The sequence below is a fragment of the Pseudarthrobacter sulfonivorans genome (assembly GCF_031454915.1).
In the GTDB taxonomy this organism is placed as follows: domain Bacteria; phylum Actinomycetota; class Actinomycetes; order Actinomycetales; family Micrococcaceae; genus Arthrobacter; species Arthrobacter sulfonivorans_C.
Genome location: NZ_JAVDRS010000006.1, coordinates 1 through 57671, shown reverse-complemented (window position 1 = coordinate 57671; position 57671 = coordinate 1). Strand labels below are relative to the sequence as shown.

At 66.0% G+C, this 57671-nt stretch carries 43 protein-coding genes and 1 tRNA gene (1 of these 44 running past the window's edge); 20 read left to right on the top strand and 24 right to left on the bottom strand.

Translation table 11 applies throughout. The features are described 5' to 3' along the window. Both J2808_RS14245 and J2808_RS14240 read left to right on the top strand, forming a co-directional pair. A protein-coding gene (locus J2808_RS14245; protein WP_309817779.1) for a molybdopterin oxidoreductase family protein crosses the window boundary here: on the top strand, positions 1-2086 show its 3' portion. 158 nt of this gene lie to the left of the window's left edge; the window shows 2086 of its 2244 coding nt (coding positions 159-2244); its start codon lies off the left edge, out of view; it ends in the stop codon at positions 2084-2086. Beyond that, the gene (locus tag J2808_RS14240; protein WP_309817776.1) at positions 2083-3645 is read left to right on the top strand and encodes an FAD-dependent oxidoreductase; all 1563 of its coding nucleotides are present in this window, start codon (positions 2083-2085) and stop codon (positions 3643-3645) included. The genes J2808_RS14245 and J2808_RS14240 overlap by 4 nt, the downstream gene beginning before the upstream one ends. Before the next feature lie 22 nt (positions 3646-3667). On the opposite strand, the gene J2808_RS14235 is transcribed toward J2808_RS14240, so the two are convergent. Beyond that, the gene (locus tag J2808_RS14235) at positions 3668-4408 is read right to left on the bottom strand and encodes a hypothetical protein (RefSeq protein WP_309817773.1); all 741 of its coding nucleotides are present in this window, start codon (positions 4406-4408) and stop codon (positions 3668-3670) included. Positions 4409-4564: 156 nt separating this feature from the next. Here J2808_RS14235 and J2808_RS14230 point away from each other — a divergent pair, with 156 nt between their 5' ends. Beyond that, on the top strand, positions 4565-5269 hold the full coding sequence (locus J2808_RS14230) for a hypothetical protein (RefSeq protein WP_309817771.1): 705 nt from the start codon (positions 4565-4567) through the stop codon (positions 5267-5269). A 21-nt stretch (positions 5270-5290) separates the two neighbouring features. Here J2808_RS14230 and J2808_RS14225 read toward each other — a convergent pair whose 3' ends face one another. Further along, a complete protein-coding gene (locus J2808_RS14225) occupies positions 5291-5476 on the bottom strand; it encodes a PspC domain-containing protein (RefSeq protein ID WP_309817766.1) in 186 nt (61 codons plus the stop codon). Between the two features lie 23 nt (positions 5477-5499). Beyond that, positions 5500-6915 (bottom strand): NAD(P)H-quinone dehydrogenase, encoded by a 1416-nt coding sequence (locus tag J2808_RS14220; RefSeq protein ID WP_309817764.1) that lies wholly within the window; start codon positions 6913-6915, stop codon positions 5500-5502. Positions 6916-7032: 117 nt separating this feature from the next. Here J2808_RS14220 and J2808_RS14215 point away from each other — a divergent pair, with 117 nt between their 5' ends. Beyond that, complete coding sequence (locus tag J2808_RS14215) at positions 7033-7851, top strand: purine-nucleoside phosphorylase (protein WP_309817761.1); 819 nt, start codon at positions 7033-7035, stop codon at positions 7849-7851. A gap of 77 nt (positions 7852-7928) precedes the next feature. Here the strand turns inward: J2808_RS14215 and J2808_RS14210 are convergent, their stop codons facing one another. Further along, positions 7929-8408: an RrF2 family transcriptional regulator gene (locus J2808_RS14210; RefSeq protein ID WP_309818311.1), complete on the bottom strand. Its 480-nt coding sequence runs from the start codon at positions 8406-8408 to the stop codon at positions 7929-7931. A 116-nt stretch (positions 8409-8524) separates the two neighbouring features. Between J2808_RS14210 and J2808_RS14205 the strand changes: the two genes are divergently transcribed. Next, positions 8525-10303: a phospho-sugar mutase gene (locus J2808_RS14205; protein WP_309817756.1), complete on the top strand. Its 1779-nt coding sequence runs from the start codon at positions 8525-8527 to the stop codon at positions 10301-10303. A 9-nt stretch (positions 10304-10312) separates the two neighbouring features. Here J2808_RS14205 and nirD read toward each other — a convergent pair whose 3' ends face one another. Then, a complete protein-coding gene (nirD, locus tag J2808_RS14200) occupies positions 10313-10687 on the bottom strand; it encodes a nitrite reductase small subunit NirD (RefSeq protein ID WP_309817754.1) in 375 nt (124 codons plus the stop codon). A 274-nt stretch (positions 10688-10961) separates the two neighbouring features. On the opposite strand from nirD, the gene nirB reads away from it, so the two are divergent. The 6 genes from nirB to J2808_RS14170 all read left to right on the top strand — a co-directional run bounded on the left by nirB (position 10962) and on the right by J2808_RS14170 (position 17982). Next, the gene (nirB, locus tag J2808_RS14195) at positions 10962-13592 is read left to right on the top strand and encodes a nitrite reductase large subunit NirB (RefSeq protein ID WP_309817751.1); all 2631 of its coding nucleotides are present in this window, start codon (positions 10962-10964) and stop codon (positions 13590-13592) included. Between the two features lie 2 nt (positions 13593-13594). Further along, entirely contained in the window at positions 13595-14629 is a 1035-nt protein-coding gene (gene cobA / locus J2808_RS14190) for a uroporphyrinogen-III C-methyltransferase (RefSeq protein WP_309817748.1), read from the top strand. A 14-nt stretch (positions 14630-14643) separates the two neighbouring features. Beyond that, positions 14644-15789 (top strand): uroporphyrinogen-III synthase, encoded by a 1146-nt coding sequence (locus J2808_RS14185; RefSeq protein ID WP_309817746.1) that lies wholly within the window; start codon positions 14644-14646, stop codon positions 15787-15789. A 190-nt stretch (positions 15790-15979) separates the two neighbouring features. After that, positions 15980-16870, top strand: coding sequence for an FAD-dependent oxidoreductase (locus tag J2808_RS14180; RefSeq protein WP_309817744.1), 891 nt, complete (start codon positions 15980-15982; stop codon positions 16868-16870). 89 nt (positions 16871-16959) lie between these two features. Next, positions 16960-17685, top strand: coding sequence for a deoxyribose-phosphate aldolase (gene deoC / locus J2808_RS14175; RefSeq protein WP_309817742.1), 726 nt, complete (start codon positions 16960-16962; stop codon positions 17683-17685). A gap of 51 nt (positions 17686-17736) precedes the next feature. After that, positions 17737-17982, top strand: coding sequence for a hypothetical protein (locus tag J2808_RS14170; protein ID WP_309817739.1), 246 nt, complete (start codon positions 17737-17739; stop codon positions 17980-17982). 85 nt (positions 17983-18067) lie between these two features. On the opposite strand, the gene J2808_RS14165 is transcribed toward J2808_RS14170, so the two are convergent. From J2808_RS14165 to J2808_RS14155, 3 genes are all read right to left on the bottom strand, one after another. Further along, positions 18068-18874: a metal-dependent hydrolase gene (locus tag J2808_RS14165; RefSeq protein WP_309817737.1), complete on the bottom strand. Its 807-nt coding sequence runs from the start codon at positions 18872-18874 to the stop codon at positions 18068-18070. Between the two features lie 6 nt (positions 18875-18880). Continuing rightward, positions 18881-22540 (bottom strand): transcription-repair coupling factor, encoded by a 3660-nt coding sequence (mfd, locus tag J2808_RS14160; protein WP_309817733.1) that lies wholly within the window; start codon positions 22538-22540, stop codon positions 18881-18883. Between the two features lie 155 nt (positions 22541-22695). Next, positions 22696-23652, bottom strand: a complete 957-nt coding sequence (locus J2808_RS14155) for an AfsR/SARP family transcriptional regulator (RefSeq protein WP_309817730.1) — start codon at positions 23650-23652, stop codon at positions 22696-22698. 653 nt (positions 23653-24305) lie between these two features. On the opposite strand from J2808_RS14155, the gene J2808_RS14150 reads away from it, so the two are divergent. Genes J2808_RS14150 through J2808_RS14140 form a run of 3 tightly spaced genes read left to right on the top strand, consistent with a single transcriptional unit; the run spans position 24306 to position 26587 of the window. Then, positions 24306-25817, top strand: coding sequence for an SDR family oxidoreductase (locus tag J2808_RS14150; RefSeq protein WP_309817727.1), 1512 nt, complete (start codon positions 24306-24308; stop codon positions 25815-25817). Between the two features lie 46 nt (positions 25818-25863). Next, positions 25864-26361 carry a DUF2505 domain-containing protein gene (locus tag J2808_RS14145; RefSeq protein WP_309817724.1) on the top strand — a complete coding sequence of 166 codons (498 nt, stop codon included), beginning with the start codon at positions 25864-25866 and terminating at the stop codon, positions 26359-26361. A gap of 4 nt (positions 26362-26365) precedes the next feature. Beyond that, positions 26366-26587 carry an SCO4848 family membrane protein gene (locus J2808_RS14140; protein ID WP_309817722.1) on the top strand — a complete coding sequence of 74 codons (222 nt, stop codon included), beginning with the start codon at positions 26366-26368 and terminating at the stop codon, positions 26585-26587. Between the two features lie 65 nt (positions 26588-26652). Here the strand turns inward: J2808_RS14140 and sufU are convergent, their stop codons facing one another. The 9 genes from sufU to J2808_RS14095 form a co-directional block, all read right to left on the bottom strand. Beyond that, a complete protein-coding gene (sufU, locus tag J2808_RS14135) occupies positions 26653-27102 on the bottom strand; it encodes a Fe-S cluster assembly sulfur transfer protein SufU (protein ID WP_309817719.1) in 450 nt (149 codons plus the stop codon). Between the two features lie 23 nt (positions 27103-27125). Beyond that, complete coding sequence (locus J2808_RS14130) at positions 27126-28451, bottom strand: SufS family cysteine desulfurase (RefSeq protein WP_309817715.1); 1326 nt, start codon at positions 28449-28451, stop codon at positions 27126-27128. Between the two features lie 587 nt (positions 28452-29038). Then, complete coding sequence (locus tag J2808_RS14125; protein WP_397428067.1) at positions 29039-31816, bottom strand: helix-turn-helix transcriptional regulator; 2778 nt, start codon at positions 31814-31816, stop codon at positions 29039-29041. Continuing rightward, positions 31803-34541, bottom strand: coding sequence for a LuxR family transcriptional regulator (locus tag J2808_RS14120; RefSeq protein WP_309817708.1), 2739 nt, complete (start codon positions 34539-34541; stop codon positions 31803-31805). The genes J2808_RS14125 and J2808_RS14120 overlap by 14 nt, the downstream gene beginning before the upstream one ends. Positions 34542-34660: 119 nt before the next feature. Next, a complete protein-coding gene (gene pth, locus J2808_RS14115; protein WP_309817705.1) occupies positions 34661-35251 on the bottom strand; it encodes an aminoacyl-tRNA hydrolase in 591 nt (196 codons plus the stop codon). 82 nt (positions 35252-35333) lie between these two features. Continuing rightward, the gene (locus J2808_RS14110; protein WP_309817702.1) at positions 35334-35918 is read right to left on the bottom strand and encodes a 50S ribosomal protein L25/general stress protein Ctc; all 585 of its coding nucleotides are present in this window, start codon (positions 35916-35918) and stop codon (positions 35334-35336) included. A 242-nt stretch (positions 35919-36160) separates the two neighbouring features. Next, a complete protein-coding gene (locus J2808_RS14105; protein ID WP_309817699.1) occupies positions 36161-37141 on the bottom strand; it encodes a ribose-phosphate diphosphokinase in 981 nt (326 codons plus the stop codon). Positions 37142-37146: 5 nt separating this feature from the next. Beyond that, the gene (gene glmU, locus J2808_RS14100) at positions 37147-38622 is read right to left on the bottom strand and encodes a bifunctional UDP-N-acetylglucosamine diphosphorylase/glucosamine-1-phosphate N-acetyltransferase GlmU (RefSeq protein WP_309817696.1); all 1476 of its coding nucleotides are present in this window, start codon (positions 38620-38622) and stop codon (positions 37147-37149) included. 110 nt (positions 38623-38732) lie between these two features. Then, a tRNA-Gln gene (locus tag J2808_RS14095) sits at positions 38733-38804 on the bottom strand. 161 nt (positions 38805-38965) lie between these two features. On the opposite strand from J2808_RS14095, the gene J2808_RS14090 reads away from it, so the two are divergent. Next, positions 38966-39592: a TetR/AcrR family transcriptional regulator gene (locus tag J2808_RS14090; RefSeq protein WP_309817693.1), complete on the top strand. Its 627-nt coding sequence runs from the start codon at positions 38966-38968 to the stop codon at positions 39590-39592. A gap of 245 nt (positions 39593-39837) precedes the next feature. Here J2808_RS14090 and J2808_RS14085 read toward each other — a convergent pair whose 3' ends face one another. From J2808_RS14085 to J2808_RS14065, 5 genes are all read right to left on the bottom strand, one after another. Then, positions 39838-41664 (bottom strand): ABC-F family ATP-binding cassette domain-containing protein, encoded by a 1827-nt coding sequence (locus J2808_RS14085; protein WP_309817690.1) that lies wholly within the window; start codon positions 41662-41664, stop codon positions 39838-39840. A gap of 39 nt (positions 41665-41703) precedes the next feature. Then, on the bottom strand, positions 41704-42666 hold the full coding sequence (locus tag J2808_RS14080) for a 4-(cytidine 5'-diphospho)-2-C-methyl-D-erythritol kinase (RefSeq protein WP_309817687.1): 963 nt from the start codon (positions 42664-42666) through the stop codon (positions 41704-41706). Further along, positions 42663-43535 (bottom strand): 16S rRNA (adenine(1518)-N(6)/adenine(1519)-N(6))-dimethyltransferase RsmA, encoded by an 873-nt coding sequence (gene rsmA / locus J2808_RS14075; RefSeq protein ID WP_309817684.1) that lies wholly within the window; start codon positions 43533-43535, stop codon positions 42663-42665. Before rsmA ends, J2808_RS14080 begins: the two co-directional genes overlap by 4 nt. A gap of 181 nt (positions 43536-43716) precedes the next feature. After that, entirely contained in the window at positions 43717-44877 is a 1161-nt protein-coding gene (locus J2808_RS14070; RefSeq protein WP_309817682.1) for a ubiquitin-like domain-containing protein, read from the bottom strand. 283 nt (positions 44878-45160) lie between these two features. Next, positions 45161-46066 (bottom strand): TatD family hydrolase, encoded by a 906-nt coding sequence (locus J2808_RS14065; RefSeq protein WP_309817678.1) that lies wholly within the window; start codon positions 46064-46066, stop codon positions 45161-45163. 163 nt (positions 46067-46229) lie between these two features. Here J2808_RS14065 and J2808_RS14060 point away from each other — a divergent pair, with 163 nt between their 5' ends. From J2808_RS14060 to J2808_RS14050, 3 genes are read left to right on the top strand one after another with little or no spacing between them, the layout of a single operon-like run. Beyond that, on the top strand, positions 46230-47339 hold the full coding sequence (locus J2808_RS14060) for an AAA family ATPase (RefSeq protein WP_309817675.1): 1110 nt from the start codon (positions 46230-46232) through the stop codon (positions 47337-47339). Between the two features lie 13 nt (positions 47340-47352). Continuing rightward, the gene (locus tag J2808_RS14055; RefSeq protein WP_309817673.1) at positions 47353-48774 is read left to right on the top strand and encodes a DUF58 domain-containing protein; all 1422 of its coding nucleotides are present in this window, start codon (positions 47353-47355) and stop codon (positions 48772-48774) included. Continuing rightward, positions 48771-51296 carry a DUF3488 and DUF4129 domain-containing transglutaminase family protein gene (locus tag J2808_RS14050; protein ID WP_397428060.1) on the top strand — a complete coding sequence of 842 codons (2526 nt, stop codon included), beginning with the start codon at positions 48771-48773 and terminating at the stop codon, positions 51294-51296. The genes J2808_RS14055 and J2808_RS14050 overlap by 4 nt, the downstream gene beginning before the upstream one ends. A 37-nt stretch (positions 51297-51333) precedes the next feature. Here the strand turns inward: J2808_RS14050 and J2808_RS14045 are convergent, their stop codons facing one another. Both J2808_RS14045 and rsmI read right to left on the bottom strand, forming a co-directional pair. Beyond that, on the bottom strand, positions 51334-52833 hold the full coding sequence (locus tag J2808_RS14045; protein ID WP_309817670.1) for an NAD-dependent succinate-semialdehyde dehydrogenase: 1500 nt from the start codon (positions 52831-52833) through the stop codon (positions 51334-51336). 184 nt (positions 52834-53017) lie between these two features. Continuing rightward, positions 53018-53947, bottom strand: coding sequence for a 16S rRNA (cytidine(1402)-2'-O)-methyltransferase (gene rsmI, locus J2808_RS14040; protein WP_397428059.1), 930 nt, complete (start codon positions 53945-53947; stop codon positions 53018-53020). 46 nt (positions 53948-53993) lie between these two features. On the opposite strand from rsmI, the gene J2808_RS14035 reads away from it, so the two are divergent. Together J2808_RS14035 and J2808_RS14030 are read left to right on the top strand one after the other, a co-directional pair. Next, a complete protein-coding gene (locus J2808_RS14035; RefSeq protein ID WP_309817665.1) occupies positions 53994-55676 on the top strand; it encodes a dolichyl-phosphate-mannose--protein mannosyltransferase in 1683 nt (560 codons plus the stop codon). 66 nt (positions 55677-55742) lie between these two features. After that, on the top strand, positions 55743-57575 hold the full coding sequence (locus J2808_RS14030; RefSeq protein ID WP_309817663.1) for an AMP-dependent synthetase/ligase: 1833 nt from the start codon (positions 55743-55745) through the stop codon (positions 57573-57575). The last annotated feature ends 96 nt before the right edge of the window (positions 57576-57671 follow it).

Sequence of the window (57671 nt, the reverse complement as noted above, 5' to 3'; positions counted from 1 at the left end):
AGTCCAAGGACGCGACTTCCCCACCAACCGCGGTGGGCTGTGCCGGAAGGGCTGGACCTCAGCCACGCTCCTGAACCACGCCGGACGCGTTACCGAACCGCTCCTGAAGGGCGCAGACGGCGTCCACCGCCCCATCGGCTGGGACCAGGCCCTGGCCCTGGTTACCAAAGCGGTCAAGGACACCCAGGCACGCTACGGAAAGGACGCCGTCGGCGTATTCGGCGGCGGCGGCCTCACCAACGAGAAGGCCTACATGCTGGGCAAGTTCGCCCGGCTTGCCCTCGGCACCTCGCGCATCGACTACAACGGCCGGTTCTGCATGTCCTCCGCAGCGGCCGCCGGGATGCGGGCCTTCGGCGTTGACCGCGGCCTGCCGTTCCCGCTCACGGACCTGGACACCGCCGGCACCATCCTGATGCTGGGCTCCAACGTCGCCGAAACCATGCCGCCGTTTGTGCAACACCTTCAAGGCGCCCGCGACGCCGGCGGGCTGATCGTGGTGGATCCCCGCCGTTCAGCCACGGCAAAGTTCACGGCCGACGGCGGCGGACTTCACCTGCAGCCACTGCCGGGCACCGACCTCACCCTCCTGCTGGGCCTCTCGCACGTGATCATCCACGAAGGCCTGGCAGACGAAGACTTCATCGCGGCACGCACCACCGGCTACGAGGCAGTGGTCCGCAGCGTCAACGCCTACTGGCCCGAGCGCGTCCAGTCGATCACCGGCGTGCCCGCGGAGCTCATCCGCGAAACCGCGCGCCGGCTTGCCGACGGCGCGCGCAAGGGCGGCAGCTACATCCTCACCGGCCGCGGCGTGGAACAGCACGTCGACGGCACCGACACCGCCACCGCCGCGATCAACCTCAGCCTCCTCCTGGGCCTGCCCGGCTCACGGCGCAGCGGCTACGGCACGCTCACCGGCCAGGGCAACGGCCAGGGCGGACGGGAACACGGCCAGAAGGCCGACCAGCTCCCCGGCTACCGCAAGATCACCGATCCCGCCGCCCGCGCCCACATGGCCGGCGTCTGGGGCGTCCCGGAAGAAACCATTCCCGGCCCCGGACTCCCCGCCGTCCAGCTGCTGAAGTCACTGGGACAGCCCGACGGCGTGCGGTGCCTTCTTGTGCACGCCTCCAATATCGCGGTGGCCTCCCCCGACGCGAACGCCGTCATCGCCGGGCTCCGCAGCCTGGACTTCCTGGTGGTCTGCGACTTCTTTATGTCCGAGACCGCCGCCGAGGCCGACCTCATCCTGCCTGTCCTGCAGTGGGCCGAGGAAGAGGGCACCCTGACCAACCTAGAGGGACGGGTCCTGCGCCGCCGCCGGGCCATCCAGCCCCCTGCCGGCGCGCGCAGCGAGCTGTGGATCATGGCCCGGCTGGCCGAAGCCCTCGAGGCCCCCTCCAGCTACAGCGAGGACCCGGAAACGGTGTTCGAGGAGCTGCGCCTCGCCTCTGCCGGCGGACTGGCCGACTACTCGGGCATCGACTACGCCATGCTGGACCGTGGCGAGGAGGCCTACTGGCCCTACCCCGCAGGCAGCACAGGCACGCCACGGCTCTTCCTGGACACCTTTGCGCACCCCCACGGGAAGGCGGTCATGACCGCGGTGACGCCGCGCCGCCGTCGGACGCCGGCTCCCCCTGTTGGGGACGGCACAGTTCCGGCAGCCAAAACCATGACCCTCATCACCGGCCGCCTCCTGGAGCACTACCAGTCCGGTGCCCAGACCCGGCGCGTGTCCGAGTTGCTGGCCACCCAGCCCGAGGCGAAGGTGCAGATGCACCCGGCCGCCGCAGCCGCCATGGGCATCACCGAAGGAGCCTTTGTTTCGGTGGCCAACGAACGCGGCGAGGTGGTCTGCCGCGCCGAACTCAGCACCGCCATCCGACCGGAGACGGTGTTCCTGCCCTTCCACTTCCCGGAACTCGAAAGCGCCAACCGCCTGACGGAAGCCGCCACCGACCCCATCTCCGGGATGCCCGAATTCAAGTTCAACAAGGTTTGGGTCCGGGCCGCGGCTCCTAGCGATCCTCAGCACAACGGACTTCAGCACAGCGTTCTTCAAACGACGGAGGCCTCATGAGCGAGCAGATTGTCATTGTCGGATTCGGCCCGGTGGCAGCCCGCCTGATCGATGAACTGCTGCCAGCGGTCCGCGACGGGCACGTCCGCCTGACCGTGGTGGGCGAAGAAGCAGAGGCCGCCTATAACCGCGTCCTGGTCGCCGACCTGGGCGTGGGCCGCACCACCGCCGATGCCTTGGCGCTTTCTGACGCGGCCGCCCTGATCGCCGACGGCGTGGACGTCCGCCTTGGCGTGCGGGTCCGCCGGGTGGACCGGGCCCGCCAGCAGGTGGTCCTTACAGACGGCACCACGGCCCACTACGAGCGCCTCGTATTCGCCACCGGCTCCCGTCCGGTAATCCCCAACCTCACCGGCATCAACCCGGATCCCGCCTCCCCCGTCCTTCCGGCCGGCGTCACGGCGCTGCGGGACCTGCGCGACGCTTCGGTTTTGCGCGCAGCGGTCGACGGCGGCAAGCGCGTGGTGGTTCTCGGCGGCGGTGTCCTGGGCCTGGAGACAGCCCTCGCCGCGGCCGAGGAAGGTGCCACCGTCACCGTTGTGCACAACGGCCCTCACCCGCTGGGACGCAACATCGACCGCGGCGGCGGCGCCGTTCTCGCGGCCAGCCTGCGCCGGTGCGGCGTCCGGATAGCCGGCAACGCCCGCTCCACCGGTGTGGAGCACAATGCGCCCGACGGCGGCTTCTCGGCATTGCTGCTCGATGACGGTTCCGCGATCGACGGGGACCTCCTGGTCCTGTCGTGCGGCGTCCGGCCGCGGACCGAGCTCGCGGAGGGCTGCGGCCTGTCCACCGGCACGGGAATCCTGGTGGACCACCGGCTCCGTGCGCACCACGAGCCGCACATCTTCGCCATCGGTGACTGCGCCGAGGTGCGTTGCCCGGACCCCGCCTGCAATGACTGCCGCACCGCGAAGGGCCCCTCCGGGCTGGTGGGACCGGGCTGGCGGCAGGCCGAATGGCTGGCCGAATACCTGACCCTGCTGGCCACGGCCACGCAGGAGGAAGCCGACGCCCTGGAGGAACTGCCGCAGGAACAGGCCGGCGTCATTGTCCTCAAGGCCCGCGGCATGAACATGGCCGTGGCCGGGGACAACGCGGCCGATCCGTGGGACGAGGAAGCGTTGACGGCCGGTGCCGTCAATGGCCGCCCGCGCCTGCAGATCGCCCAGTGGACGGACCCCGAACACGGCCGTTACGTCAAGATGACCACCCGCGGCGGGGTGCTCGAAGGCCTGGTCTCGGTGGGTATGCCGCGGACGGCCGCCGAACTGGTGGGCCTGTTCGAGCGTGGTGCGGAGCTGCCGGCCGACAGGTCCCTGCTGCTGCGGCTGGACGGGCCGGACCAGTTGGCTTCATCCGGCCCGGCCGATCCTGCAGGTACGGTGTGCCGGTGTGCGGGGGTCAGCGGGGCCAAGATCCAGGGCGCCGTTGAGGACGGCTGCTCCACCGTGGCCGAGGTATCCAAGGCAACCCGCGCCGGCACCGGCTGCGGCGGCTGCCACGACGACATCAAGGGGCTCATCGAAAAACACTTCCAGGCGGCTCCCGCCGCCTGATGGGGTGAATTAGGGGCTTGCCCTACGAGTGAAGGCGCAAGTCAAAAGCGATTGACAGCGTGTTCCATTCCGGATCCAGTGACTCCGCTTTTGGATTCTCCAGGAAGTCGTTCAGCGCCGCCTCGATCGACCCAACGTCGTGGACGAACTGCGAAGGAATCAAGCCCTTCATCCGGCCCATCGGAACTTCCACCGACTCGTCCGAAGTGTGTCCGGTCCGGGACAAAACCGCCCAGGAAGCGTCGTTGTCGGCATCGGGATTCCGGTGGCATACCAGTCTCGATGGCAATGACCCGGCTACCTCGAAGCGTGCCGAACCGTGCTCGACGACGACACGCTCATGCTTGTTGCCGTCGAGTAAGAGCAGCTCTTCCTTGGACGCCTTTCGGGCCTCAATCAATGCGCCGATGCCACGCCCGTTGACGGTCCACGGGGACTTTACCGGTGGCTTTACCGCCGAGAGTCGCCAAGCGACCCCAAATTGCGACCCTGCAATGCATCCGCCCATCCATATAAGTCCGGGCTGCCCCAACAGTGGGCCGACGACAAGGAATGATGCAAGGACCAGGAAGCTAAGCCACCGCCAAGGCGTGCCGAAGCGGAACAGGCAGATGCTCACTGCCAGCCCGGCAAGCAAAGGGCCGATGTCATGCGACATCTGGGAGTTTTTGCCGAACAGCATGAGGGCCACGGTTCCGATCAGGACTAACGCACCAAAGATGGAGTAGGAGGAGATTTCATTCCAGGTTTTGTTTCCCGCCACGTTGTTCCTTTTCTCAGGGTGTCAGGCCAAATGTTGTTATTGCAGAAACCACACGGGCCGGCACCAACGAGAGGCCATTCCCGCTGCGCGGCCGATCCCTCTCACGGCGCGTAACGCAAATCTGGCCGTGGACGGATGGCAGGTAGCATCGGGGCCATGAATGCCGACGAAGAAGACGACATTACCCAGGACCTGCTGGCTGACGCCGGGAAACTGACCGGGCTGGGCCTGGAGCTTCTGGGCCTTGATCCGCACCCGGATGACATGACCGAAGAACAGCGGCTCCTGTTTGATCCGGAAGACCTGGCCGAAATGGCTGCCATCTCCGCTGAAGATCGGCAGAAAGCTGTGAGCCAGACCCGCCTGCTGGCAGGCCTCCTCTGGAACTCGGCGGGCGTTCTGATCGATCAGCTCTTCCGCGATCTCGAAACGCTTCGCGGGCTGGATGCCGTGTCCCCCTCAGATATCGCCGGGTCCTCGGTGCTCTCCTCATTGCCGCCCCAGTTTGCGTCCAGTTATGACACGAAATTCACCCAGAGGTTCATCGTGGTCGCCTCGGACGTCGCGGCTTCGCTGGGCCGCGGCTGGACCGCTCCCGGCTGCCTCGCGGCCGAACTGGCCGTCCGCTGCCTTCTCGACCAGGCGGAAATCACCGAAGACATCTACGAACTGGACCTGCCGGAGGGCTGGCGGCTACAGGTTGAGGAAGTCCTGTTGGAGGACGCTGACAGCCAGGCCCTTTACACCGAGGCGGAAGCGGACGGCCCCGAAGTGCCCGCAAACACTGACTATCTGCATTTCGAGCAGTGGTTCAAGCCGCTGGCCCCCGGGGACGTGGTCCCGCCGTACGCCCGTACCTGACGGGCATGCGCCGGCGGAGGTTTATGCGGGGGCCTTCGGGATCATGATCCACAGCGCGATGTAGACGATCTCGCCGATCCCCACCAAGCCAAAGATCACAAAGCCGAGCCTGACCAGGAACTTCGGCAGTCCAAAGCGGGCTGCCAGCGCGGCGCAGACGCCGCCGATAATTTTTCCGCGGCGTGGCCGCTCCAGTGCTGTGCTCATGCGGCCACGCTACCGCAGAACGGTTAAATGTGGACGTGCAGGCGCCGTGCCGCTTCCGAGATGGAACCGCTGAGGGACGGGTACACGGTGAAGGTACTCGCGACGTCGTCCACGTGAAGCTTCTGCTTCACCGCGATGGAGATGGCGAAGATCAGCTCGGAGGCGTTCGGACCCACCACCACACCGCCGATGACGGTGCCGGAGCCCTTGCGGGCGAAGATCTTGACGAAGCCGTCCTTGTTGTTGCGCATCTTGGCGCGGGCATTGCTCTTCAGCGAGAGCTTGACGATGTCGCCCTGGTACTGACCGGACTGGATCTCGGCCTCGGAGACCCCCACGTTGGCGATTTCCGGTGAAGTGAAAATGTTGGACGCCACCTGGTGCAGCTTGATGGGGGTCACGGCGTCGCCCAGGAAGTGGGCGATCGCGATCCTGCCCTGCATTGCGGCCACCGACGCGAGCGCCAGCACACCGGTGCAGTCGCCGGCGGCGTAAATGTTCGGCGCGGTGGTGCGGGATACGCCGTCCACCTTGATATGGCCGCTCTCTGAGAGCTCCACGCCTGCTTCTTCAAGACCAATTCCGGCGGTGTTGGGGATGGAGCCCACGCAGACAAGGCAGTGGCTTCCGGTGACCTTGGAGCCGTCGCCAAGGGTGACCACAACGCCGTCGTCCGTTCGTTCCACGGTCTCCGCGCGGGCACGGGACAGTACGCGCACGCCGCGGCGCTCGAAGACTTCTTCCAGCACCTCCGCTGCGTCGGTATCTGAACCCGGCAGCACCCGGTCGCGGCTGGAAATCAGGGTGACCTTGGAGCCCAGGCCGTTGTACGCGGAGGCAAATTCGGCGCCGGTGACGCCCGAACCCACCACGATGAGTTCCTCGGGAAGTTCGTCGAGGTTGTAGATCTGGGCCCAGTTAAGGATGCGTTCGCCGTCCGGCCGGGCCGTAGGCAGTTCCCGCGGATGCGCACCCACTGTCAGCAGGATGGTGTCCGCTTCCACCGTCTCAGTGCCTTCGGCGGTCAGGACTTCGATGGTGTGGCTGTCCACGAGCCTGCCGGAGCCGATCAGGATACGGACATTCTGATGTTCGAGTCCGGCGGTGATGTCCCTGGACTGCTGCCGGGCCAGGCCCAACAGGCGGTCGTTGATGTGTTTGAGATCGGCGCGCATCACGGGCACAAAGTCGCCGCCGTCGACGTCGAACTTCACTCCCAGCTCCCCCGCCTCCCCGACGCGGGTCATCAGATCCGCCGTCGCGATCAGGGTCTTGGAAGGCACGACGTCGGTGAGCACCGCCGAGCCGCCCATGCCCGCGCGTTCGATGATGGTGACCTGCGCCCCCAGGGAGGCTGCGACCATGGCGGCTTCGTATCCGCCGGGGCCACCTCCCAGGATTGCGATCCGGGGTGAGCTGAAGTCTGGGTGCGTAGTCACAATCAACCATTCTCTCCCTAACTGCGCCGGGACATCAATAAAGTGCCCGATTCATGGGGCGCATCACCGGCACCCGTGACGCTGTGCACATCGATGGCGGCACGATAGTTTGTACCAGTGAGTAATGCAGACTTCCTGACCATGGATCCATTCGACGCCGCGCGCGCCGCCGCTGACTACATCGCCGAAAAGACCGGAGTGGCTACGCACGACGTCGCCCTGGTCCTGGGGTCGGGCTGGGCCGAAGCCGCCGACCTCATCGGCGAGACCACCGCCACCCTGCCCGCGGACGAGGTCCCCGGGTTCCACGCCCCGGCCGTGGTGGGTCATGTGGGCACCATCCGTTCGGTGCTGACCAAGGAGGGCAAGCGGGCCCTGGTCCTGGGCGCCCGGACGCATTACTACGAAGGCAAGGGCGTCCGCGCCGTTGTCCACGGCATCCGCACGGCGGCCGCCGCCGGCTGCAAGACCCTGGTTCTGACCAACGGCTGCGGCGGCATGAACGAAAGCTGGGTGCCGGGCACACCTGTCCTCATCAAAGATCACATAAACCTCACCGGCGCCTCCCCGCTGGAAGGTGCCACGTTTGTGGACCTGACAGATCTCTACAGTTCACGCATCCGGAATCTCGCCCGTGAAGTGGATCCTTCGCTGGACGAGGGCGTCTACGTCCAGTTCTCCGGACCGCACTATGAGACCCCTGCGGAGGTGCAGTACGCCAAGCGGATCGGGGCGGATCTGGTGGGCATGTCAACGGCCCTCGAAGCGATAGCGGGCCGCCATGCCGGCATGGAGGTGTTCGGCATTTCACTGGTGACCAACCTCGCGGCCGGCATCAGCCCCATGCCGCTCAGCCACCAGGAAGTCCTCGAATCCGGCCAGGCCGCCGGGCCGCGCATCTCCAAACTGCTGGCCGGAATCATCGCCAAGCTTTAGGTCAACGCGGGGTCACTTCACGCCCATCCGAGGCCGTCCCATGGGCGTTAAGTGACCCCGCGTTGCCTGGGGAATGATCAGGACCTGGCCCCGACGAGCTGCTTGACCGTCTCCGCCCTGGCCTCGGGAAACCGGCGTTCAATCGACTGGGCGATCCCGGCGATGCTCTGCCGGGAGAGCTCTGTCCGCCACGTGACCTCGGCATGGCGCATGGTCTGCGAAATAAGGCAGGTCCGCGCGTAGTCGGCGTCCATGTCGCCGCCGGGGGCATCCCTGAGAATGCCGTCGCAGCGGAAGGAATCCTCGATTCCCTCGATGGCCAGGACCACGTCCAGGACGGAGATCCGGTCCGGACGCCTGGCCAGCGAGAAGCCGCCCCGCGGCCCGGAGACCGAGGCCAGGATCCCGGCCCGCACCATGGCCTGGAGCTGCTTGTTCAGGTACGCCGCCGGAAGTTTGTAGAACTCGGCCAGACGGGCACTGCTCACGGGTTCCCCCGGCGGCGTCCAGGACATATTGACGCAGCTGTGAAGCCCCCATTCCACTCCCTGCCCCATTTTCATATTCGCGACATTACGTGTCCAGAAAACGGGCTGTCAAGGATTCGGGTGTTTCCGCCGTCACCGGCGAGTGTTCAGGACCGTTCCGGGAGCAATGACGATAGCGTGGACCCATGACGTCCTCCGATGCCGCTTCCTTGTTCAGCCACGCCCGCGAATGGGCTGCCAATGATCCGGATGCCGCCACAGCCGCCGCCCTCACGGAGCTGCTGCAGCTCGCCGAGGACGGTTCCCCCGCCGCGATGCAGGATCTGGCCGACAGCTTCAGCGGCACGCTGCAGTTCGGCACCGCAGGCCTTCGCGCCGCCCTGGGCCCCGGACCGAACCGGATGAACCGTGTGGTGGTGCGCCGGGCAGCCGCCGGATTTGCCGCTTTCCTGGCTGATGCCGTAGGCGAGGCTGCACCCGGAACCCGGCCACGCGCCGTCGTCGGCTACGACGCCCGCCACAACTCGGACATCTTCGCCGAGGAAACGGCAGCCATCCTCACCGCCGCCGGGATTGACACCTTTCTGATGCCCGCCGCATTGCCCACCCCCCTGCTGGCTTTCGCCGTACGGGCCCTGGATTGCGACGGCGGCGTCATGGTCACCGCCAGCCACAACCCGCCGCAGGACAACGGCTACAAGGTCTACCTTGGCCGCCACGCCGTCGAGGAAAGCGGCCGCGGAGCCCAGATCGTGGCGCCGTACGATGCACGCATCGCCGCGCGGATCGAGGCCGTGGGAGCGTTGGAGTCCATCGCCCTCGCCGCGGACGGCTGGACTGTGCTGGATCCGTCGGTTGCGGCTGATTATCAGCGCGCGACGGCGGCACTCGCCGATCCGGCCCGTTTCCCTTATCGCGACCTGCGAATTGTCCTGACCCCCATGCACGGCGTCGGTGGGGAAACCGCCGTGGCGGTGCTCAATGCGGCGGGCTTTGCCGAGGTCACCCTTGTTGCAGAGCAGGCCGAACCGGATCCGGACTTTCCCACGGTGAGCTTCCCCAATCCGGAGGAACCGGGCGCCCTGGACCTGGCGCTGGAGACAGCCGCCCGCCTGGATGCCGATATTGTCCTGGCCAACGATCCCGACGCCGACCGTGCTGCGGTGGCTGCAAAGGATCCCGATACCGGCGCCTGGCGGATGCTGCGCGGGGATGAGGTCGGGGCGCTGCTCGGGGCACACATCGTGGCCCGGCTCGCGGCCGGCGGCGCCGAAACGCCCGACGGCGGCGACGGCGACAGCGACAGGGCAGACGCTGAAGGTGCCGGCGTGTTCGCCAATTCCATCGTGTCCTCCCGGCTGCTCGCCCGGATTGCCGCGGCGGCAGGCTACGCGCATGAGGAGACACTGACCGGATTCAAGTGGATTTCCCGGGTGCCGGGACTGCTGTACGGCTATGAGGAAGCCCTGGGGTACTGCGTTGCGCCGGACCTGGTCCGGGACAAGGACGGGATCTCGGCTGCAGTCATCATCGCGGAGATGGCCGCCGCCGCCAAGGCCGAGGGCAAAACCATCTTCGACACGCTGGATGAGCTCTACCTCCAGCACGGGCTGCATGCCAGTGATCAGCTGAGCATCCGGGTGGCGGACCTGGGCCTGCTGGACGCCATGATGAACCGCCTGCGGGTCAGCCCGCCCGAGGCTTTTGGCTCTTCCACAGTTGAGACGTTTGTGGACCTGGCTGAAGGGAGCGAGCACTTGCCGCCCACCGATGGACTGCTGTATCTGACCAGGGACCAAACCCGCGTGATTATCCGGCCCAGCGGCACGGAACCGAAGCTCAAATGCTACCTCGAGGTGCTCCAGCCCGTGGAATCAGCCGCCGAGCTGCCGGAGGCCCGGCAGGCGGCACGCCTCGCCCTCGATGCGGTGATCGGTGATGTCCGCGAGGCCCTGGGGCTGTAGCGGGAGCAGCTAAACCGCTACCTCGATGAAACCATCGGCAATGCGGGTCCTGAACGTTTCCAGGCGCACAGCCGCGGTTCCGAAGCATTCGCCGGTTTCCAGGTCGTAGACCTCTTTGTGCAGCGGCGAGGCGATGGTGGGCCGGGTGCCGCGGGATCCCAGAATGCCGCGGGCCATCACGTGGGCGCCCGTCGCCGGGTCCTCATGTGCCACCGCGAAAACCTCGCTGGGGCCGGTCCGGAACAGCGCCACCTGGCGGCCCGCGATGAGCGCCGCTTCGCCCCAGGCGAGCTCGAGTTCCGCCACGGCACAAACCCTGTGCCAGCCGGCAGCGGTTTCGGTGGTGTCGGGGGCGAGTGCCCCAATTTCCAGTGTTGCCGTCATGTCCGGTTCAACTCCCCGTGCTTGTCTGTCTTCGTGTTGGGCCACCTTTATGGCCGTACTAACAACATAGGCAGCAGGTGTTTCAGCGGCATGCAGTGAATGTGTCCGGCGGGTAAAAGAGACCTCACCCGCCCGGAAATGTGTTCGTGATGCAGAAGTTAAGCCCACGAAACAATTGGGAAACTGAAGCGAAACTGCGTCTCCGTAGTCTGAATGGACACCTCGTCAGAGAAGGTCGCAGAATACCGTCTGCGGCCCATGCGAAAGGCCCACAGTGACCGAACAGACTTCAAGCACAGAGAACACGCGCCGCATCGTCGTCGCCGGTGGCGGCCCCGCCGCCCACCGCTTCGCCGATGCCATGCATTCCCGTGGCCTCGAAGGCTGGCATGTCACGGTCCTCACCGAGGAAGCCCACCTGCCCTATGACCGAGTGGCGCTCTCCAAGGCCCTCACCGACACCGAGGTCGACCTGACGCTGGGATCGGCTTCCATGTGGGACCACGCTTCCCTGGACCTGAAGACCGGCGAGCGCGTGGTGAAAATCAATGCCGAAGCCAAGTCGGTGGAAACCGCTGCGGGCAACACTTTCGAATACGACCACCTGGTGGTCGCGACCGGCTCGAATGCCGCCCGCCTCCCCATCCCCGGCAACGAACTCACGCACGTCTACCGGACGCTGGAAGACGTATGGGCCATTAACAAGGCCATCACCGAGCTCACGGAAAAGCTCGGCCGCAAGGTCAACGCCGTCACCATCGGTGGCGGCCTCCTCGGGCTCGAATCGGCCGCCGGCACAGAGCAGCTCGGCGCCACGCCGATCGTCATCGACGGTTCGCAGTGGCTGATGGCCACGCAGCTCGATGAAGGAGCGGGCCAGGCTATGGGCCGGCTCATCAAGGCCAAGGGCTTTGAAGTCCACGGCGGAGTGTTCCCGTCGGAAGTCCTGTCCGATGACGAGGGCCAGGTCACTGGTGTCCTCATGGCCGACGGCCGCATCATCGATGCAGACATGGTGATCGTGGCTATCGGCGTCCGGCCCCGCGACGAACTCTTCCGCGCCGCCGAGGGCGACGAACAGGTGTTCAGCCTGGGCCAGCGCGGCGGTGTGGTCATCGACGACTCCTGCGCCACCGAAGTACCGGGCATCTGGGCCATCGGTGAAGTGGCCAACTTCGAGGGCATGTGCCTGGGCCTTGTTGCCCCCGCCAACACCATGGCCGAGATCGTCGCCGACCGCCTGCACGGCGGCGAGGCCACGTTCCCCGGCTTCGACACCGCCACCAAGCTCAAGCTCTCCGGTGTGGACGTGGCCAGCTTCGGTGACGGCTTTGCCAAGACCGAGCACTCACTCGAGATCGTCTACGCCGACCCCGCCCGCGGCGTCTACCAGAAGATCGTCACCACCGACGACGCCAAGACCCTCCTGGGCGGCATCTTCGTGGGCGACGCAACCCCTTACACCAGCCTGCGCCCGCTCCTGGGCCGCGAGCTCAGCGCCGAGCCCGGCGCATACCTCTCGGCAGCAGGCGGCGGCGACGCGCCGGACACCGAGCTCCCGGACGACGCCATCCTGTGCTCCTGCAACAACGTCTCCGCCGGAACCATCCGCGACACCGTCAACGGCTGCGGCGCCTGCGACGGCAACGCCCCGGTCCAGGAACTCGGCGAACTCAAGGGCTGCACCCGCGCCGGAACCAGCTGTGGTTCCTGTGTCCCCATGCTCAAGAAGCTGCTGGAAACCGAACTGACCAAGTCCGGCGTCGAGGTCTCCAAGGCCCTCTGCGAGCACATCGAACTCTCCCGCCAGGAACTCTTCGACGCCATCCGCGTCCTGGAACTGACCTCCTTCGAAGAGATCATGGCCAAGTACGGCACCGGAGCCGGCTGCGACATCTGCAAGCCGACTATCGCCAACATCCTGGCCAGCCAGAACAGCGCCTACGTCCTGGACGCCGGCCGCGGCACCCTGCAGGACACCAACGACCGCGCCCTCGCCAACATGCAGAAGGACGGCACCTACTCGGTGGTCCCCCGCATTGCCGGCGGCGAGATCACCCCGAAGAAGCTCGGCGTCATCGCCGCCGTGGCCGAGAAATACAACCTCTACACGAAGATCACCGGCGGCCAGCGCATCGACATGTTCGGTGCCCGCCTGGAGGAACTCCCGGAAATCTGGAAGGAACTGGTGGACGCCGGCTTCGAATCCGGCCAGGCGTACGGCAAGAGCCTGCGTACGGTGAAGTCCTGTGTGGGTTCCACCTGGTGCCGCTTCGGCGTGCAGGACTCGGTGGCCATGGCCATCCAGCTCGAACTGCGCTACCGCGGCCTGCGCAGCCCGCACAAGCTCAAGATGGGCGTCTCCGGCTGTGCCCGTGAATGTGCCGAAGCCCGTGGCAAGGATGTTGGCGTCATCGCCACCGCTGACGGCTGGAACCTGTACGTCGGCGGCAACGGCGGCGCCACCCCGGCCCACGCCCAGCTGCTCGCCAAGGACCTCGACGACGAGACGCTGATCAAGTACATCGACCGTTACTTCATGTACTACATCCGCACGGCCGACCGCCTGCAGCGCACCGCACGCTGGCAGGAAGAGCTCGACGGCGGCATCAAGCACGTCGAGGATGTGGTGGTCAAGGACACCCTGGGCATCGCCGAGGAACTCGAGGCCGCCATGTCCAAGCACGTTGACACCTACGTGGACGAGTGGGCGGACACCCTGAAGGATCCTGAGCGCCTGCGTCGGTTCCGTTCCTTCGTCAATGCCCCCGACCAGAAGGACGACTCCATCACCTTCGTCTCCGACGAACGCGGACAGATGCGCCCGGCAACACTCGAAGAAAAAGGGAAGGTCCTGATCGGGGCTTCCATCCCCATGAGGCCCCGCGACGAGAACGAGGTATAGGCATGCAGCTCAGTATTGATCTCACCGGCCGCGAAGTCCTGGTCACCGGCTCCGACCACGCCGCACGCCAGGCGGTCCGCCGCTACGAAGCCGCGGGCGCCGTCGTCTCCCGCCTCAGCACGCCGCAGGGTGCCGCGCATGACGGCCCGCTTCCCGAGCGCCCGTTCCTCGTCGCCGCGGTGGACGACGGCCAGCCGGGCTGGGAGTCCCTCCTGGAGCGGTGCCGGGCAACCGGCATCCCGGTAGCAGCCGAACCGGCCGCAGGCCCCGTCGGCCATGTCACCCTGGTGGGTGGCGGCCCAGGCACCACCGAACTGCTGACCGTGGGCGCCGTCAACGCCCTCCGCGATGCCGACGTGGTGTTCTACGACCGGCTGGCTCCGTGCCAGGACCTGCCAATCCTGACCTCGGCCAAACTGGTGGATGTTGGCAAGAAGCCCGGCCACCACAAGGTCGGACAGGCCGACATCGAGAAGCTGATGGTGGCTGCCGCCCTGGAAGGCAACAACGTGGTCCGGCTGAAAGGCGGCGATCCCTACGTTTTCGGCCGCGGGGGCGAGGAAGTTGCCTCCTGCGTCGCGGCCGGCGTGCCCGTCCGCGTCATCTCCGGCGTCACCAGTGCGATCTCCGTGCCGGCGGCCGCTGGCATCCCCGTCACGCACCGCGAGGTCAGCCACATGTTCACCGTGGTCTCCGGCCACGCCCCGCTCACCGAAAAGGAGCACACGCACCTGGCCGGCCTCGGCGGCACCATTGTGGTCCTGATGGGCATCGGGACCCTGCACCAGCTCGCTGCCGGGCTGCGGAAAGCCGGCATGCGCCCCGATATGCCCATGGCCGTCGTCGAACGCGGTTACCGTCCCGGCCAGCGCACCACCATCGCGGACCTGGGCACCATCACCGCCGCCGCCGCCGGGTGCAGCAATCCCGCCGTGCTGGTCATTGGCGAGGTGGTCCGGGTGGCTGAAGCCAACCGCGGGCATGCCGAGGCCGCCGCCGACCTCGACAGGCTGGCGGCCTCGCTGCTGGGTTCGTGAAAGGATTGACCCCCATGAACGCACTGGCACCAGCTGAGCCCGAGGTAGACGAATCATCGGACGCCGGAAGCAACCCCCTCGAGGGCTTCCGCATCGGTGTGACCTCGCACCGGCGCTCCCGGGACCTCATCGAGGCCCTGGAACGCCGCGGCGCGGAGGTGCTGCACGCCCCGGCGCTGAAGATCGCGCCGGTGCAGGAAGACATCCGCCTCATCGAGGACACCAAGGCCATCATCGCGGCCCGCCCGGACCTCTGCATCGCCACCACGGCCTATGGCATGCGCCGCTGGTGCGAAGCGGCCGATTCCTTCGGAATCGGTGAGGAACTGCTGGAAACCCTTGGCGCCTGCCGGATGTTTGTCCGCGGCCCCAAGGCCCGCGGCGCCGTCCGCGCGGCCGGTCTCGCCGACGTCGGAATCAGCAGCGACGAAACCACCGCGACACTGGTGGACATGCTGCTCGCCGAAGGCGTCCGCGGCAAGACCGTGGCCGTGCAGCTCCACGGCTACACGGACGTTCGTCAGCTGGAACGCCTGCGCATGTCAGGGGCCACCGTACTCACCGTGACCCCCTACCGCTGGGTGAAGCCCGACGGCGAAGACCGGCTTCCGCGCCTCATTGAGGCCGCGTGCAGCGGCAACCTGGATGTCCTCACTTTCACGAGTGCGCCCGCCGTTGACGCCATGTGGAGCACGGCGCACGAGATGGGCGTCTACAAGGAGCTGATCCACAGCCTCAAGACCAACGTCACCACGGCCGTGGTTGGCCCCGTGACAGCACAGCCGCTGCTTGACGCGGGTGTCACCCCACTCATTCCCGAGCGGTTCCGGATGGGTGCCCTGATCCGGCTGGTGTGCGAGCACCTCGCCCTGAACCACGTACGGCGCCTGGACACAGGCTCCGGCAACATCGAGCTGCGCGGCCGCAGCCTGCGGATCGACGGTCAGCCCGTTGAGCTGGCACCCGCGCCACTGCTGCTGCTGCGTGCGCTGCTGGGAGCCGGTGGGGCGGTCCTCTCCCGGGAGGCGCTCTCGGACCTGCTAGAACTCAAAGGCTCCGTCCATGCCCTCGACATGACGGTCAGCCGGCTCCGGTCCTCGCTGCCGGACGGGCGCCTGGTGGAGACGGTGGTCAAGCGCGGGTACCGGATCCGGGTCTGATCCATCCCGCACCGGAGTTTTTGTCCAGATAATGTGGCCAAGGCCATACGGTTAAGCACATCATCTGGACAAAAACTCCCCTCCCGTAATTGGGGCGAAACACGCTGGAAAAACGGGCCGCCTACGCTTGGGAGTATCACGAACTTCCCGGCCGGAACCACCTTGCGGCCGCCAGCGAAAGGGCCAGCACATGTCCGCACCCGCCCCCTCCATCTCCGCAACCTCCCGCACCGCACCGCGCATCGTCATTGCCGGCGCCGGGCCCGCCGCGCAGGCCCTTGTCAGCCAGCTGGACCGCGCCCGTTTCGCCGGAACCATCACCATGTTGAGCAACCGTGACGACATGTCTGAGGAGCTACTTGAGCTGGCATCCCTGCCGCAGGTATCGCTACGGTTCGGCCAGCCTGCCAGCTTCATTGAGGCCGGAACGCGCACCGTGACTACGGCTGACGGGATGGAATTCAGCTACGACCAGCTTGTGATCGCAACGGGTTCCGCGCCGGAGGAAGCTCCTGTTGAGGGTTCCGGCCACTGCCTGAGCTACTCCACCATCGACGACGCCGCCCGCATCGGAGAAGCGGTAAAGGACCTGACCAGTGAGTTGGGCAGGCGGCCGCTGGGAATCCTGGTGGGTACCGGAGCCGCGGCAGGACAGGCGGAGGCGGTCCTGCGTGCCCGCGGCGTCCGCCCGGTCCGCACTACGGTGCGGCCTGCCGTGGTGAAGCCGCGGCAGCCCGGCCCGGAACTGAACACCGCCGGAATCGTCTTCGCCGACGGCAGCAGCATGAACGGCGACATCGTGGTCCTGGCGGAGGAACGGGTGTCCCGGGACGGACTCGCGGCAAGCGCGGGGCTCCGCACGGCCCCTGGCGGCGGGATTGCCATCAGCCAGGATTTCCGGACTTCCGTGCCCGGGATCTGGGCCATCGGTGACGCTGCAACGTTCGACGGCGTCCGGCTGGGACTCCTGGTGGCCGCGGCCTCTGCGGCCGGTGCCTGCGCCGCGCAGCTGATGTCGGCTGTGGCAGGGCAGCACGGTGCGGCAGAGGGCGTGGCTTTGGGCGTGCCGGTGGCCGCCTAAGCGGGCTCCCGCTATGACAAGATGGTCCTCAGAACTGCCACGCACCCCGTGGCTCGGGCGGCCCACGAGGCCACGAGGAAAGGACCATCATGGGCAACGAAGCAATTTCTGCCGACCAGCGCGGACCCGGTACGGACTCCACACCGGCAAACATCGCGTCCTACATCGACCACACATTGCTGAAGCCGGAAGCCAGCGAAGCAGACATCCTCAAGGTGTGTGCCGAGGCCGCCGAATACCATTTCAAGTCAGTCTGCGTGAACCCCCTGTGGGTCAAGACGGTCAAGACTGCCCTCAAGGGTTCCGGGGTGCTGACGTGCTCGGTGATCGGCTTTCCCCTGGGGGCGACTCCTACGGATGTCAAGACCTTTGAAGCCCGCGGTGCCGTGCTCGACGGCGCCGACGAAATCGACATGGTCATCAACATCGCCGCCGCGCGGGCCGGCGACAAGGGTGCCCTGGTGGAGGACATCTCCGCCGTCGCCGAAGCCGTCCACGCGAGCGGGTCCATCCTGAAGGTCATCATTGAAACCGCATTGCTCACTGACGACCAGAAGGTCCTGGCCTGCCAGGCAGCCGTCGAGGCAGGGGCGGACTTCGTCAAGACCTCCACGGGGTTCAACGGCGGGGGTGCCACGGCAGAAGACATCGCCCTGATGCGCCGGACCGTCGGCCCGGACCTGGGTGTCAAAGCCTCCGGCGGAGTACGCTCCCTGGCAGACGCTCAGGCTATGATTGCTGCTGGTGCAACACGTATTGGTGCGAGCTCCGGCATTGCGATCGTCAAGGGTGAACAGGGTTCAGCCGGTTACTGACACCGCCGGGCCCGCTACAGATTTGAGCCCCGCGGGGCCGAGGAGGAACGAATGTCCAGCAAGACCACAGCGTCCGGCAGTGCCAAGGTGCAGACCCCGGAGAACGAAAACAACCTCGCAACGAGCATTGGCCTGTTTGTCGTCATGATGGCCCTGTTCCTGGGCGCCGTCTACTCGCTGTCCTTCCTCACCCTGGGCAACCCCTGGCCGATGGCCGCCTGCCTGGGCCTCTTTTTCCTGGCTTACTGGATACCGCAGACCATCATGGGCCGCTCCGATTCAGCCGGCGAGAAGTAACAACCTGCTTCTAACAGCAACGCGGGGTCACATAATGCCCATCCTCAAGGATTTGTTGGGCATTATGTGACCCCGCGTTGACTGTTTAAGGGTGGATCACGTTGCCGAGTGCGGTGAGGACTGCCGGCCATTGCTGCTTCGCCAGGGCCCAGGCCGCCACGCACATCCCCACCATGGCGTAGGCGCTCACCGGGATCAGCACCAGCCACTCCCGCCGCGACCCTGCACGGCCCAGTAACGGCAGCGAAAACGCGCCGTTGGCCTTCCAGACGTCGTTGAGCACCGGCAGTTTCCGCAGGAACCTGGGTGGCTTGATGACGATCGGCCAGAGCAGCGGCACGCCGCCGGTAGTGATCATGTCCCCCACAATGTGGACCACCACACCGGTCAGCATCGAGACCGGCAGCCAGGTCCACTGCTCCGGGGCGAACCACGTCACCAGGCCGGCCATGGTCAGCGCGAAGATCCAGTTGCTGATGAAGCCCGACTTGGGGAACAGCTTCAGGGCCTTGGCCGCAATGTTGATCATGAACATGCACAGCAGGCCGGCACCGACGGACAGCAGGCCCCAGCCGGTGTGCACCTGGATCTGCCCGGCCATCATGGCCAGTACGACGAAGAATGCCGCCCCCAGGATGGAGTGCGTGCCCTGCCGGTGCCCGCCGCTGGCGTTTTCAATCCCCACCGCAATCACATTGGACAGTGGCGGCAGCGAGTTCGCCACCGTGCTGTGGCGGTGGTCCCAGTCGCACACCAGGGCTGTTCCCGCCGTCGCCATGCCGCCGATCAGGATGCCGGTGGCATCCAGCGGATACCAGCCCAGCGTGTATGGTCCCGTCGAAGCAATAGCTACCCACGCCGCGGCTCCCGACGCGGCGTGATGTCCTCCCATCAACTGCTAGCTCACCGCCAGGGGCGCGTCGGAGAAAATGTTGCGGATGACCCCGTTGGCCCATTCCAGGATTTCGGCGTCCTGCAGGTCCCGGCCGCCGATCCTGGCGGTCTTCGGCTTCGGAATCAGCACCGCGTCCAGGGCAGGCTTGGACTGGGAACCCGGGTACATCCGGGTCAGCCGCATCAGCTTGGACTCCGGCAGCTGTGCAGGCGAGAATTTGATGAAGTTCCCCTGCAGCGCGACGTCGGACAAGCCGGCTTCGCGGGCACCCACCCGGAAGCGGGCCACGGCAATCAGGTTCTGGACCGGCAGCGGCGGTTCCCCGTAGCGGTCCACCAGCTCGGCCAGGACTTCTTCGATCGCTTCCGTCGTCAACGCCGAGGCCAGCTTTCGGTAGGCTTCCAGGCGCAGCCGCTCCCCCGGCACATAGTCGTGCGGCAGGTGCGCGTTCACTGGCAGCTCGATCTTCATTTCGGCGGCCTTTTCCTCGGCGTCGCCACGGTAATCTGCCACGGCTTCGCCCACCAGGCGGATGTACAGGTCAAAACCAACACCCTGGATGTGGCCGGACTGCTCGCCGCCCAGGAGGTTGCCGGCGCCGCGGATCTCAAGGTCCTTCATGGCCAGCTGCATGCCGGCGCCGAGCTCATTGTGCGTGGCCACGGCCTTGAGCCGTTCCAGCGCCACCTCGCCCAGCGGCTTCTCGGACGGGTACAGGAAGTAGGCGTAGGCGCGTTCCCGGCCACGGCCCACACGGCCCCGGAGCTGGTGCAGCTGGGAGAGGCCGTACTTGTCCGCGCCATCCACGATCAGGGTGTTGGCGTTGGAAATGTCCAGGCCGGTTTCGATGATGGTGGTGCAGACCAGCACGTCAAAGCGCTTCTCCCAGAAGTCCACGATGATCTGCTCCAGCCGGCTCTCGGACATCTGCCCGTGCGCCACCTCCACGCGGGCCTCCGGAACCAGCTCCCGGACCTTTGCCGCCGTCCGCTCGATGGTGGAGACACGGTTGTGCACCAGGAATACCTGGCCTTCGCGCATGAGCTCACGCCGGATGGCGGCCGACGTCTGCTTGTCCGTGTACGGGCCCACGTAGGTCAGCACGGGGTGGCGTTCCTCAGGCGGCGTGGCAAGCGTGGACGTTTCCCGGATGCCGGTCAGGGACATTTCCAGGGTGCGGGGAATGGGCGTGGCGCTCATGGCCAGAACGTCCACGTTGGTGCGCATCTTCTTCAGCGCCTCTTTGTGTTCAACACCGAAGCGCTGCTCCTCGTCCACGATCACCAGGCCAAGGTCCTTGAACGCAAAATCCTTGGACAGGAGGCGGTGCGTGCCGATGACCACGTCCACGGAGCCGCTCTTGACGCCCTCCACCGTTTCCTTGGATTCCTTGGCGTTCTGGAAGCGTGACAGCGCCTTGACGCGCAGCGGGAATCCCGAGAAGCGCTCGGTGAACGTCTCGTAGTGCTGCTGGGCGAGCAGGGTGGTGGGCACCAGCACCGCCACCTGCTTGCCGTCCTGGACCGCTTTGAACGCGGCGCGCACGGCGATCTCGGTCTTGCCGTAGCCCACGTCCCCGGACACCAGGCGGTCCATGGGGATCTCGCGCTCCATGTCCGCTTTGACCTCATTGATGGTGGTCAGCTGGTCCGGCGTTTCCACATAGGGGAAGGCTTCCTCCAGCTCGCGCTGCCAGGGCGTGTCCGGCCCGAAGGCGTGGCCGCGGGAGGCCATGCGTGCGGAGTAGAGCCGGATGAGTTCGCCGGCGATCTCCTTGACCGCCTTGCGCGCCTTGGACTTGGTGCTGGCCCAGTCCGAGCCGCCCATCTTGCTGAGAACCGGGGTATCGCCGCCGACGTACCGGGTCACCTGGTCCAGCTGGTCGGTGGGGACAAAGAGCCGGTCCCCCGGGGCGCCACGCTTGGACGGGGCATATTCCAGGACCAGGTATTCGCGGACGCCGTCTCCCCCACCGGCGACCTTGCGCTGGATGAGTTCGACGAACCGGCCAATGCCGTGCTGTTCGTGCACCACGTGGTCGCCGTTGACCAGCTGCAGGGGGTCCACGGCGTTCCGGCGCTTGGACGGCATGCGCCGCATATCCTTGGTGGAACCTGCTGACGTGCGTCCGAGCAGGTCCGCCTCGGTGAGCAGCCCCAGTTTGAGGCTGTCCAGGACAAAACCGCGTCCGACGGCGGCTGTGGTCACCTCAATGATGCCCGCCTGCGGCTCCTTCTCCAGGGTGTCCACACGGGCACACGGGATATCGGCGTCGTGGAACAGTTCCGCCAGGCGCTGGGCCGGACCTGGACCTTCCGTTACCACCACGATCCGCCACTGGTCCCGGACATGGGAGCCGATGAACTCCATCATTTCGGCCACGTCGCCCTGGTAGCCGCGGGGTTCCCGGGCGTGCAGGTTCAGGACGTCGATCTCCGGCAGGAGCTCCTCGTCGGTGGCCAGCGACGTGATGGACCACCAGGAGACTTCGTGGTCTAGGGAGAAGCTGCGGGTCTCGGCAAGGGAGCGGAAGCTGGCGGAGTGCAGCGCAGCGGAGGCCTGCGAGCCGAGGTCCAGCGGTGCCGTGCCCCCATCCGAAGCCGTGGACCAGGCAGCTTCAAGGAACTCTTCGTTGGTTGCCGCGAGGTCGTGCGCACGCGTGCGGACCTTTTCCGGTTCGATGACTACGGAGATCGACCCGGCCGGCAGTTGCTCCACAAAGGGAACCATGGCGTCCACCAGCACGGGCGCCAGGGATTCCATGCCTTCGACGGCGATGCCGCCGGCGATTTTCTCCAGCATGTCTGCTGCGGCTGGGAGCTGGGTCTTCAGCGTCGCGGCCCGTGACATCACCGACGGCGTGATGAGGATTTCCCGGCACGGCGGGGCGTGCAGTTCGGTGGGGTGATGCACGCCCGGGGCTGACAGCGAGCGCTGGTCGGCGACGGCGAACCAGCGCATCTGGTCAACCTCGTCGCCGAAGAACTCCACCCGGATGGGGTGGTCCTCGGTGGGTGGGAACACGTCGATGATGCCGCCGCGCACGGCGAACTCCCCGCGGTGGGTGACCATGTCCACGCGAGCGTAGGCGGCGTCGGCGAGCCGTCGCACCACGTCGGTGAAAGGCATGTCCTGGCCAACCTTCAGGGTCACGGGAACCAGTTCCCCCAGGCCTGCGACGATTGGCTGGACCACGGCCCGTACCGGAGCCACAACTATCCGCAGCGGACCCGCCGTCGAGCTTTCCGGGTGCGCGAGCCGGCGCAGGACGGACAGGCGCCGCCCCACGGTGTCCGAGCGGGGTGAGAGCCGCTCGTGCGGCAGGGTTTCCCAGCTGGGGAACTCTGCCACGGCATCGGCCGGCAGATAGGCCCGCAGCGCTGCGGTCAGGTCTTCTGCTTCGCGTCCCGTAGCGGTGACGGCAAGGACCACGGCCGGGATCCCGCCGTCGGGAATTCCCCCTGCGGCGGCCACGCCGTCCGCCATTTCGGCCAGCAGGACGGCGCGGAGTCCGGCCGGTGCGCTGATCTGGTAGTCCTGGCCGCGGACATCGAACCCCCGCGCTGCCTCGGCCTTGACCCGGGCGAAGGTGTGGTCCTCGGCCAGGACACTGCGCAGTCCGGCAAGCGACGGACCGGGATGGGATGGGCCGGTGGGGCTCATGGCAGAAACTCCTGTGGGGTTCAAGGGAAGCGCAGGCAACACGAAAGCCCGAAATTCACTTCGAATCCCGGGTCATCCCAGCCTACTCCTGCCCCGGCGCCCACCCGGAACGCGTTGCTACGCTTGCTGGGGAACCGCATCGCCAGGGGCTGGCGTCAGACAGCGACCCGGGCCCTCCGAAGAAATGAAGTGAGAATACGCCCCGCATTCTCGTGGGTGAGGCCGGAATCGGCGGCGGACCTCTGCCCCTGCCCCTGCCCCTGCCCCTGCCCCTGCCCCGACAAAGTATCCCCCAGATACACTAGCGCTGCCATCACCTCCGACAGTTCGGTGCTGGCCTCAGCCCGCTGGCGCAGGAGCCTCAAGTGTGCGGCCTGCAGCGCCGGACCGGGCGCGCAGCCAAGGTCCCGGTCGAAGATCAGCCGGCAGCGTGCGTAGGCGGACAACCCCTCGGCTGGAAGCCCGGAGCGTTCGTAACCTGTTACCAGCAGAGTCCAGGCTCGCTCATTGAGGGGGTCGGAGGCCACAGCCAGCCGCGCCCAGCGCACGGCTTCCTGGGGCAGGTCCAGCATGGCAGCAGTTTCTGAGGCCTGGATTTGCGCGGCCAGCCGCTCGGCGGCTTGGCGCGCTCTTGCTTCATCGGCCCAGTCGAATGCCAGTTCTGAACCAAGCAACGGCTCAGCTGAGAGTTCCAGTGCCTCCGTCAGCAGTACGTAAGCATCCCTTGGCGCTGCCTGACCCGCTTTTTCAACCAGCTGACTGAATCGGGATAGGTCCAGGTCCACGAGCGCGGGGTCAAGAACATAGCCGCCATTGGCAGTGCGGAGCGGACCGTTCCTTGTGTTTCCCGGCTGTATGGCGCGGCGAATTCCGCTGATATAGCTTTCCAGTGTCGCTACTGTTCCGTTGCTGGCCCCCGCGCCCCATAGGGTCTCAATGATCCTGCTTTTTGACACAGGACTGCCCAGATTAAGCAGTAGTATTTCCAGAATGTGCCGCGGTTTGCAGCCCGCCATATCAGCAGCGGACAGTGGTACACCGTTGCGGCGCACTTCAAACGTGCCAAACAGACGGACTGAAATCAGCTCTGATGATGCAGGAGTATTCTTCACGATTGTCCCCTTATCCCCAGGCCACCGACGCTAGCTGGGGCCACCGGTCGGATAAGCAGCGGTGCCATGCTGCCCATTCCGGCTTACGAGGACCACCCTGACACGGTGAAAAGTGGCCAACAAGGTTCGCCAATACCTGACTTCGCTATGGAGGAAAAGACACGTACACGATCAACGGGGTGCCCGTAATCGGCTGGCCACTGAACAGGTAGTCGGTACTCCGAACAAGTACTGTTTGCGCTTTTGCGTTGCAGAGGAGCAAGTAGTCCACCGACGTACAACGAGCGGCAAAAAACAAAGACAGGCATGACCCGGATGTTCCGGGACCTGCCCCTACTCACTTATTAGGTCGGAGTCTGCGTTCGGTCGAGTTGTCCATCAGCCAGAGGTACGCCGCTATGGCATCCTCTTTATTCGCATGGCGGACGCTAAGTCACCGAACCATCGCTTCCTTCCATCTTGTACCATGACTTTCCTCCATCGATTACAGACAGATTCCCCTCGTCGCGGCCGCTCATTTACGGAATGAGCCCAATATCTATGGGTAGCCTTTGGAAAATCTTGGGCCAGTGTCAGCAGCGCGAGACCCCCTGCCAGCATTGCTAAGCTGGTTCGGTACTGACGCCCTTTTACGACATTCATAGGGGATCCACATGAACGGCATCCTTAGGACCGTCCTCGTGACCGGGGCCACGGGTTATATCGGTGGCCGCCTGGTCCCGCGGCTGCTGGAGGCCGGGCACACCGTCAAAGTCCTGGTACGGACATCAGCCAAGATCGCCGGCGTGCCCTGGCTTGATGATGTTGTGGTGGTCGAAAGCAGCCTCGACGACGGCGGGGCCCTCCGCGACGCGCTGGCCGGCGTCGACGTGCTGTACTACCTGGTGCACTCCATGGCCGCCGGGTCCGGCTTCGAGGCCAAGGAAAAAGCGATGGCGGACACCGCCGCGAAGGCGGCCGCGGACGCCGGCGTGGAGAGGATCGTTTACCTGGGCGGCCTCCACCCGGCCAACGTGGAACTGTCCACGCACATGCGGTCCCGGGAGGCAGTGGGGAAGGTGTTCCTGGACAGTCCGGTGGACGCCGTGGTGTTCCAGGCCGGGGTGGTGATCGGGTCCGGGTCTGCATCGTTCGAGATGATCCGGCACCTCTCCGAAACCCTTCCGCTGATGCCGGCCCCGAGCTGGGTGCGGAACAAGATTGAAGCCATCGCCGTCCGGGACGTGCTGCACTACCTCGTGGGCGCCGCGTCCCTTACCGGGCCCATCAACCGCACGTTCGATATTGGCTGCCGCCAGGTGCTGAGCTACGCGGGCATGATGAAGGAGTACGCCGCCGAGGCCGGACTGCCGTACCGGGTGGTTCTGGCGCTGCCCATTCCCGCGCCCAAACTCGCAGGCTTGTGGGTGGCCCTCACCACGCCGATCCCACTGTCCATGTCGCTTCCGCTGGTCCAGTCACTGCAGCACGACGCCGTGTCCCGGGAACACGACATTGATGCCGTGATTCCCGTGCCTGCAGGCGGCCTGACGCCCTACCGGCGCGCGGTTGCCCTGGCACTGGGCAAGGAACGTGACGGGCAGGTGGAGACCACATGGGCCAACGCGGGCGCTGATGCCGATCCCCTGCCCAGCGATCCGGACTGGTCAGGGCACAAAGTCTTCGTGGATGAGCGGACGTTCCACGGGGACGTTGATCCGGCCCACGTGTGGACGATTATCGAGGGAATCGGTGGCCGGAACGGCTGGTACTCCCTGCCCCTCGCCTGGCGGGTGCGTGGCTGGCTGGACAAGCTCACCGGCGGCGCGGGGCTCCTGCGGGGACGCCGGCACCCCGGCAAGCTCGCGTCGGGCGAGGTGGTGGACTGGTGGCGCGTGGAGCGGATAGACCGCGGGAAACTCCTGCGCCTGCGGGCAGAGATGCGCGCCCCCGGGCGCGCCTGGCTTGAGCTGTCCGTAGAGCCCGACGGCGGCGGGAGCCGCTACCGGCAGCGCGCCATCTTCTTCCCCAAGGGCCTCAGCGGGAGGCTTTACTGGCTGGCCGTGCTGCCCTTCCACAGCCTCATTTTTCCGGCGATGGCGCGGAACATCACCACAGCGGCGAAGAAGATCGTCGAGGCGGAGCGCGCGGAGGCCGGTTCTGAGAACAAGCCGGGCTCCCCGTAGGATGTGGGGAGCAAAAAGCGTTCTGACCCCAAATCCTGGAGGACCCATGGCACTGAGTGCAACCACCACCCTTCCGCACGCCGTCGACAGCGTCGCTGCTGTTTTTATCAACGAGGACTTCCAGCGGCACACGAGTGAATTCGTTGGCGGCACCCTTGAGTCCTTCGCCGTGGATGGCGATGTTTCCGGGGCCTTCAGCACCACCTCGGTCCGCACTCTGCCCACCACCCGCCTGCCGGAGATCGCCCGCAAGTTTGTTGGTGACAAGCTCACGGTAACGCAGGTGGAAAACTGGGACGCCCCGGCGGCAGACGGTTCCCGCCAGAGCAACATCACCTTGAAGATCGCGGGCGCACCCCTTGACGTGACGGCGGTCCAGCGACTCGTTGCTGACGGCGGCAGCACCCGCGTGGAGTTGGAAGGCAACGTGACCTCGTCAGTGCCGTTCCTGGGCGGCAAAATCGCCGACGCGGCCGAGCCCATGGTGGCAAAGGCCCTGAACATCCAGTCGCAGCAGGCTCAGGCCTGGCTGGAAAGCCACTGAAGCCATGCAACTCCCCCTCTTTGCCGCCATCCTGCTCATCATCGCGGGCGTCTGGTCCCTGGTGGTCTGGCCGCAGTTCCTGCGCCGGGTGATGAAGGATCCCCGGGCGCGGGACGCGGCCGGCAAGGCCACGAAGTTCCTCAACGTCCATCTGGTGCTCGTCAGCATCTCCATGGTGCTGGGGGCTGCCACGGCCGTCATCGGGGTTATGGGCCTGTTCGGGTAACAGCGGGTCAAGCGGGCGCCGTGCCCGGCAGGAACTCTGCCAGGCACGGCGCCTGTCTGCTTTGTCTAGGCGGCCTGGTTGAGCGCATCCTCGGCGGCTACCCAGGAAATCATGGCGCATTTCACCCGCGCGGCGTAGCGGGCCACGCCCTCAAACGCGGCCGCGTCACCAAGGATTTCCGGATCCGCGTGGATCTTCCCGCGGGAGCGCAGGACTTCCCGGAAATTGCCGATGATCGAGTGGAGTTCGTCCACGGTCAGTCCCTCACCGAGTTCGCTGAGGACCGAGGCCGAGGCCATCGAGATGGAACACCCGGCGCCGTCCCAGGAAATCTGCGCCACCTTGCCATCTTCCACCGCTACCCGGAGCGTGACTTCGTCGCCGCAGACGGGGTTCAGCTGGTGTGACTGGCCGGTGGTAGCCCCGGCAGGGGCGTCGATGCCGGCCAGCCCGCTGCCGTGCCGGGTTTTGGCATGGTCAAGGATGATCTGCTGGTACAGCTGGTCAAGGCTCATGGTGTATACCTTCGGTGGTCGTGTCAGACGCGGAAGTAGGAGCGGACGCCCGCAACGGATTCCAGGAAGGCGTCGACGTCGTCGGTGGTGTTGTACAGGTAGGCGCTGGCCCTGGTGGTGGCGGTCAGTCCCAGGCGGCGGTGCAGCGGCTGGGCGCAATGGTGCCCCACGCGGACAGCAATGCCGCGGGAATCCAGGAACTGGCCGACGTCGTGCGCGTGGACACCGTCGACGTCGAACGCGGCCAGGCCGATCCTCTCCTGGCCGGCGGCGGGTCCCAGAACCCGGATTCCGGGGATGGCCTCCAGCCCGGCCACCATGCGCTGGCCAAGTTCGGACTCCCAGCGGTGCACACGCTCCAGGCCAGTTTCGGTGAGGTAACTTGCAGCGGCTGCCAGGGCAACGGCTTGGGAGATCCGCTGGGTGCCTGCCTCGAAACGCTGCGGCGAGGGCAGGTACTCTGCCCGTTCCATCGTCACGGTTGTGATCATGGAACCGCCGGTGAGGAACGGCGGCAGGACGTCCAGGAGGTCCTGCTTGCCGTACAGGACACCGATTCCGGTAGGCGCCAGCATCTTATGGCCGGAGAACACGGCGAAGTCGACGTCGAGCTCCTTGACATCAAGGGGCAGATGCGGCGCGGACTGGCAGGCGTCCAGCACTACCAGCGCTCCCGCCGCCCGGCCAAGCGCCACGAGTTCGTTCACAGGGTTGATGGTGCCCAGGACATTGGACGCATGCGTGAAGGCGAGCACCTTGGTCCTGTTTCCCAGGATCTCAGCGGCAATGTCCAGCTGGAGGACTCCGGCGTCGTCGATGGGGATATAACGCAGGGTGGCGCCCGTGCGGAAGGCCAATTCCTGCCAAGGGATCAGGTTGGCGTGGTGCTCCATTTCGGTGACCACGATCTGGTCCCCGGGCCCAACGGCGAGTTCCTTCAGCCGGGCGTCGCCGCGCCCCTGGGCAGCCCACAAGCTGGCATTGGACAGCGCATAACTAACGAGGTTCAGGCCTTCAGTGGCGTTGGACGTCCACACGGTCTCTTCGTATTCCGCGCCGATGAAGTCCGCAATGGTCTGGCGCGCATCTTCGAAGACCTCGGTGGCCTCAACGGCAAGGTGGTGGGCCCCGCGGTGGACGGCAGCGTTGCGTTGTTCGTAGAACTCCTGCTCGGCTTCGATGACGCTGAGGGGGTTCTGCGAAGTGGCACCCGAATCCAGATACACCAGCGGCTGGCCGTTCACCAGCTGGTTGAGCACGGGGAAGTCATTCCTGATTCTGAGTACCTCGGCGTTGTCCATGGCAGGAACGGCATGTTCCAGCGTGGCTGGCGTTGAAACTAAGGCCAAAGTGAACTCCTTGAAATGCCAATGGATTGACATTCAATTGTCCCACAACACCACTGTGGCGGCCGCCGGGGGCGACCGCCACTGTGGCTCCGGGCTTCACCCGCGGATTGGAGGGCCGGCGACGGCTGGGGGGAGAGCCTCGGTCTCAGAAGACTCTGACGTCGCCGGCCCAGTCTCGGTCCGGCCCGTGGGCCGGAGAGTCAGTATCGAGACAAGACCTGGAAAGTCTGTTTGGCGGGACTTGCGGCGGTTGCGGCCACCTCTGTCTGCCTCTCCAAGTTAAGCGCATGGGAACCCCCGCGGCACGAGTAGGCGGTACTCTACTTCGACGGCGCGGCTACGGGTTCCGCCTGGCTGATACGCGCATTTCAGCCACCGCCACCCGGCGTCGCCGCATCAGCCCGCACCACGGCTGCCGAGTAGCCGGCTCAAGGCACATTGAACAGGAGCCGGCGCGGCGAAACGGGGCAGGAGGCAGGGCAGGAACCAGGGCAGGAGGCAGTCCAGGAATGGCCCGCAATATAGCCGATGCATCCGCAATATAGCCGATGCAGTGGAGTCAACGCTTGGGAACAGCTCCGGGCCACCTAGTGGGCGAGGGCGGTGGACAGTTCGTCGCGGCTCCGCACCCCGAGTTTCACGTAGGTGCGGTACAAGTGGCCTTCCACTGTCCGCACGGACACCATCAGCCGCTGGGCGATGTCCCTGTCGGTAAGGCCCTGGACAGCCAACTCCACGATGTCCTGTTCCCGTCGGGTGAGGCGAACCGTGGGCGCCGCCGCGATGAACTGGCCTTCCCGGAACCGCTCGCCCAGTTCGTGGTCGCATTTCTCCCGAAGGGCAACCGCCTGGCGGGAACGACGGCGTTCACCTGCAGCCTCCAGAACGGAGCTTGCCCGGGCGTAGGCTTCCCGTGCAACGTTCACGAATCCTTCGGCTTCAAGCCTGGCTGCCGTCTCCATGAGGGAATCAGCGTCCGCGGACTCCCAATGGTCCGCAAGGGTGAACATTGCCGCTGCCCAACGGCCTTCGACGTTTCCAGCCAGGGAATGCACGAGGGGGATGACGGAATGGTCGCCCAAGTCCCAACAGAGGGCTAAAAGTTCCAGGAGTGTTCCTGACCGGGCGGATACTTCCGGGATAGTAGCCAGGGTGTGGAGGGCTGCCAGCCCTTTCCCGTCCCGGGTGACGTACTCCGAACCCGCGGCGGCGTAGGCCGTTGCCAGGATCTCCTGGCTTGCCGTACCCTGCGGCGAATCCTTGTAGTCAAGTTCAAGCCGGCTGGATTGAGCGGCATCGCCCAGCCTCGAGGCAACATAAAACGCCAGCGAAGAACCGAACCGAAAAAGTTGCAGGGGATCGTTGAGCCGCAGTGTCTCCACCGCAGGCAGCAGAGTTTGGTAGGCGCGTTCAATCCGCCCCTGCCGCAGCAGTGAGTATCCACGGAGTACCTGGAGGCTGCCGCCAAAGGCTTCCGCGGCCCGCGGCTCTGCTGCCGTGTAGTCCACGAGTTCCCGCTCGGCAGACTCCCAGTCCCCCATGGCCAGGTAGTCGGCCACCAGACGGCCCAGGACAAATTCGTTGAAGAAGAAGATTCCACCTTCCAGGGCAGGAAGTTCCGAGGCCGCGAGCAGTGCGGCATCCAGGCCCTGGACGGAGCGTCCGGATGCAGCGAGGGCGTGGGCCAGCAAGGCCGCTCCCACCGCACACAGGGCACTGTGGGTAGGGGTTCCGGGGTTACGGCTCCGGAGATCCTGCACCTCATTGTCCAGCGCCTCGCAGTTACCGGCGTCACCGAGTTCCAGAAGGCGCAGCAGCTGCTCCTGCCAGGCCGTGACCGGACCGGCTTCTTCACCGGAGTCAGCTTGCGCGTCAGCTTCATTCTGAGTGCCGGCACCAGCTTCAGCACCGAAGCTGCGGAGCGCCTCCCTGGACTCGGCTGCAAACACCGCCAGCGGTGTTCCCAAAGCTTGGTGGACCATTGCCCTGAGCATCAGGGCGGGTGCAGCCGAAGCGCCGCTTCCCAGTTGCAGCCAGCAACCGTCCAGGAGCTTTGCCGCGCCGGCGTAGTCGCCTTCGTTGTAGAGAGCCCTCGCCTGGATGACCTTTGCCTGTGGCACGATGGCAGGGTTCGCCACCTTGGCTGCCATGGTCCAGCTGCTCCGGTTCCTGAAGTGGTCCAGTGCGGTGCCGGCCGCCTCCAGGAGCTCGGGCTCGGATGTCTTCAGTCCGCACTCGAGAGCCCATTCCACGGCCCGCAACCGGCCCTCGGACCCGCCGGGCGCGGTTCCCTCGGACCCGCCGGGCGCGGTTCCCTCGGACCCGCCGGGCGCGGTTCGCAGGTGCCCTTGGATCTTTTCCAGCAGCTGCAGGCTCCGCGAGACCGAGATGGTTTTCCGAAGGGCCTGGCCGAACATGGCGTTCCAGATCCGAAGATCAGCGGGGGTGCCCTGGCTTTCGACCACCATCTGTTGGTCCAGCAGGGAGCGCACAATTTCTGCGCCGCTGATGTCCTCGATCACCTTGCGGCTGACGGGCCCGGCCAGGGCAATCAGCTTCAGGGCTTCCTGTTCTTCCGGAGCGCGGCGGAGCATGTCTTTCACCACAACATTGGTGAGCCTTGGTCCTTCGGCCGGCAAAGGACCCAGCAGCATCCAGATCCCGTTCCGCTTTGCGAGCTGGCCGCCCTCGGCGGCATCGTGGAGCAAAGCATCGAGGACCCGTGGATTACCGCCGGAAGCGCTCCAGATCGTGTCAACGGTTCCGGCCGGGATGGTGCCGTCCAGGGCATGCGCGAGGACTTCCTCGATCTGTTCCCGGTTCAGGGGACGGAGATCCACACGATCGGCCAGGCCGTCGTACCAGAGCTGCGCCAGGGGCTGCGGCAGCCCGGGCCGCGGCCTGCCCGCCGCCACGACGCTGGCCCAGCCTGCGGAAATCATATCGGCCACGATGCTGGCCGTCGCCTCGTCGAGGTGATGGGCGTCGTCCATCATGAGCAGCAAAGGCGTGTCTTTGCCTGCTTTGAGCTTCTCGAAGTAGCTCCAGACGGACCTCAGCACCGCCACCGGGGATACGGAATCCTCGGCCGTCAGCTCGGCTGTATAGGGTGCCAGAATGCCAAAAGGAACGCGCGAGAGCGACGAGCTTCCATGGATCTGGACAACGATCATCTCAGCGGCAAGCCGCTCGGTGATGGCCTCAGTCAACGTGGTTTTGCCGATGCCCGGGCCCGCCATGAGGAACACCGCCTGGCTGGTGCGGGTCCGGATGATGTTGCAGATCCGGTCCAGCGGCTGCCGCCGCCCCGTGAGCGGACGGTGCGCGGTGCCGGGTTTCGGTGAGTGGCCGTTAGACGAGTCCAGTCAGATCACCCCTGGACGTTACTCCCAGTTTCGTGAAGACCTGGTAGAGGTGGCCTTCCACGGTGCGGACGGAGACGCCCATATCCAGCGCGATATCGCGGTTGGACGCGCCCCGGCCGGCAAGCCGCGCAATCTGCCGCTCCCTGCTGGTCAGGAGGGGGCTGCCGCTGCTCGGCACGATGGGCAGGCTCGCCATGGTGGTTGCCAGGACGTCCAGGCGTGCTTGGGCGGTCCGGGCTGAGGCTGGGTCACCGGCCTGGCGGGCGTAGTCAACGGCCAGCGCCATGCACCGGGCTTCGACGGCGTCCAGCTCCAGCGTGGCGGCCAGTTCCGCGCCAGCGAGTAAAGTCTTGGCGTCACGGGTCCTGCTGCCCACGGCAATGAGCCGCGAGATTTCCGCCAAGGGGCCTTGGCGATGGCCGGCCACCTCTTCGAGCAGGCGGAAATCCGCTTCTGTACCGTGGACAGTGGCTCCGAGCAGGCTGATTCCCGCCAGCGTGTATCTTCCTGCTGCGATGTCCCGCCGGGCAGATGCCTTCAGGCGTGTGGAGGCGTCAGCATCGCCCAGCCACCGGCCAGCCATATCAGCGCAGAATTCTGTGATGCTTCGCGTGGCATGGTCGGCCGTGCCCCCGGTCCGCTGCAGCTTGTCCAAATACTTCCGTGACTGCCCGGCATTGCCAATCTGTGCATACGCGAAGGCGACCGCGGCGTAGGCTGCGCGGCGGATGCCCTGAGCCGGCCGCAGCTCCAGCTGGGCGGCCGCTGACAGCAATGAATCAAGGGCCACTGCGCCTCTCCCCGCGTACACATAGGCGATGCCGGCTGCCAGTTCTGCGGCGGCGCTCCGGTAGGGAAGCTGGTGGATGTCGCGCGCTGCGGGCGGATTAAGGAGGTCTATGCAGCGGCGCCATTGCCCAGCGGTGAGCAGGACGTTGTAGGCCCGTCCGGTGAACTTCTCGCGCAGTCCCACGATCTCTCCGGCATCGGAAATCTGCCCGCCCAGCCGCCGCATCAGGCTCAGGGCGTCCATCTCCCGTCCGGTCATCGAAAGGGCGCTCATCAGGATCAGGGATGACGTCATCCGGAACCAGGTGTCCGAGTTCAATTCGGGGTCGGCCGCGGCTTCCAGGGCCGGGATAGCGGCGGCGTAATCTCCAACAAATGCCTGGTATTCGAATTCGGAAAGGCTGATCCTGTTGGCTGCTGCAGCAACCGGATCCGGCCAGCCCTTCGCGATGCCTGGCTGCGCTCCGAGCCGCTCGCGCGCGGTCTGCAGCAAGGCCGGAACCCTGTCGGCATGTTCCGGGAGCCAGACCATCACCTGTGATTTGGCTGCGATGACCTGGGCATACTCGTCGACATCCAAGCTGTCCAGCTGCGGCTGTGAAATGTCGTCCAGAGCCGCCATGGCCTGTATGGGGAGATCCAGGAGCAGGAATGCGGCGGCTTTCTGCCGCTGGCCTGGCACCCATTCCGGATCATTCCTCCTCAGCGTCTCGGCATACTTGAGGGCAAAGTGGGGGTCAAAGACCTGGACGGCGGCTTCGGCTGCGGCCAGCGCCATGGGCGGGCTCAGCTCGGCTTCACATTCGTGGGTCCAGGCGGCGAACGCCATCAGCTCTTCCATGGTCATGGTGGAAGGGTTCGGCTCCTGGCCGTCCAGGAGCAGGCTCCGCAGTTCCCGGCGCCGCGTGATGCTCAGCCAGGAGCGGACGACGTCGCCGAGGTACATTTCCCGCAGCGAAACCCAGCGGCTTTCCGACGCATCGATCTCCAGCAGGCCCGCATCTTCCATATCCGCCACGATTCCGGCACCGTAGACGGCAGTTAGCCTGGACAGCTCCACGCTCCGGGCGCAGGAAAGCATTTCGATGACTTCCTGTTCCTGGGGAGATTGCCGGGACCAACGTGACCGGACAATGTCCTCAAGGCTCGCCGCGCCATCAAGCACCACCTTGTCCCGCAGCGTCCAGACCGAGTCGGACAGGACCAGGTTCCCGGATTGCTGCTGCTCGGTCACCAGCGCCTTGAGCAGGAGCGGGTTTCCACCCACCATCGTGTGGAAGGTGCTGACCAGGGAGGCGGAGACCCGGTGGCCCAGCAGTGAAAGCAACACCTGGCGGGTCTGCAGCTCGTTGAGGTTGTCCAGCCGCACCTCAGTCAGCCGGCGGTCGGTGAGGAGCCAATGGAAGTCGGCCGGCAGATCGCTGATGGTGGGCGCGACGGCGACGATGCGGGCAGTCCCGGTCAGCAGGATGTTGAGCAGGACGCCGGCGCTCATGTCATCTATTCTGCCGGTGGTGTCCAAGGTGATCACGCACTCCCGCCCGGCGGCGTCGCTCCTGATCAGTGACGTTATGCCCCGGAGGATGGCGGTAGGGGAACCCATGTAGGCCTGGGGAAGGCGCGCGAGCAGAAACGCCAGGCAGCCGTAAGGGGTGTCGCCGGAAGTGGTCCCGCAGCGCAACTGCAGCGTCCAAACATCGGGGCCAAGCTCGGACACGGCTGTCCTGGCCAAGGATGATTTGCCCACCCCACGTCCGCCTGTGACAACAACGCCCAGAGAGTCCGGGCTGGTCAGGGCGGTGCGGACGGCTTCGAGGTTAGCGCTGCGTGCGGGCACAGACCATCGCGGTGGCTCTGATGCTCCGGCAGGTTCCGTGCGTCGCTCAGGGTCGTTGAGCGGTGACCCACGTCCCCAGCTGAGTGGCTCGATTGACATGAACTTATCCCCTACATCCCACTAAAGCGGGAACAAGCCCCATCGCTCCCCCGCTTAGGAAGAAGACTACCCCTTGGCAGCGAAAGGTGAACAGGGACGCGGCATTTTTAGTCCAATTGCTACACGTCGGTCTTCGCCGGATGGAACTTCTGCTGGGCCGCTGTCAAACCCTCCCTGACCAGCATCTCCACGGCATCAGCGGCCTCATCCAACAGAAATGGAACCTCTTTGCGCTCCGTCGTGCCAAAGTCACGCAGCACATAATCTGCGGTCTCCATCCGGCCTGGTGGCCGGCCGACACCCACCCGGACCCGCAGGTAATCCTTGGTGCCGAGCGCCTTGGAGATGTCCCTGAGCCCGTTGTGGCCGCCCTCACCGCCGCCGACTTTCAGCTTCACCGTGTTAAACGGGATGTCGATCTCATCGTGCACCGCCACCACGCGGTCCGGTCCGATGCCGTAAAAGTTTGCCAGGCCCGCCACCGGTCCGCCGGAAACATTCATGTAGGTCATGGGCTTGGAAAGCACCACGCGCGGGCCGCCGATCCCCAGGCGTCCCTCCAGGACCTGCGCCCGTGACTTATGCGTTTTGAATTTCCCGCCCAGCCGGCCGGCGAGTTCGTCCAGAACCATCTGGCCGACGTTGTGCCTGTTGCCTTGGTATTCGGCCCCGGGGTTTCCGAGGCCTACGATCAGCCAGGTGTCAGTCATTGTTCAATCCTAAGGTGGTCCGGACATGGCTGTGGCCGGACCCCGACGAGGGCCCGGCCACAACGGCAAGTCAGAGTAGTTGCTACTCGGCTGCGGCTTCGGTGGAAGCCTGGGCCTCTTCGTCGCTGACCTCAGTGGCCTCGGAGATGTTGACAACCAGGGCGTCAGCATCGGCCAACAGGACGGAGCCCTTGGGCAGAACCAGATCGGAAGCGTGGATGTGCTGTCCGGCGGAGCGGCCTTCGATGTCAACCTCGATGGCGGTGGGCAGGTGGGTTGCCTCGGCCTCGAGGGAGATGACCGTGAGTTCCTGGTTGAAGACGTTGCCCGGAGCCAGTTCGCCAACGAGGTGGACGGGGATGTCCACGGTGACCTTCTCGCCCTTGATGACGGTCAGCAGGTCGATGTGCTCGATGATCTGCTTGATGGGGTCGCGCTGGACGTCCTTGACCAGGGCCAGGTGCTCTTCGCCGTTGACGTCCAGGGACAGCAGGGCGTTGGCGGTGCGGACTGCCAGCGTGGTGGCCTTGGCCGGAAGCGTGATGTGGATCGGTTCGGCACCGTGGCCGTAGATGACGGCAGGAATCAGGTTGGCCATGCGCGCGCGGCGGGCAAAGCCCTTGCCGAATTCGGTGCGTACTTCTGCTGCGAGCTTCTGCTCAGACATGTGTATCTCCTCGGAAGACTAAGTGGTGTTCAGCAAGGGCGGAGGTCTGTTACGACCTTCAACGCCGGGCGGCCGTGAGGCGGCCCTTCCAGAAGGGAGATTCAGACCCAGTCGATAACGGAGACCTGCAGTCCGGTTTCCCGGATGCTCTCCCTCGCCAAGGTAATCGTGAAAAGCTTACCAGCGCCGGACCCGATTACTGAAAACGGGCGCCGGCGCCGGCCGGCGGGAACGCCGAAATGTCAGGCGTTGCCGTCGAACAGGCTGGTGACCGAACCGTCGTCGAAGACTTCATGGATGGCGCGGGCAATCAGCGGCGCGATGGACAGTACCGTGAGCTGCGGGAAGTGCTGGTGGGCGGCAAGGGGCAGCGTGTTCGTGACCACCACTTCGCGGGCCCCGGACTCGGCCAGCCGCTGCGCGGCGGGCTCGGAGAACACGGCGTGCGTCGCGGCAATAATGACGTCCTTCGCCCCGGCGTTCTTCAGGACCTGGACCGCGCCGGAAATGGTGCCACCGGTGTCGATCATGTCATCGATCAGGACGCACGTCCGGCCTTCGATCTGGCCCACCACGGTCTTGGACACAGCCTGGTTGGGAACGGTGAGGTCACGGCTCTTGTGCACAAATGCCAGCGGAGCCCCTCCCAGGCGTTCGGCCCATTGCTCGGCGACACGGACGCGGCCGGTATCCGGGGACACCACGGTGACGTTGTCCGCGGCGACGCGGGTCCGGATGTAGTCCGCCAGGAGGGGGATGGCCATGAGATGGTCCACCGGACCGTCGAAGAAGCCCTGGATCTGCGAGGTGTGGAGGTCAACGCTCATAATGCGGTCAGCCCCGGCGGTCTTGTACAGATCTGCCACGAGGCGGGCGGAGATGGGTTCGCGGCCGCGGCCCTTTTTGTCCTGCCGTGCGTATGGGTAGAACGGTGAAACCACCGTGATCCGCTTGGCGGACGCCCGCTTCAGCGAATCAATCATGATCAGCTGTTCCATCAGGTGGTTGTTCAGCGGTGCCGGGTGTGCCTGGATGACGAATGCATCGGTTCCCCGGACGCTTTCGCCGGCGCGGACATAGATCTCCCCGTTGGCGAAGTCGTAGGCATCAATGGGCAGCAGTTCGGTCCCCAGCTCCTTGGCGATCTCCCGCGCCAGCTCAGGGTGTGCCCGCCCGGCGGCCAGCACCAGCTTCTTCTCGCCGTGTGCCGTAATTTCGCTCATTATTGCTAGCCCTCTTCTGTCGATGCTGGGGTACTTGAGGAGTCTGAGTTGGCTGCCTGGGCCAGTTCCGCCGATCGTGAGCCCGGGCGGTTGGCAACAACCCAGCCCTCGGCATTGCGCTGGGCAGCAACAGACAGGACGAGCGCCCCCGCAGGGACGTCCTTGCGGATCACCGCGCCGGCGCCGCTGTAGGCACCGTCCCCCACGGTGACCGGTGCAACAAACACTGTGTTGGAACCTGTACGGACGCCCGAGCCGATCACCGTGCGGTGCTTCTTCTCGCCGTCGTAATTGGCTGTGATGTTGCCACAGCCGATGTTGGTGTCCTCGCCGATTTCGGCGTCGCCGGCGTAACCGAGGTGGGACAGTTTGGAGCCGCGGCCGATCGTGACGTTCTTGGTCTCGTAAAACGCGCCGATTTTGCCTGTTTCGCCAAGCACAGTGCCCGGCCGCAGGTAGGTGAAGGGGCCGACGGCGGATCGCGCGCCGATCACTGCCCCGGAACCATGGGTGCGGGTCACGGTGGCGCCCTCGCCGATGCGCACATCGGTCAGGGTGGAGTCGGGGCCGACGACGGCGTCCCTCGCCACAGTGGTGGCACCGTGCAGCTGCGTGTTGGGGAGGATGCGGACGTCCTCGTCCAGGGTGACGGTGGAATCGATCCAGGTGGTGGCCGGGTCAACAACGGTGACTCCGGCCCGCATCCAGGCTTCAACAGTCCGGCGGTTGAGTTCGGCGCCGAGGGCTGCCAGCTGCACGCGGTCGTTGGCGCCCTCCACCTGCCAGCGGTCTTCGGTGACGACGGCGGCAACCCGGCCGCCTGACTGCCGCGCGAGGCCCAGCACATCGGTGAGGTATTTTTCGCCCTGCGAGTTCTCCGTGGTGACGTGGACCAGCGCGTCGCGGAGGACTGCGGCGTCGAAAGCATAGATGCCGGAGTTGACCTCGCGGATCAGGCGTTCGGCTTCCGTGGCGTCCTTGTGCTCGCGGATGCCGGTGACTGAGCCGTCATCGCCGCGGAGGATCCGGCCATAGCCCGTGGCGTCGTCGAGCAGGGCGGTGAGCACCGTGACGGCGTTAGCCTCCCGTTCATGGGTGGCCACCAGGTCCGCCAAGAGGCTTCCGGTGAGGAGGGGAACATCGCCGTAAGTGACCACCACGGTGCCGGAAAGTTCTTCCTGGGCGTCCAAAGCCTGCAGTGCCACTTCGACGGCGCGGCCGGTGCCGGGCACGTCGTCCTGGTCCACAATCACGGCCGCAGGGTCCAGCTCATTCAGGTGGCCGGCAACCAGATCACGCTCGTGGCGGACCACCAGGGCCAACCGGCCGGGGTTGATGCTGCGGGCCGCGAGGAGTGCGTGGGCCACCATGGAGCGGCCGCCGATCTCATGCAGGATCTTCGGTGTACGGGATTTCATCCGTGTACCGGCGCCTGCTGCCAGAACAATGACGGCGGCTGGGCCGGTATTCTCGGGGATCACGTACGGGCTCTCCTTGCTTAGTTGCGCGTGGCGCTGGGCGCGGTGCCGGTCCGGCCACAAGCCTGGCGGGGCACCGAGTTCATACTACTGGACGCTCTTTGGCACAGCAGTTCCGCCCATAGGATTCGAACCTATACTCCACGGCTCCAAAGGCCGGGGTGCTGCCATTACACCAGGGCGGACCATGCCAGTGGCGCAAGGCCAAGGCACAAGTAGTTATTTTGCCACGGGTTCAGGGCAGCCCGCGACACGAGCACGAATCGCGGCGTCCTGGCCGCTGTCCCGGGGCCCGTTCCGGCGGTTTCAACGACGCCAGTCATGGGCACTGGGGCATGATGGAAATGTGAGCAACAACCCACCCCGGACACGGATGACAGGCGTGCAGCGGCGCAGCCAGCTGATCGACGTCGGCCGTGGCCTGTTCGCCGCGCGCGGACTCGACGGCACCACCATCGAGGAGATCGCGGCCTGCGCAGGCGTGTCAAAGCCTGTGATCTACGAGCACTTCGGCTCCAAAGAGGGCATGTACACGCAGGTGGTGGACTTCGAATTCCGGATCCTGCTGGACTCGATCACGGCTGCCCTGACCGAGGAAGCCAAACCGCGCGTCCTCGTGGAACGGGCCGCACTGGCCCTCCTCACCTACATCGAGGACCACACCGAAGGCTTCCGGATCCTGATGCGGGACGCTCCCCCGTCCCAGCCCGAAGGCGCGTTCTCAACCCTGCTCTCCCAGGTCACCGCACGCGTGGAACACATCCTCTCCGACGAATTCGACCGCCGCGGCCTCAGCGCCGACGACGGAGCCATGTACGCCCAAATGCTCGTGGGCATGGTTGCCATGACCGGCCAGTGGTGGCAGGACAGCCGCCAGCCCGACAAACACACCGTAGCCGCCCACCTGGTAAACCTCGCCTGGAACGGCCTGACAGGCCTCAAAAAGGACCCGGAGCTGAAGTCCGAGGGTTAGCCCGGCTACCTTCTCAAACGCTTGTGGTTGCCTTCGCGGCGCAGTGGCCCTTCGCCGTCGCTTAGACACGACGCATAGGTGAGGTTCCGCGCCGGAGGCGGTCCCTCGGAAAGGAGCGCATCGCGGCACATCGGAGGGCGCAGGTCGCCCAGCGACCGGAGCGCTCCCTATGTGCTGTGTCTAAGCGACGCGGAAGGGCCGGCGCCGGCACCCAAAGCCGCTACTCGCGCAGGACCAACAGAGGGTTACTCGCCGAGGACTTCCAGGGCTTCGAGCCATTCGAGTTCCAGGGCTTCGCGTTCTCCGGCGAGGTCCTTGAGTTTCTTGTTCTGCTCGGCCAGGGCGTCGAAATCGCTGTCGGCGGTGCTCTTGACCATCTGGTCGTGGACCTTCTTTTCCGCCTGTTCGAGCTTGCCCATTTGGCGTTCGATGCGGTTCTTGGCCTTGCGGGCGTCGCGCTTCTCGGCTTCGGAGGCTCCGGTGGCTGCGGGCGTGGAGCTGCCGCTCGCACCCGTCACAGGATTGCCGCCGCCGGTGATGGTGGAGCCGGCGAGGGCGGATTCGCGGAGTTCGAGGTATTGGTCGACGCCGCGCGGCAGGGCGCGGATCTTCCCGTCGCCCAGGAGTGCCATCTGGTGGTCGGTGACGCGCTCCAGCAGGTAGCGGTCGTGGCTGACCACCACAAGGGTGCCGGGCCAGCCGTCCAGGACATCCTCGACGGCGGCGAGCGTGTCGGTGTCGAGGTCGTTGGTGGGCTCATCGAGCATCAGGACGTTGGGTTCGCCCACCAGCAGGCGCAGCAGCTGAAGGCGGCGGCGCTCTCCGCCGGAGAGGTCCCTGACCGGGGTCCACTGCTTCTCGTTGGTGAAGCCAAGCTGCTCCACAAGCTGGCCGGCCGTGAACTCCTTGCCGCCCACGTTGAAGGACCGCTTCTCGCGCTCGATAACCTCGATGACGCGCAGGTCGGAGACGTCGTCGAGCTCTTTGACTTCCTGGGTGAGGACCGCGGTGACCACCGTTTTGCCGCGCTTGACCTTGCCGGAACTCGGCTGGATCTCTCCGTTCAAAAGCTTCAGCAGGGTGGTCTTGCCGGCGCCGTTGACGCCCACCAGACCGAGCCGCTCCCCCGGGGCAAGCCGCAGGGTGATGTTGTCGAAGAGCTTCTGGCCGGCGTCTCCGCCGAGGAAGTCGAGCGAGACGTTCTCAAGGTCCAGGACGTCCTTGCCGAGCCGTGCGGTGGCCATCTTGCTCAATGCCGTCGAGTCGCGGGGTTCGGGGACGTCGGCGATGAGGGCGTTGGCGGCCTCGATCCGGAATTTGGGTTTGGCCGTGCGGGCCGGTGCGCCGCGGCGCAGCCACGCGAGCTCCTTCTTGACGAGCTGCTGGCGTTTGCCTTCCATGACGTTCGCCGCGCGGTCGCGTTCGGCGCGTGCCAGCACATAGGCGGCGTATCCGCCGTCGAACGGGTCCATGATGCCGTCGTGGATTTCCCAGGTTTTGGTGCAGACTTCGTCGAGGAACCAGCGGTCGTGGGTGACCACCAGGAACGCGCCCTGGTTGGCCCGCCAGCGGGTCTTCAGGTGCCGGGAAAGCCACGCGACGCCTTCGACGTCGAGGTGGTTTGTGGGCTCATCGAGCATGATCACGTCGTGGTCCTCGATAAGGAGCTTGGCCAGCGCCACCCGCCGCTTCTGCCCGCCGGAAAGGGCGTGGACGTTGGCGTGCCAGTCGACATCGGACACCAGGCCGCCCATGACCTCGCGGATCTGCGGGTTGCGGGCCCATTCATAGTCGGCCTGGTCCCCGACGATCGCTGCACCAACGGTGAGGTCGCCGTCGAGCACGTCGCTTTGGTCCAGGTAGCCGATGTTGACCTCGCTGCGCTTGGTCACCCGGCCGGAGTCCGGGGTGGACCGCATCGCCAGCAGGCGCATCAGCGTGGACTTGCCGTCACCGTTCCGGCCCACCATGCCGATCCGGTCACCCTCCTCGAGTCCAAGGGTGATGCCGTCCAGGACGGTGCGCGTTGCGTACGAAACCGAGAGGTTCTCGCCGCCAAGAAGGTGTGCCAAAGGGGACTGCTTTCTGCTGCTGGGTGAGGTAGTTGTGCTCTAAAGGAGGGTATCGGAGATGATGCGAGCGCCATGCACGGGCCCGTGGACAGGGAATGCCGTCAGCCCGTAATGCCGAAGGTCCTCGGCCAGGCTTTCGGCGGCGGCGGGATTGTGGGTCAACAGCGCCACGGTAGGTCCGGAACCGGAGACGATTCCGGCCAGGGCGCCGAGCGCTTCGCCACGACCCAGGGTAGCGCGCAGCCCCGGGGCCAGCTCAATGGATGCCCGCTGCAGATCGTTGACCATGACCCGGCTCAGGGCGTCAGCGTCCCCGCTGCGCAAGGCCTGCAGGATCTTCGGATCCACGGCAGTTGGCTCGTCCGCATCGAGGCCTTCGGCTTCCCGGAGCCGGTCCAGGGTGCGGAAGACCTCCGGGGTGGGCAGCCCGAAGTCTGCGGCCACCAGGACCCAGTCCGTCTGGGCTTTGACCAGCGCCGGCGAGAGTTCATCGCCCACGCCCAGTCCCACGGCGGTTCCGCCAAGGAGCGAAAACGGAACGTCGGCGCCCAGCTCAGAGGCCACCTGGGCAAGCTCATCCCGGGACAGGCCGCTGTTCCACAGTGCGTCGCACGCCAGCAGGGTGGCTGCGGCATCGGCTGAGCCGCCTCCCATGCCGCCGGCCACCGGGACGCGCTTGGTGATCTCAAGGTGGACACCGGTGGCGTGCTCCGACACGTCGGCCATCATGGCTGCAGCCTTGTAGGCCAGGTTGCTCCCGTCCAGCGGGATGTCTACGCCATCGAGGTCCAAGGTGCTGTCCGGGCTGATGCTGACAGTTATCCCGGGTGTCGGCGTGCTGGTAGCCGCAACCTCCTCATAGAGGGACACCGCGAGGTAGACGCTGGCCACCGAGTGGTATCCGTCGGCCCGGAGCGGCCCCACGTCCAGGGAAACGTTGACTTTCCCGGGGGCCTTCACTCTGACCGTCCGTGCGGGAAACCGTCCGGCAGGGCCCTTCATGCCCCGGCCTCGCGGGCTTCGGCAATCCGCGAAAATGCATGGATGTCGATCACTTCGCCCCGGGCCGTTGGGTCCACGCCTGCGGCAACCAGGCAGCGCTCGGCCTCGGGCGCTCCGCCGGCCCAGCCTGCCAGGGCGGCCCGCAGCGTCTTGCGGCGCTGGGCGAAGGCGGCGTCAATCACGGCGAACACCTGCTCGCGGGTGGCTGTTGTGACGGGCGCTTCCCTGCGGGTGAAGGCCACGAGGCCGGAGTGGATCTTCGGTGCGGGCCAGAAGACGTTCATGCCGATGACACCGGCCTTGCGCATGCTGCTGTACCACGCGGCTTTAACGGACGGTACCCCATAGGTCTTCGAACCGGGCCCGGCGGCGAGCCTGTCCGCCACTTCATCCTGGACCATCACCAGTCCGTGCTGCAGGCTCGGGAAGTGCTGGAGCAGGTGCAGGACCACCGGAACGGCCACGTTGTAGGGGAGGTTTGCCACCAGCGCGGTGGGTTCCACCGGGAGGGAAATCACCTTCATGGCGTCGGCCTGGACGAGGTGGAAGGAGTCCGCCGCTTCCGGCCGCCACGCCCGCACGGTTTCCGGCAGCTTCGCCGCCAGGACCGGATCAATTTCGACGGCGACCACCGTCTTCGCGGCGTCCAGCAGCCCCAGCGTGAGCGAACCGAGGCCGGGCCCGACTTCGAGCACCGTCTCATCCGGCGCGATGGCGGCTACGGAGACGATCCGGCGGATGGTGTTGCCGTCAATGACGAAGTTCTGGCCAAGTGTCTTGGTGGGCCGGATGCCTATTTCCTCCGCCAGCCGGCGTATGTCGGAGGCACCAAAGAGGGGTGCGGGCGCGGCGGCAGTCGGTTCAGTCACTTAGGTATCCTATCCCGGCGGCCATAAGGCACCGCCGTTTCGTGACCTGCACTCCGCCGTCAGGGAGATGGCCCATCCGGGTTAACAGCAGTGGCCGGCCCCGGAATATCCGGGGCCGGCCACTGCTGTTGCGCCTGGCGGCTGTGGTCAGCTGCCGCGGTTACAGGTGCTGCCGGTGTGCCTAGCTCGTAGCGGCCCAGCCACAGCCCCACGGCTGAAGGCCACGCTGTGCGTACACGCGGTTGGCGATGTCGATCTGCTGGGCCTTGGTGGCAAGGCTGGCGTTCGGGGCGTACGCGCCGCCGCCGGAGCCGATCCAGGTCTGGACGTCGAACTGGAGGCCGCCGTAGTAGCCGTTGCCCGAGTTGATGGACCAGTTTCCGCCGGACTCGCACTGGGCGATCTTGTCCCACATGGCTTGGTTCATCATGGCCGGAGCCGCAGCCCCTGTGTTCGCGCCCGCGGTGCGTGCCGGCGCGGCAGGCTTCGCTTTAGTGCCGACGGTAATCTGCTCAGTCACGGGTTGAACGGAAACCTTTTCAGAGACGAGGGTCCGCGAGGCTTCACGGCCGTCCACCAGAACCAGCTTGAAGGTCTTCTTCACCTTTCCGGCGGTGCCGGCCTGGGTGATCTCTTCCTCACCTTTGAACAGCTCATCGCTTTCCGTAGTGAGGCTGTTGAAGGCGATCTTTTCGGTGGTAGTGGCCGTCTTGCTGGTATCGACGCGGGAGACCTTGACCACCATGTTGTTCACAACGTGCGCGTTGCCCGGCTGGGACGTGCGGTCATTGACGCCGAGAGTGATGCCTGCGTCTTCGAGCACCTGGGCAACCGTTCCGGCCGTCGTGGTGGCCTTGGCGACCTTGCCGTCGGCAACAATGCTGATGCTCTTGGGGGTGGAAATGGAGACGAAGGAGCCCGCCACTGCGAGCTGGGCGTCCTTGGGGACCGAAACCGAGGAGGCACTGGCCACTCCGAGTTCAGTGACAAGGCCTGCAACATTCGGTGCCGTGGTGCTGACGGTTTTCTCCGCACCGTCCAGGCTGACCTTCACGGCCTTGGCCATGTTCACGTTGATGACCGTGCCGTTCTCCACTTTGACGTCCGCTGAGGGCGAGACGCGGTCGGCCGGCTTCAGTTCAACGTTTGCGCTCTTGACCACCTGGCCAACGGTGCCGCCGAAGGACTGGACCGAGGTCACTTTTCCGTCGACGTTCAGGGTAACGGTTTTGTTATTTCCGACGAAGGCGACGAGGCCTACCACGAGTGCGCAGAGCACCACGAGTTGGGTACCGATCTTGATGAAACTGAACTTACCGTCCGTTGTGAAGAACTTGACCACGATTGCCCGTAACTTTAGGTCCATCCGGGCACGGGGAAAAACACAGTGAAATAGCCGGCGCATGGCCCTGGGGGACAGCTCCGGGCATCATTGCGCCGCCACACTCCCCTCTGCGGACAGGGGGCATAGATGCCCTGCCATGTCCTGCTACCAGTGAAGTGAAATTATCCGAAGGCCTTCCCCGACCCCGGCTAATAATTACCCACTGTAACCGAAGCGTTATAAAGCGACCAAGAAACTTACATACGAAGTATGGTGAAAACGCCTTCGTGCCGGGTGGTGCTCAGTCCCACGATCCGTACGCCCGCAGGGTATTTTCGCTGATCCTGGCGCAGAGCTCCGCGAGGTCCGTTCCTGTCAATTCGGCCATGGCCCGCACGGTGTACGGCACCATATAACTGGCGTTCGGACGGCCACGGTGGGGATGCGGAGTCAGGAAAGGAGCATCGGTTTCAACCAGCACGAGCTCCGGGTCGGCCACGGCGAGCGCAGCCCGGAGGTTCGCCGCATTTTTGAAGGTCAGCGTTCCGGCAAAGGACATGTTCCAGCCCGCCGCGTTGCAGATCCTGGCGAGCTCCTCATCTCCCGAGAAGCAATGGAACACCACCCGCTCAGGGGCCCCCTCTTCGCGCAGGACCTGCACCACGTCGTCGTGCGCGTCCCGGTCGTGGATCTGAAGCGTAAGGTCCAGGCGCTTGGCGAGGTCGATGTGCCGGCGGAACGAATAGCGCTGGTGGGCCAGGCCTTCGCCTTGGGTGCGAAAGAAGTCAAGGCCCGTCTCCCCGATCGCACGGATCCGGGGATGCGCGGCCAGCCGCTCAATCACCGCCAGCGCCTCCTCCAGCTCGCCGCGCTTCGCGTAGTCCGGAGCATCGTTCGGGTGAAGCGCCACAGCCCCCAACAGCCTGCTGTCCAAGTCGACGGCCTCAACCGTGAACCGTGAGGATTCGAGGTCGGTACCCACCTGGACGGCGCCCTGCACCCCGACAGCCTGGGCGGCGTCCAACGCCGCTGCGATCGCCACCGGGCTGTCGCCGTTGGGAAAATCAAAATGCGTATGGTTGTCCATCACGGGGACCGGCAAGGGTTCCGGCGCCGGCGGATAGCTCGGCCGCTTCTGCTGGCCGGAACCTGCCAGGGCCTCGGCGCCGGCAGCTTTGTAGGCAGCGGGAATCAGCGAATTGCACATCCTTCAAGCCTAGTGGCCGCCGATGCCGCCCAATTCCAGGAACTCTCTGTCAGCACGGGCAGTTGTGTTAGTAGTCTGGTATGAACAGATGCGAACGCCCACTGCCGGGCGAAGGCAGGCCGGCTGTCCCGTCCCAGGTGATCCCCGGGCTGAAAGGTTGCAGATGGACCCCCACCGCCGCACCGCCGTTAACGAGGTGACCCCCGCCGGCCGGAGCTTCACCGCCGTCTCGGAGCACGTGGGCCAGCTCAACGGACACCGGGCAGCCGCTATGGACGCCAGGTCATTCCACGCCGCCAGCCGCAGGATCCTGGACTCGATCAACACCGTCATTGACGGAAAGTCCGAGGCCGCCAGGCTGGCCCTGACGGTTCTGCTTGCCCAAGGCCATCTCCTGCTCGAAGACGTGCCCGGCGTAGGTAAGACGCTGCTGGCAAAGAGCCTCGCCCGGACCATTGACTGCACAGTCAGCCGGATCCAGTTCACCCCTGACCTGCTGCCCTCGGACGTGACGGGCGTATCCATCTACAACCAGTCATCGCGCCTCTTCGAGTTCCGTCCGGGCGCCGTCTTCGCGAACATCGTCATCGGTGACGAAATCAACCGTGCGTCCGCCAAGACGCAGTCGGCGCTCCTGGAGTGCATGGAGGAACACCAGGTCACGGTGGACGGGGATTCGTACAAGCTCGATGAGCCGTTCATGGTGGTGGCCACCCAGAACCCGATCGAGATGGAGGGCACGTACCCCCTGCCCGAGGCCCAGCGCGACCGCTTCATGGCGCGGATCTCCATGGGCTATCCGGACAAGGAGTCCGAGATCGAGATGCTGGAGACGCACCAGGCAACCTCGCCGCTGGCCAAGGTGTCCGCAGTGGTCACCGCGGCGGACGTCGCGGCGATGATCGCCACCGTCCAGCAGGTCTACGTGTCCCAGGCAGTGAAGGAATACACCGTCTCCGTGGGCCGGGCCACGCGCGAAAGCCCCCTGCTCCGGCTGGGCGCCAGTCCGCGCTCCATGCTCCAGCTGCTCCGTGCCGCCAAAGCCACGGCGGCCCTTGACGGCCGGGACTTCGTCCTGCCGGACGACGTCGTGGGTGTGGCGGAATCCGTGCTGGCCCACCGAATTATTTTGGACCGAAAGGCGGCCGGCGCCGGTGAGACTCCGCACAGCGTCATCCGCGGGATCCTGTCCCGGCTCCCCGTGAGCCAGGAACCGGTGAACAGTCCGGCACGGCCCGCGGCCCCGCCGGCCGGGTTGCGGCGGAACCACTAGGCAGGGCCGTCCCGTGCCGCTCCTTGACCGATTTCCCCGGCACCTCTTCAGCCAGCGTGGTTGGGGGCTTCTGGCTGCAGGTGCGGTTTCCCTGGTGGCAGCGCAGATCATGGGACGGCGGGACCTCCTGAGCCTCAGCGTCCTGCTGATCGTCCTTCCCCTGGTTGCCCTTGCCGGGATCAGGCTCGTTAAGCCCCGCTTCCAGGTGTACCGCGAGTTCAATCCTTCCCCCGTAGAGACCGACGCCGCCACTACAGTCCGGCTTGCCGTGGCACGCAGCGGCGTGGGAGGCGGGCGGGCCATCATGGAGGAGAAACTGCCCGCACGGTTTGGCGAGTCCCCCGCCTTCCGCTTTCCGGCACGCTCCGCCACGGGCGGGACCAGCAGGTACGAATACCACCTGCGTTCCGCCAGAAGGGGGCAGTACCTCATCGGCCCGGTGACGGCCGAATTCACCGATCCGTTCGGCCTGTCGCTGCACCGCCAGGCCATCGACGACGGCGACATTCTCACTGTCACACCTGCCGCCGTCGAGCTTCCCGTGACGGGGCTCGCCGGGGCCCGCGGCAATGACGGCATCACCGCAACACGTATCCGCGCCAACCCCAGCGACGATGACGTCATGACCCGCGGATACCGCCCCGGCGATCCCATGCGGAGGGTCCACTGGGCGGCCACCGCCCGGCACGGCGCCCTGATGGTGCGGCAGGAGGAATCCGTGACAACACCGGAAGCCACCGTGATCCTGGATCAGCGGTTCGCGGCGTTCCCGGGCAGCTCCGGGTCCGGTTTCGGCGGAACATCAGCCCAGGACAGCCACGAGATGCTTAGCAGCAGCACCTTTGAGTGGGCTGTGGTGGCTGCGATCTCCATCTGTACGCACCTCGCGGAGCGGAACTATTCCCTGCGCCTCCTGGATCCCCGCGGCGAACCGGCTTTCCTCCGGTCCCCGTCCGCGCCGGAGCCGGAGGCGGAGGAGTTCACGGGTGCGTCGGGCCTCCTTTCCATCGCCGAGAGCCTGGCCGCCATCCACCTGTCCGGACCGCACCACGGTGCACGCGAAAGGCATGTAGCCCGGGACCATGGCGGCCAGGAGTCCGGTCCGGACGTTTTCGATGACCAACTGATGGACAAGCTCTCAGCCCACCGGATGCGCGGGCCGATCATCGCAGTGCTTGGCAGGATCTCAATGGCCGAAGCCAGGGCCTTGGCGCCCGGCGCCGGATACGGAGCGAACGCCTTCGCCATCATCGTTTCCGAGAAACCTGCGGATTCCGAAGAAGCCCTGGAAACCCTCCGACGGGGCGGCTGGCGGGCCGTTGCGGTGCCGGCATCCGTTCCCGTCCCGGCAGCCTGGAGCCACTTTGACCAGGGAGGGGCTGCGCCGGCCACCGCTGCTGCCGACGTTCGCCGCGGTGCGGGGGTGGGACGGTGACACTGGCACCGGAACGCCGGGCGCCGCGCGAACCGCAATCCACGGGTCCAGCTGTTGCGGCCACAGGACATGCTCCCGGCCGGCCCCGCGTGGGAGCGTACCCCTGGGCGATGGCGGGGGCAGTCGCACTCTCCGTGGCCGGGGCTGCCTTATCCCTCAACGGGGTCCTGCGGGGTTGGGCCTGGTACCTGCCGGTGCTGACCACCGTGGTGGTGGTCTGCGTGACGCTCGCCGCGCTTCGCGCCCTGCGGGCCCAGCCCTGGCTGGTGGCGGCCGGCGGTTTCGCATCCCTGATCGCGGTTCTCACCCTGACGTTCTTCCGGAGCACGGGCATTGCCGGTTTCATTCCCTCCGGGGCAACCATGGCGGATTTGGACAGGTTCATCCGCCGGGCCAGCGAGACCGTACTGGCCGAGAGCGCTCCGGTGGCTCCGAACGCCGGAATCGTCATGGTCACCTGCGCCGTCCTGGGCCTGAGCGTCATCCTCATTGATGCTCTGGCAGTGCCTTTGGGCATGCCGGCCACAACCGGCCTTGGCCTGCTGGCCATCCTGGTGGTCCCCGCCATGGTGAAACCGCAGAGTGTTGGCGTGTGGGGCTTCGGCGCCGCTGTGGCCGGATACTTGCTGATCCTTGGCTGCAGCCAGTGGTTTGCCCCCGATACCCGAACGTCGGCTGACAGCGGACGGACACCGGGCCATCTCCGGCGGGCGGTGTTGACGGGAACCGTGGCCTTGGTGGCCACCCTGGCGGTGCCGCTGGCCATCCCCGGGTTCGACCACGGGACGTTTCCCCAAGGTTCGCGGCTGAACCCCTGGGGCGGCGGCGCCGGCCTTAATCCCATGATCACCTTGGGAAACAGCCTCCGCACCCCGGCCGGAACGGGACGGATCACTTATGCCACCAACGCGTCTGCGCCGCTCTATCTGCGGTCCGTGACAGTAGACAATTTCGACGGCGAAACCTGGGGGCCCGATGATCGGGACGTGGAGCGCCGGCCTGTGGCGGGGCAGATCGACTCCGGCTACGAAATCACTGCGGACGAAGTACTCCGCCAGGTGACGGCGGTGGACACCGGCTCGTTCACCAGCCCCTACCTGCCGTTGCCTTACGCGCCGGAATCAATCCGCGGGCTCAACGGGTCCTGGACGTGGGACCCTGCCACGCTCGCCGTGAAGGGCAGCAACACCAACTCACGCGGCCAGGAATACATTGTGACGTCCTCAGTGCCGAAGCTCACGGCCACCATGCTCCGGCAGTCCTCACAGGACGTGCAGGGAATTTCGGAAGACTTCACCAGGGTTCCCGGCGGCGTTCCGGACATCGTCCGCAGCACTGCTGACCAGGTGACCGGCTCCAGCGACAATGCCTACGCCAAGGCAATGGCCATCCAGAAGTACCTTCGTTCCGGAGAGTTCACTTACTCCCTGCAGTCCCCCGTCCAGGGCGGCTACGACGGAAACGGGCTCTCGGTGCTGGCCGATTTCCTCACCCAGAAGAGTGGCTACTGCATCCACTACTCCTCGGCAATGGCAGTGATGGCCCGGCTGGAGGGAATCCCCAGCCGCATCGCCGTGGGCTACGCCCCGGGCCGGTCCACCGGCGACACCGTCTCGCTCGCCGGGCGGGGAGAGCTGCCAGAGTACGAGGTAGACGCCCGCGACGCCCACGCCTGGCCCGAGCTCTACTTCCAGGGATTGGGCTGGGTGCCGTTCGAGCCCACCCCATCACGCGGCGTGGTCCCTGATTACGCCAGCGAAACAGTGAGCCCCGGCTCCCCTGACCTCATTGAAAATGATGACGAACTGCTTCCCGACCCGACGGTTCCTGACCCGAGTCCAGGCGCGACGCCGGCACCCCTGCCAGGTTCCGGCGGCGGCAACGACATAGGGCAACTGCTCATGCCGTGGCTGACCGGGTCAGCAGGGGTTCTGGTCCTGCTGCTCCTCGTGGCGTCGCCGCGGCTGGTCCGGATGGGGGTCCGTGCCCGGCGGCTCCAAGGCCCGGTTCCGGGCACTGACGTTCCGGGCACCGACGTGCCGGACACCGACGATCGGGTTCCGCTCGCCTGGGCTGAACTCCGTGACCTGGGAACCGACTACGGCCTGCCGCCGGGGGCAAGCGAGACGCCCCGGGCGTACTCCGCACGGCTCCGGCGTTCGTCACTGCTCGGCAGGACGGGAGGCCGGGACAACGCCGCGCAGGATGCCGTGCTTGCTCTGACTGCTGACTTCGAGCGCCGGCACTACGGCCGGCCGGGCAACGGCCCAGCCGGCGCCCGGAAACCTGAGCCGGTGGCGCCGCGCATCACGGCCGTGCAGCAGTCACTGCGGAACAACGCCACGCTCCTCTGGCGGCTACGCGCCGACTGGCTCCCGGCGTCGGTCCTGGGGCGGTGGGCCCGCTTCCTGGCAGCGCCCTACCAGGGGTTCAGCAGGCTGGCGCGCCGTACGGCAAAAGCCGCCGCGCGCTCCTGGTCGAGAGTGCGCGACGGCCTGTTCCGTCCGCGGCAAAGCCACTGACCGGCTGCCCAACAGCACGCCCGGTCAGCCGGCCAAGTTACCCGGCGTAGGGGTCGGCGATCCCGATGTACTGGGTGTAGAGGTATTCCTCGATGCCTTCGAGGCCGCCTTCGCGTCCCAGGCCGGACTGCTTGACGCCGCCGAAGGGTGCGGCTGCGTTGGAGATGACTCCGGCGTTCAGGCCCAGCATCCCGGTCTCGAGGCGTTCGCCCATCCGGATCCCGCGGTTCAGGTCCTTTGTGAAGACGTAGGCCACGAGTCCGTATTCGGTGTTGTTGGCCAGGCGGACCGCTTCCTCCTCGGTCCCGAAGGTGATGATCGGGGCCACGGGGCCGAAGATTTCCTCGGACAGGATCCGGGTGCCCTCGGTGACGCCGGTGAGGATGGTGGGCTGGTAAAAGTAGCCCGGGCCCTCCCCCGCGGAGCCGCCCAGGATTGCCGTCGCGCCGGAAGCTACGGCGTCCGTGACCAGTTCGTGCACCTTGTCCCGGCTCTTGGCATCGATCAGCGGACCCACCTTGGACTCGGGCTCCGTTCCCCGCGCAGTGGTCATCTCACGCATTTTCGCGGCGAACTTCCGGGCGAATTCGTCCGCGACCGCTTCGTGCACGATGAACCGGTTGGCTGCGGTGCAGGCCTCACCCATGTTCCGCAGCTTGGCCAGCATGGCACCGGCGACGGCAGCGTCAATGTCGGCGTCCTCGAACACCACGAACGGGGCGTTCCCGCCGAGCTCCATCGAGGTCCGCAGCACGGTCTCGGACGCATCGGCCAGGAGGCGGCGGCCCACCTCGGTGGAACCGGTGAAGGACAGCTTGCGCAGGCGCTGGTCTTTGATCAGCGGGCCCGTGGTGGCACCTGCCGTGGACGTGGGAATGACGTTCAGGACACCGGCAGGCAGCCCGGCTTCCATCATGACGGCAGCGAAAAGCTGCGATGTCAGCGGCGTCAGGTTCGCAGACTTCAGCACCATGGTGCACCCTGCCGCAACTGCGGGTGCGATCTTGCGGGTGGCCATGGCCAGCGGGAAGTTCCATGGCGTGATCAGCAGGCAGGGCCCCACCGGCTTCTTGGTCACCAGCAGCCGGGACTTCCCGTCAGGGGACACCGAATACCGGCCAAAAGCACGCACGGCCTCCTCGGAGAACCAGCGCAGGAACTCCGACCCGTAGGTGACTTCGCCCCGGGCCTCCGCCAACGGCTTGCCCATCTCAAGGGTCATCAGCAGCGCAAAATCCTCGGCCCGCTCAGTCACCAAATCGAAGGCCCGGCGCAAAATTTCGCCGCGCTCCCGGGCAGGGACCTTTGCCCAGGACTCCTGGGCAGCGGCCGCGGCATCCAAAGCCGCCATGGCATCCTCCGGACCGGCATCGGCGATGCTCACCAGCACCTTTCCGGTGGCGGGGTCCTCGACGTCGAAGGTCTTTCCCGAGGCGGCCGGCCGCCATTCACCGTTGATCAGCAGGCCTGTGGGAACAGAAGCCAGCAGCTCGCTTTCGCGTTCCGCAGTAACAGTGCTCTGTGCAGTGACGGTCACGATGACTCCCTCGTCAGTAAGTGTGGTTCCAGCCGCGGTGGGGGCCGGCTTGGCCCGCCTTCTGGCTGATTCCCTTTCACAGTACTGCTGTGCCTGACCGGGGGTCTACGCCTGGATGCACCACCTGATTGGCGCCGGGTTGTGCAGCTGCACAGCCTGATTTGCCAGCGAGTCAGCCCACCAGTCAGCGCGCCGCGAGCACCGCCGAGTAGAGCTCGCGCTTGCTCACGCGCACGTCCTCCGCAACGGCGGCTACAGCCTCTTTGAGCCGAATGCCTTGGGCCATCAGTTCGTTCACGGCGGCAACGTGGTCTTCCGGGGTGCCCGGGACCTGCTCCGGGGCACCACCCAGCACCACCGCGATCTCGCCGCGGACTTCGTTGTTTTCCGCCCAGAGCAGCAGCTCCCCCACCGTCCCGCGGATAACTTCCTCGTACGTCTTAGTCAGTTCGCGGCAGACAGCGATCCGCCGCTCCGCACCGAAACGCTCCCGGAGTGCCCGCAGCATCGACTCCAGGCGGTGCGGGGCTTCGAAGAACACCATAGTGCGGCGCTCCGCGGCAAGGTCCGCAAGCCGGGACGCGCGTTCGCCCGCTTTCCGGGGAAGGAACCCTTCAAAGCAGAAGCGGTCGGTGGGGAGCCCGGACAGTGCCAAGGCCGTCAGCACGGCGGAGGGCCCCGGAACCGCGGTCACGGTCAGTCCGGCCGTCACGGCCCCCTCCACCAGCCGGAAGCCCGGGTCAGACACGGACGGCATGCCGGCGTCCGTGACCATAACGAGGGTTTTGCCCGCACGCACCTGTTCCAGCAACTCTGCTGTCTTCGTGGCCTCATTGTGCTCGTGGTAGCTGATGACCCGGCCTGCGACGGTGACCCCGAGGCTCTGGACCAGGCGGTGCAGACGCCTGGTGTCCTCGGCCGCCACAATGTCTGCCGTGCCCAGCAGTTCGATCAGGCGGGCGGAGGCGTCGCCGGTATTTCCAATGGGCGTTGCCGCCAAGACGATCCGGCCCGGCCCTGCCGCGACCGGACCAGCGGTGACCGGACCTGCCTCAGCCCCAAGCGAAGAGTCGGCAGGGCTGGAATCGGCGAAGGTACTGGGGTTAGGGTCCACTCCACCAGCCTACTGCTGGCAGGCGGCTCAAGCGGCAAAAGGTAGCATGGGGCACGTGACGCTGACCTCGATGCGGCCTGCCGAGGCCGGAGAACACATTCCCCCGACCGGACGCCCCTGGATCAGCCGACCGGCCGAAGCGTTCACCGCCGCAGCCCTCCGCGAGCGCCTGATCGGCAACATTCGCAGCTGGCGCGACTACCCGCCGTCGTTGCGCGTTTGGTTCTGGCTGGTCCCTGCCCTGACGTCCCTGGTAGGCGGCATCCTTCGCTTTGTCCGCCTGGACAGCCCCCACAGCCTGGTCTTCGACGAAACGTACTACGTGAAGGACGCCTACTCCTACCTGGTCAGTGGTTACGAACGCAGGTGGCCGGACAAGGCCAACGACTCCTTCAATGCCGGCAACCCTGCCATCCTCCTGGACAGTCCCGAATACGTGGTGCATCCGCCGGTGGGCAAATGGATGATCGCGGGGGGCATGTGGCTGTTCGGGTCTGATAACCCGTTTGGCTGGCGGTTCGGCGCTGCGCTGACCGGCACACTGTCCGTTCTGCTTCTGACGCTGATTGCCCTGAAGCTGTTCCGCTCCCTGCCGTTGGCTGCGGCGGCAGGCCTCCTGCTCGCCGTCGACGGCCATCACCTGGTGATGTCGCGGACCTCCCTGCTGGATATCTTCCTGATGTTTTGGGTCCTGGCCGCCTTTGGGGCCTTGCTGCTGGACCGCGACGACGGGCGGCGGCGCCTCGCCGCCAGGCTCGCAAGGCGGGCTGCGGTGTCGACGGCGGGCCGTCCGTCCGCTCGCCAGCTCCTGGCTGGACCGTGGCTGGGTATCCGCTGGTGGCGGCTCGCCGCCGGCGCATCCATGGGGCTCGCCGTGGGAACCAAGTGGTCAGGGCTGTTTTTCCTTGCCGGCTTCGGTGTCCTGACGGTTCTGTGGGACCTGAATGCCCGCCGGGTGGCAGGCATCCGCGGCTGGATCAGCGGGGGAATCATCAAGGACGGCCTGCCGGCTTTTGCCAGCATGGTGCCCGTGGCCGTCCTGGTCTACACCGCAACGTGGACCGGCTGGTTCCGTTCCGAGGACGCGTACTTCCGCCGCTGGGCAGAGGACAACCCCTCAGCGGGCTGGGGTTGGCTGCCGGACCCGCTGCGTTCACTGGCGCACTACCATCTGGAGGCCTACAAGTTCCACCAGGGCCTGGGCTCGGAGCACCCATATGAGGCAAGCGCCTGGAGCTGGCTGGTGATGGGCCGTCCCACGTCGTTCTTCTACCAGCAGCCGGGACCGGAGACCTCCGAGTGCGATGTCGCCCGCTGCGCCTCGGCCATCCTCTCTGTCGGCAACCCGCTGATCTGGTGGACTGCGGCGATCTCGCTGGTGGTCCTGCTGTTCTGGTGGGCGGGACGCCGGGACTGGCGTGCGGGCGCGATCCTTGCCGGCATGGGTGCCGGTTATCTGCCGTGGTTCCTGTACCCGGAACGCACCATGTTCTTCTTTTACGCCGTCTCTTTTGAGCCTTTCCTGATACTCGCCCTGGTGTATTGCCTGGGACTGGTCCTGGGCCGGGAAGGAGACCCGCTCTGGCGCCGGCGCTCGGGCCTTTACCTGGTTGCGCTCTTCATCGCAGCGGCAGTCCTGCTGTCCGCCTATTTCTATCCGTTGTGGACTGCGGAGACCATGCCATACCAGGAATGGCGCTACAGAATGTGGATGCCGTCCTGGATCTAAGGCAGGATGGCATCAGACCATTGAGAGCCGCGCGCCGCGGTAAGGCAGCGGAACGGAGACGCCCCCGTGCGAGAAGCAAGCACAGAACTCCTGGTAGATCTGGAACCGGACAGCAATGTCACAGATCTCCTGCTACGGCAGGAAGCTGCCAACACTGCCCACCCGCTCTATGCTCGAAAGGGCCCTAACGGCTGGACTGATGTGCCGGCGCACAAATTCCTCCAGGACGTCTGTGCCCTTGCCAAAGGGCTGATTGCCGGCGGCCTGGAGCCGGGAGCCAGCGTGGCGGTAATGTCAGCAACCCGCTATGAATGGACTCTGGTGGACTTCGCTGTCTGGTTCGCCGGCGGCGTGACGGTGCCCATCTATGAAACCTCGCCGCCCAGCCAGGTGGAGTGGATACTGCACGACGCCGGGGCCCGCCACGTGTTCGCCGAGGATCGGGACAAGGTGGCCATGATCGCCCGGGTCCTGGAGAGCTCCACGCTGCTGCGGGACCGGCTGGTCAGCGTCGTCAGGATGGATTACGAGGGCCAGGCCCCGGACCTCGCCAGCCTCTCCGCCGCCGGCATGGGCGTTACGGACGCCGAATTGGAACGCCACCGCTCCGCCGCCGGCCTGGATGACGTCGCCTCCCTGGTCTATACCTCGGGCACCACCGGCAGCCCCAAAGGCTGCGAGATCACCCACGGCAATTTTGCGCTGGTGGCCGTCAATGTGGTGGCCTTCCTGCCGGAGATCCTGAAGCAGCCCAATGCCCGCACCCTGATGTTCCTCCCACTGGCCCATGTGCTGGCCCGCGCTGTCCAGGTGGCTTGCCTGCATGCTGGCGCCACGCTGGGCCACGTCAACACTTCCGCGGCGTTGCTTGACGCCTTGGGCACGTTCAAGCCAACCTTCCTCCTGGCGGTGCCCAGAATTTTCGAAAAGGTCCGCGCAGGCGCCGCGCACAAGGCTTCCGTGGCTGGCAAATCCAGGATCTTCGGGGCGGCAGCTGCTGCTGCCATCCGCTATTCCACTGAGCAGGACAATGCCGCCCGCGGCATAGGCAACGGGCCGGGCTTCACATCGCGGCTGCAGCACAGCATCTTCGACCGGCTCGTGTATTCCAAGCTCCGCCAGGTCTTCGGCGGCCGGGTGGGCCACATGGTGTCCGGGGCGAGCCCGCTGGCACGCGACGACGCGCATTTCTTCCGCGGTGCCGGAATCCCGGTCCTTGAGGGCTACGGACTGACCGAGACCACAGCGCCTTGTACGGCCAACACGGCCAGCCGCACCCGGGTGGGGAGCGTGGGCATCCCGCTGCCGGGTACCACCATCCGCGTCGCAGAGGACGGTGAAGTCCTGGTCAAGGGCATCGGGGTGTTCAAGGGGTACCACGCCAATGAAGCAGCCAACGCGGAAGCCTTTGTGGACGGGTTCTTCCGCACCGGAGACCTGGGCGAACTGGATCCTGAGGGCTTCCTGACCATCACCGGCCGCAAGAAGGACCTGCTGGTGACCGCAGGCGGGAAGAACGTGGCACCCGGGCCGCTGGAGGAAAAGATCCGCGCCCACCAACTGGTGGACCACGCCGTGGTGGTGGGCGACGGGAAACCCTTCGTTGCTGCCCTCGTCAGCCTGGATCCTGCCGGGCTCGAAAACTGGTGCCAGGAAAACGGCGTGCCGCTACTGTCCTTGCCCGAAGCTGCCCGGGACCCGCGTGTCCGGACAGCCATCCAGACAGCTGTGGATCAGGCCAATACGCTGGTGTCCGAGGCTGAAGCCGTCCGCCGTTTCACCGTCCTGGCTGCCCCGCTCACGGAAGAGTCCGGTCATCTGACGCCCTCCCTCAAACTCAAGAGGGCCGCCGTCGTCAGTGATTTTGAAGCGGAGATCACCGGGCTGTACAGCAGCTAGGTGTACTTGGCCATGAGCTTGGTGACATCAGTCTTGAAGTGAGGAGGGCCCCCGGGGCTTAGTGGAGGTATCTGACATCTTCACGGCCACGGAGGT

Excerpts from the sequence above, each read along its gene's own strand:
- J2808_RS14145 (WP_309817724.1), top strand. The coding sequence starts at position 25,864 with ATGGCACTGAGTGCAACCACCACCCTTCCGCACGCCGTCGACAGCGTC.
- cobA (WP_309817748.1), top strand. The coding sequence starts at position 13,595 with ATGCAGCTCAGTATTGATCTCACCGGCCGCGAAGTCCTGGTCACCGGC.
- J2808_RS14170 (WP_309817739.1), top strand. The coding sequence starts at position 17,737 with ATGTCCAGCAAGACCACAGCGTCCGGCAGTGCCAAGGTGCAGACCCCG.
- J2808_RS14185 (WP_309817746.1), top strand. The coding sequence starts at position 14,644 with ATGAACGCACTGGCACCAGCTGAGCCCGAGGTAGACGAATCATCGGAC.
- nirD (WP_309817754.1), bottom strand. The coding sequence starts at position 10,687 with ATGACGGCAACACTGGAAATTGGGGCACTCGCCCCCGACACCACCGAA.
- J2808_RS14120 (WP_309817708.1), bottom strand. The coding sequence starts at position 34,541 with ATGTCAATCGAGCCACTCAGCTGGGGACGTGGGTCACCGCTCAACGAC.
- J2808_RS14105 (WP_309817699.1), bottom strand. The coding sequence starts at position 37,141 with ATGAGCGAAATTACGGCACACGGCGAGAAGAAGCTGGTGCTGGCCGCC.
- J2808_RS14165 (WP_309817737.1), bottom strand. The coding sequence starts at position 18,874 with ATGGGAGGACATCACGCCGCGTCGGGAGCCGCGGCGTGGGTAGCTATT.
- J2808_RS14210 (WP_309818311.1), bottom strand. The coding sequence starts at position 8,408 with ATGGGGCAGGGAGTGGAATGGGGGCTTCACAGCTGCGTCAATATGTCC.
- J2808_RS14035 (WP_309817665.1), top strand. The coding sequence starts at position 53,994 with ATGGGGCACGTGACGCTGACCTCGATGCGGCCTGCCGAGGCCGGAGAA.
- deoC (WP_309817742.1), top strand. The coding sequence starts at position 16,960 with ATGGGCAACGAAGCAATTTCTGCCGACCAGCGCGGACCCGGTACGGAC.
- pth (WP_309817705.1), bottom strand. The coding sequence starts at position 35,251 with ATGACTGACACCTGGCTGATCGTAGGCCTCGGAAACCCCGGGGCCGAA.
- J2808_RS14065 (WP_309817678.1), bottom strand. The coding sequence starts at position 46,066 with ATGTGCAATTCGCTGATTCCCGCTGCCTACAAAGCTGCCGGCGCCGAG.
- J2808_RS14140 (WP_309817722.1), top strand. The coding sequence starts at position 26,366 with ATGCAACTCCCCCTCTTTGCCGCCATCCTGCTCATCATCGCGGGCGTC.
- J2808_RS14180 (WP_309817744.1), top strand. The coding sequence starts at position 15,980 with ATGTCCGCACCCGCCCCCTCCATCTCCGCAACCTCCCGCACCGCACCG.
- J2808_RS14080 (WP_309817687.1), bottom strand. The coding sequence starts at position 42,666 with ATGAAGGGCCCTGCCGGACGGTTTCCCGCACGGACGGTCAGAGTGAAG.
- sufU (WP_309817719.1), bottom strand. The coding sequence starts at position 27,102 with ATGAGCCTTGACCAGCTGTACCAGCAGATCATCCTTGACCATGCCAAA.
- J2808_RS14060 (WP_309817675.1), top strand. The coding sequence starts at position 46,230 with ATGGACCCCCACCGCCGCACCGCCGTTAACGAGGTGACCCCCGCCGGC.
- J2808_RS14225 (WP_309817766.1), bottom strand. The coding sequence starts at position 5,476 with ATGAGCACAGCACTGGAGCGGCCACGCCGCGGAAAAATTATCGGCGGC.
- J2808_RS14205 (WP_309817756.1), top strand. The coding sequence starts at position 8,525 with ATGACGTCCTCCGATGCCGCTTCCTTGTTCAGCCACGCCCGCGAATGG.
- J2808_RS14150 (WP_309817727.1), top strand. The coding sequence starts at position 24,306 with ATGAACGGCATCCTTAGGACCGTCCTCGTGACCGGGGCCACGGGTTAT.
- J2808_RS14240 (WP_309817776.1), top strand. The coding sequence starts at position 2,083 with ATGAGCGAGCAGATTGTCATTGTCGGATTCGGCCCGGTGGCAGCCCGC.
- J2808_RS14230 (WP_309817771.1), top strand. The coding sequence starts at position 4,565 with ATGAATGCCGACGAAGAAGACGACATTACCCAGGACCTGCTGGCTGAC.
- mfd (WP_309817733.1), bottom strand. The coding sequence starts at position 22,540 with ATGAGCCCCACCGGCCCATCCCATCCCGGTCCGTCGCTTGCCGGACTG.
- J2808_RS14110 (WP_309817702.1), bottom strand. The coding sequence starts at position 35,918 with ATGTCTGAGCAGAAGCTCGCAGCAGAAGTACGCACCGAATTCGGCAAG.